Below are 57,671 nucleotides of genomic sequence, written 5' to 3'. Positions count from 1 at the left end.
AGTCGCCGACCTGCCGGAACTGCGCGCCGACGCGGGCCCAGCCACCGGGCACGGTGTGCAGCAGCGTCCGGCCGATGGCCCGCAGCAGCGCGTTCTGGTCGCCTTCGCCCGGCTGCGGGCGCGCCTCCGGCGTTTCCGTGAAGTCCTGCCGCGCCTGCCACAACGCCGTGACCTGGTTCGCCGGCACGGTGACCGAGAAGTCGGTCAGGCCCAGCTGCGCCGCGCGGGCGGCGTCGTCGTGGACCCAGCGCAGGGTCAGCTCGGGTCGCGTGCCCGGCGCGACCTCGAAGACCTCGTTGTCGTACTCGCCGAAGGTGCGCAGCGTGAACGTCGACGGCACCTCGGCCGCCGGCACCACGCGCGCCGGCCGGCCGTCGTGCTCCTTGTCGAAGCCCTCCGGCGCCTCTTCCTCCGGCAGCACGGACAGCAGCACGGTGCCGTCCGTGGTCGATCGCTGCGCGCGGAACGTCCCCTCGCCCCACGTCGCGTACAGGCCGTCCGGGCGTTCGGCCACCTCAACCCGGTAACGCACGTTTGTCCTCCCCGTCCCCAGTCACACCCGAAAACCTAGTCGACCGGGTACCGCGCGAACCACCGGTCGTCACCCGGCGCGTCCGGGCCGAACTCGGTGAGCGCGTCGTCCGCCAGGCCGACGATGACATCGTGGAGCTCCAGCTGCTCGAGCCAGCTCTTGCGCAGGGCTTCTTCGCCGTACATCGCCCCGACGAGGTTGCCGCAGACCGAGCCGGTCGAGTCGCTGTCCCCGCTGTGGTTGACCGCCGCGAGCAACGCCGAGTCGGCGTCGGTGGTGGTCAGCGCGACGTACACGGACATCGACAACGCCGTCTCACCGACGTTGCCCTGCCCGAGTGACTCCAGCTTCTCCGGCGTCGGCGGTCCTTGCTCCGCCAGCGCCAGAGCCGCGTCGAGTGCCGCGCTCTGCTCTTCGTGGTCCGGGTGCTGCACCAGCTCGGCGCAGGCGGTCGCGACCGCGTCGAGCAGGGACTTCCCGTGGAGCAGCTCGTGCACGACCACGGCGAAACAGCCCGACGACAAATACCCGCTCGGGTGACCGTGGGTCAGCGCGGCGCTCTCCGCGCCCAGCCGGAACACCTCGGCGAGGTCGTCGGACCAGACCGCGATCGGCGCCACGCGCATCACGCCGCCGCAGCCCTTCGAGTTGTTCACCGGGCGTTCGATGGTGCCCCGGACGCCCGAGCGGCCGTACGCCTCCAGCTCGCCGAAGCAGGTCAGGCCGGGTGCGCGGCGGCTGAACAGCTCCTGGTGCGTGACCAGCCAGCCGTCCGGCGCCTCGACCTCGGACTGCGGCCCGCGCGCCCGGTCCCAGGCGACACCCTGGGTGTGCAGCCAGCGCTGGTAGGCCAGCTGCAGCGAGTGCACGACGTCCGACGAGCCGGTCCGCCGCTGCTGCGCGTGCGCGCGGATCAGCGCTTCGAGCGTGAAGAGCGTCATCTGCGTGTCGTCGGTGATCCGGCCGATGCCGCCGTACGCGGGGATGAAGTCGGTGATGCCGGCCGGGCCGGCGATCTCGCGGATCCGGTCGATCGAGTCGAACTCGGTCTTCGCGCCCAGCGCGTCGCCGATCGCCCCGGCCAGCAGGCTGCCCCGCAGTCGTGAGCGCAAGTCCGGTCCCTTCGGTTTCGGGGTGAACCGGCCACTCGGGTACCGGCGCTCCCAGCGGGCGTGTTCGGCGGTCTCCGTCTGGAGGCCGTTGCGGTTGAAGTACCAGAAGACGTCGCTGGCGACGTCGTCGAGCAGGCCGAGGTCCGGCAGGCCGGCTACCCGAGGCAGACCGGGCACGCCGAGCCGGGCGCCGACCAGCGCCCCGGTGATGGCGCCGGCGACCGGGCCGGATCGCGCGGCGAGCGTGATCGCGGCCTCGGGGTCGTGGCCGCGCTTGGCCGCGGCGAACAGCGCGCGGCCGAGCACCGAGCGCACGTCCCGGCCGTCGCCGATGCTCTCCAGCTGCGTGACGTCGTCGGCGTCGCGGTCTTCGCGCAACGCCAGCACCTCCGTCGCGAGGTCGCCGCCGATCTCCCGCAGGCGGAGGTGGACCGGCAGCGCGAACGTGTCGCGCGTGAGGAGGGCCTGGAAGAGCGCGATCAGCAGCTCGACCCCGTCGGCCACCTCGGGCTCGCCGCCGGTCAGCGCGCGGGCGACGTCCTTCGCGTACTGCTCGCCGTCGACACCGTCGATGGCGACCGCGCTCGCCGGCGTCGCGGCCAGCGCCGTCGCGAGCAACGCCGAGACGCCGTCGGGCGCGGGACCCGCGCGCCGCGTCGCGACCGCCAGCCAGCCGAGGGGGTCCGGGTCGGGCAGCGCGCCCGGCACCTCGCCGGTCGGCACCGGCGGCAGGCCGCGCAGCACGATGTCGGTGTGGAACAGCAGGTGGCGCGTCAGCCCGCCCAGCGCGTCACCGCTGCCGAGCGAGTCACCGATCGCGAAGCCGACGTACGCGCCGACGATCCGGTGCCACGCGAAGCGCGCGGCCGGCGTGCCGAAGGCGGAGAACTTCCCGGACGTCCACGGCACCGGGCGCGGGCGCGCGGCTTCGTCGACGTGCGCGATCAGGCCGTTCGCGCCCAGGTCGGCGGGCCATTCCGGGTCCTGGCCGGCCCGCCGCCGGACGCCGTTGCGGTGCTGCCAGGCGAACCCGCGCAGGTACCGGACGCAGTCCTCGGGCGACAGCTCGAAGTGGTGGTCGCGGGCCTGGCTCACCGCGTAGCGCAGGTGCCGTTCCAGCAGGTCGGGTGGTTCGACGCCGAACTCCGCGACCAGCGCGGGCAGGGCCTCGGCGACCTCCGGCCCGGCTTCCGGCGCGGGCTCGGCCACCGCGGTCCGGCGCTCGCCGGGAGCGACGTCGCCCAGCTCGGCGGCGGTCAGGCTGCGGACGAGCCCGGTGCCGGGGTCGAGGGTCAGCCCGGTCGACGGCCGGCCGGCCAGCAGCTCGCGGACCGTCGTCCGCAGGCGGTGCGGGTAGCGCCCGGGCACCTTCGCCGACGAGCTGTAGGCGATGACCTCACGCCCGCCCGGCATCGAGCGCACGAGCGGTTCGCCCGCCGGCGTCGGCACCAGCACTTCGCAGTCCAGCAGCGCCTGGACGAACTCCGCACGGCTGATCCAGTTCGCGCCCAGGTAGCTCAGCAGCTTCTCGGCGTCGGTCGTGGGCACCGGGAAGCCACGCCAGACCGGGCCCGGCGTGTACTGCTCGTTCACGCGGCGCGGGCCGGTCGGCTCGCCGTAGGGCGTGTACTGCGCCCAGCCGCGGATGGCACGGACCGGGATGCCGAGGGCCGGGCACGCCTTCTCGTCGAACTCCGGGTCGACGTCGGGCCGCCACTCGAGGAAGCCGTCGTCGCTTTCTGTCATTCTCCCCATCCTCGGGCTAATGCCGCGGGTACCGCTCGATCCACACCTCACCCAGCGCGCTCAGCGCCGAGTGCCGGTCGAAGTGCCAGTACGCGTCCGAAGCGACGTTCTCGACCAGGTACCGCAGCTCCAGCTGGTCGACCCACTTCTGCGGCAGGCCCGGGATACCGGTGCGCGCGCCCAGCAGGGCGCCGGCCAGCGCGCCGGTGAGCGCGCTGCGGCCGGAGTGGTTGACGGCGCGAAGCAGCGCCTGCTCGGGGTAGTTCTCGAAGCCGGACAGCGCGGCGAACGCGCGGCCGAGCACCGAGAGCGTCGTCTTGCCGTCGCCGATCAGCTCGGGCATCCGCAGGTCGGGCAGCCCGTGCTCGCCGAAGAACGGCACCGACTCGGCGACCATGTCCTTGATCTCAGCCCACTCCGGACCCTGCTGGTGCCCGCTGTCCGGGTTGAGCACCTCGCGGCTGAGGTTCCAGATCGGGAAGCTGAACGCCTCCTTGGTCAGCGCGTGCTCGAACAGCCAGGTCAGGTAGGTCACCGCGGCCAGGTCGGGCTCGGTCGGGTGGGTGACGCCGGCCAGGTCGCGGGCGGCCTGGCGCGCGCCGCCGCTGAACCCGCTACCGGGCCCCGCCGTGGTCAGCGCCGCCGGCAGCGCCGCGATCAGCGCGGCCGGGCCGGTCATGGGCACCGCGTCCGCGGCTTCGGTCGCGAGCTGGTGGTACGCGTTCAGCTCGACGTCGTCGGCGTCGCGGCGGGCGTGCAGGTCGGGGACCTGGACGAGCCAGCCGTCGGCGTTCTCCATCGGCGCGCCCTGCGTGCGCAGCCAGCGCTGCAGCGCCCCGCGCACGACGGACGGGAAGAGCTGTTCGGCCTCCCGCGACTCCGGCTGCTCGCGGTGCGGGCTGCGGATCGCGGCCTCGGTGTAGAAGAGCAACCGCTGGGTCAGCGAGCCGATCCGGCCCGGCTGGTCGAACGCCGGCACCAGGTCGGCGACGCCTTCGATGCCGTACTTCGCGTGGATGTCGTGCAGCATCATCCGGTCGACGGCGGCGCCGAGGGCCTCCCCGAGCGCGAAGCCGACGTACGCGCCCGTGACGCGCTGCCAGCCGTAGCGGAAGCCGTCGAGGTCCCGCTCGAAGTACTTGCCGAAGGTGTCGAGCCGCGGCACCGCGCGCCCGGCGTTGTCGAAGGTCGGGGCCAGGCCGTTCGCCCGCAGGTCGTTCGGCTTGCTGCGCGGCGGCTCCGGCATCTGCATCCGCTTCAGCCACGACTCGCCGAGCACGGTCTTCGCGCACTCCTCGGCGGTCAGCTCGTAGCCGCGCCGCCGGGCCTTCTCGGCCGCGGTGAGCGGTGGCTTGACCGGTTCCGGCAGGCCCATCCGCGACGCCGTGTCGGCGGCGACGCGGATCAGGTCCTCCTCGGCCTCCGGGCAGCGGCCGTGCACGTCGATGCGCGGCTCGTGCCGCGGGAAGCGCTGGACGATCTCCGCGAGCTCGCCGCTGGAGACGTCTTCGATGGTCGTCGGGCCGCCGTTGAGCACCAGGTTCGGCGGGTGCTCGAACTCGGCGAGCGTCGCGACGTCGACCTTCCACCAGCCGTGCTCGCGCGAAGGCAGGTGCCGGGTCGAGCTGAACACCTTGAGCTCGTTGCGCTCTTCGGCGAAGTAGAACCGGTCGGTCTTGCCGGTCTCCAGGTCGAGCGGGATGAACACCTCGCACCGGATCAGGCCGATGAGCAGCAGCTCCCGCGTCAGCCAGCCGACGCTGGCGAACGACAGCAGCGTCTCGAGAGTGTTCTCCGGCTTCGGGTAGCCGCGGCGGATCGGGCCGGCCTTGTACTCGGGGTTTTCGCGCTCTTCGCCGGTCTGGTTGCCCTCGGCGTCGACCTTCACCCAGCCCGCGACGGCCTGCAGCGGGACGCCCAGCTCACCGAGCCCGGCCTTCACGTACTCGGGGTCGACGACCTCGCGCCAGTTCTCCTGACCGGGGAACGCCACCGGCACCGACAGCCCGCCGGGGTGCGGGTGCGCCTGCCGCAGCTCGCCGTCCGGCTCGCGGACGACGACCGACGGCGGCGGGAAGATCTCCTTCTCCGGCCGGCCCTCGTCGAGGAACGCGATGGTGTTGTAAGGCACCGACCAGCCCTCGGGGATGCGCAGCACCTTCTCGGTGTCCACCCGGAGCCCGGCGGGGCCGGAGACGTCCGGACCGTGCACCGCGCGCAGCCACTGGCCGACCTTGGCAATCGCTTCCGCCGCTTCCACCTACTCGATCCTCTCCAGGCTTCCGTCGGACTCGTGCTCGGCGATCGTCTTCGGCAGCACGAAGGCCACCGCGCCACCCGGCAGGTTCGCCCACGGAACCGTGATGCCGGTGATCACGTGCAGCGGACGTCTGAGCCGGTAGCTCCGCCGCTGCAGCTCCCGTTCGAGCGGCAGCGACGTCGTGGCGAACCGTACCTCCCCGTGGTGGACGAGGTTGCCGGGTTCCTCGCCGAAGCGCAGGACGACCGTACCCGCCACGAGCCGCGTGATGCGCTTGTTGCGGAGCAGGGTGAGGGGAGGCTCACCCGGAGCCGGGTGCACCGGCCAGTCGTCGAGCTCCTTCGCGGTTTCCAAGGGCGTTTCGTGCCCGGCCGTCATCCGGGCGGGGTGCAGCAGCAGCGCCCCGAGCAGCTGCTGGGCGGCGTCCTCGAGCCGGTCGAAGTACTTCGGCTCGCGAGGCTTCCCGCCGGCGTAGGCGGCGACCTCCCAGCCGTCGGTGGTGAAGTTGAGGCACCAGGTGCCGTCCGCCCGCTCCCCGACGCGGTAGGCCTCCGGCCACACGCCGTGCTCGCCGAGCCGCTGGACCAGCACGATCAGCAGCTCTTCGTCACCGAGCTTCGGGTCGGGCGTGGTCTCCAGCTCCGCGGCGACGTCACCGCTGGTCTTCTTGACGTCCGCGCGGCCCGGCTTCGGCCGCGGCTTGCCCAGCAGGTCCGCCTCGGCGGTCCGGCGGACCAGCGGCTCGACGTACGGCGGCTGGAAGCGGTGGCGGCGGATGTGCGCGACCAGGTCCGGCTCGGGCGGCACGCCGTACTCGGCCAGCAGCGCCGGCACCGCCTCCGGCCAGATCCAGGCGCCGTCGGTGAAGAAGCGCTCGTCGTCGGTTTCGTGGACGACGGCCTCGCGCGCGAGGTACTGCAGCACGAGCGGCACCTCGGTGTCGGTCAGCGGCGGCCGCTCGACGTCCGGGCCGCCGGCTTCGGCGTGCCGGAAGACCACGCCCAGTGGAAGCTGCGCGCGCAGCCGCCACCAGTCGGGGATGTGCTCGTCGGCGCGCGGGAACGCGGTGAGCTCGTCCGGGTAGGCCGTCGTCGCCGGCGGGTCCGTCCACACGGGATCGTCGTCGAACGCGAAGTCGAAGTCGAAGCCGCCGTCGGGGTCGAGCGTGAACCGCGCCTGCAGCCAGGTGCCGCGGCCTTCGCTGTACATCCCCTTGCGCAGTTCGGTGAACAGCTCGGCGATCGTGTCGGACGTCGTCGCGTTGTGGCCCTCGAGTTCGGTGTGCGTGCCGACCTGCCGGAAGTCGACCGCGGCGGGCCCGGCGGCGTCGACCCGGAGCTCGCGCACGAGCTTTCCCAGCTGCACCAGGACGGTGCGCTGCTCCTCGGGCGAAAGTCGTTGTTCCACGTGAATCATCGCGCCAGCACCGAGGTGAAGGTGAAGGTCGGAGCTTCGCCGGCGTCGCGGCGGGCGAACTCGTCCTCCCACATCTCGAAGGTGCGCCGGTACAGCGATTCGATCAAGGCGCGTTCCTCCTTGGTGATCTTGCGGCGCTCCTCTTCGGTCGCGGCCCAGATCGCGTCGATGGTCTGGTAGAGCGCGAAGATCGGCCCGTCGCCGCGGAGGTAGTTGTGCCGCTCCTCCTCGGTCCGGCGCACGAACCGCTCCCAGGTGAGCTTGACGATCTCGGCCTCGTGTCCGAGCAGCACGTCCGGGACGTGGTCCGGCTTCTCTTCGAACGCGCCGGTCTCCCAGTTCAGGATCCGGCCGGTCAACCCACCGTCGGGCGTGCTCTCGACGATGTAGGTGTGGTCGTAGTACTCGAAGTACGCCGGCGTGTGAACCATCTAGAGACTCCCCTGCAGCGCGTCCCGGAACAGCTCTCGTTCGCGCTTGATCAGCCCGTCGATCAGGGCCTGTTCCTCGGTCGTGAACTCCGCCCGGCCCTCGGCCTTCCGGAGTGCCTTCAGGTCGCGGCGGACTTCGTAGAGCGAGTGCTCGTACGCCGAAACGTCATCGAGTGCCTTGACGTGCAGCCGCAGCTCGGCGACGTGCCCATCGACGCGCACGCTCATCTGCAGATCGCGGTAACCCGCCTCGGCGGGGTTCGCGAACCGGTCCTCGAACTTCACGATGTCCAGCTCGGGGTGCGCGGCCACGCGTTCGAGGGCGGCGTACGCGTCCTGAACGCGCTCGAACTGGATCATCGCGCCGGCCAGGTCGATCAGCCTGGAGGCGTCGCCGCCGTAGTCGGCGATCTTGTCCATCGCCCGGCCGAGCGACTTGGGACCGGGCCGGAACCCCGGAGTCCCGTTGGTCTCCTCGGCCAGCGGCGGCAAGGTCCGCTCCAAGACCGCCTGGGCGCGCGCGGCCTCCTCGTAGCGGTGCCCGAGGTACTCCCGCGTGTAGGCCTCGTCGCCCCGCATCGCCGGGTCGAACGGGGCTTGCCGACGGTGCGCGGGAGGGTGTTCTCCGGCCTCGTCGGAGACCCGGTCGGCGACTTCGTGCTGCTCGTGCGTGAGGGGCGTCGGGTCCGCGTCCGGGCTCAGCGGGTCCGCGTCCGGGTCCGGGTGGTGCACCTCGTGCACGGCGTCGGCCAGGATCGGGATGGCCTCGTCGTGCACCAGCAGGCTCGCGATCGTCTCCGGCTTGCGCAGCAGCGAGCGCGTGAGGAACTCGTTGGCCGGGTCGTGCAGGAGGTCGACCAGCTCCGGGTGCTCGGCCAGCCGCGTCCGGACGAACTCGCCGATCGGCCCGAGGTTCTGCGGGTTGCCCTCGTGGTCCTTGACGACGAGGTCGGTGGTGGCGCCGTCGAGCGCCTCGGCGACCCGCGGCTGGGCGAGGAGGTCGTCGAGCCGGGACTGCGGGGCGTGGCCGTAGCCGCCGTGTTCCGCCGTGGTCTCGACCTGGACGTGCTCAGTGCCGGGCGTTCCGACGTGCAGCAGCTTGATGTCCTTCGGCGGCTGCGGCAGGTGCATCAGGTCGCCGGACTGCGGGTCGATGAACGCGACGCCGTCGCGGGTGTGCACGACCATCGCGACGTGGCCGTACTCGGCGCCGTTCGGGCCTTCGTACTTGACCGCGACCACCGCGTGGTGGTCGAGCGGCCTGTCCCGCATCTCGCGGATGACGTCGTCGTAGCTCGCGCGGCCGGAGAACGTCTCGCCGAAGCGGCCTTCGATGTGCTCGAGCGTGCCGCGCGTGCCCATCTCGTGGAAGCGGACCGGCTCGGCCGTCGCGGTGCCGCCGTGCAGCCGGTCCCAGTACGCCCCGGGCCCGCGCGTGCAGTTGGACAGGTACCCGTTCTCGAGGGCGCCCGGCTGGTGGAAGCCCGGGTTGACCTCGCGCAAGTGCGGGTGCCGGTCCTGGACGTAGGCCGCACGCTCGGCCGGCGTCGCGGCGTCGGCGTGGATGGCCGGCTCGGCCGGCGGGTTCGTCGCGCGCGCCAGGTGTCCGTAGTCCGGCTGGGGCTCCGGCGTCAGCGGCGGTTCGTGCGTGTCGAGGACGTCGCTGACCTGCCCGTGAGTCACGTGCGCGGGCTCGGCCTCGCCGAAGCCGCCGAGCCGTTCCATCAACGCCGCCTGCCGGCGCCGTTCGAACTCGGCCGCGTTGTGGTCGTTCTCGGCCCGGCGCTCGGCCATCTTCTGCTGCGCGGCCTCGGGATCGAGGTAACGCGGGTGGCCGGGGCCGATCTCCTCGGCCTCGATGATCCACTTGCGACGGCCCTCGGGCGTGAGCACGAGGCGCTTGTCGTGCACCAGCAGCTGCGTCCCGGGCGGCGACAGCGACTCGCGCTCGGACGGGTTCTCGGCGAGCTTCGAGATGTCGCGGAGGTTGTCCGAGCGGACGTGCAGCTCGACGTCGTCGCCGAACTTGCTGGTCGAGAACTCGCCGGTCTTGATGGACGCGCTGGAGAACGAAGGCTCGACGACCACTTCGCCGCGGGTGTACGGCCCGGCGACGAGCTCGGCCAGCCGCGGGTCACCCCCGACGTCGAAGGCGCGGATGGTCTCGCCGGACGTGCGCGGCACCTGGTTGAGGCCGTCGGTGATGGCGCGCGCGTTCGCCTGCGCGAGGTCGAAACCGGGGTGACCGGGGCCGCGGCGCAGCGCCTCGTTGACGTCGTAGGCGTACTCGCCGCGCGTGTAGCCGTGCACCGCGACGGCGCCGTCGTCGGTCATCGGCAGGCCGGCGGCGTCGCGGCGGGCGAGCGCACGGTCGTGGACCTGCTGGTAGATGCCCTCGTCGCCGACCGCGCGGCGGATGCTCTCGTGGTCGGCCGGCGTCCCGCGGTGGTCGTCGTCGAAGAGGTAGCCCTCGTCGTGCGGCCGCCGTTCGGGCACCGGGCCGAGGCGATCGGCGATGCTCTCGTGGTGGCCGCCCAGGGAAAGCTCACGGATCCCGGCGGCGTCGGGCGGCAACTCGGCGAGCCGCCCGCTGACGGGATCGGCGAAGAGCACCCCGTGCTCGGTGTGCACGGCGGCGACCAGGTGTTCGCCACCAGCGTGCTCGAAGGCGACGGCGGACCGCGCGCCGACGGGCCGGTCCCCGAGGTCACGCGCGACGTCGTCGAAGCCGTCCCGGCTGCTCCACTGCCCGCGGAGGTTCTCCCCCCGAGCGGGCCCGGCGACGACGTCCTCGCCGGTCATCCGCCGGTCGAAGGCGGTCATCGACTCGGCGGCGTTGGTCCGGTAGCCGTTCTCGAGGGCGCCGGGGCTGTAGTGGTTGCGGGTGTTGACGGCGCCGAGCTCGGGCACGGCGTCGCGGATGAGGCGAGCGTGCTGCTGCGGAGTCTCGACGGACCCGGCGTGCAGCACGGGTGTCCCACCGGGCGTCAGCGGCTCGGCAAGCCGTGACCAGCCACCCTCAGGTTGTTCGGTGGCCGGCTCACGCTTCACGGGTGGCGGCGGCGGTTCGTCGTCCCCGCCAAGCAGCTTGAACAGGTCTCCAGACGGCTTGAGGTGCGGGTGTTCGGCGTAGAACTGCGCGTCGCGTTCGGTTTCTTCCCGCTCGAAGCGCTCTTCGTCAGCACGTTCAGCAGCCCGGCGCTCGTCGATCGCCTGCCGCGCGTCGGCCTCCCCGAGGTATCGCGGATCGCCGGGAGCGATCTCCTCGGCATGCACGATCCACTGTGGCTTGTCGCGCGCGCCCGGGCCGGGCTTGAAGTCCGGGTGCTCGGGGTGCCCGGGCCCCTTTTCCACGTGGGTGACCTGGAACTGCGTCCCGGCCTTGAAGAGGACCTCACGTTCGCGCCCGATGCTGGCGAGGGCTTCGACGTCCCGCCCGGTCCTGGACTCGATCCGCATCTCGACCTCACCGGCAAAGGTGCTGCGCTGATGTTCCGCGTCGACCTTCGAGGAGCTGAGGAAGGAGGGTTCGGTGATGTGCGCGTCCTGGTGGAAGCGGCCGAGGAAGGCCTCCAGCCGCGAGGCATCCCCATGGAAGTCAACCCGCCGCGAGACGGTCCCGACGTGCGGCGGAAGCTCGTTCAGCCCGGAGACGAGCGCACCGGCCTGCGGAGCGAGGTGGGCAAGTTCCGGGGAGCCGAGCCGCAGGGCACGGTTGAGCGGGCCGACCATCTCGTGCCGCGTGTAGGCGTGGACGGCGAAGGCGCCATCGTCGGACATGCCGGGGTGGGAGCGGTCCCGCATGGCCAGCGCCTCGCGGCGCACCTGCTCCTGGCGCCACTCGCCGGACTCGGGACTTTGCCGCCCGGAGTCCATGAAGGTGTCCTCGATCCGCCTGACCCCGGCGGGGTCATCGGAGCGGAAGCGGTCGTCGGTGAGGTAGGGCTCGTCCGGCCGGCGCCGTTCGCCGTGCTGAACCGGCGACTCATCGGCGGGCGCGGGTTGTTCGGTCGGCTGTTCGCCGGTCGGCTCGTATTGCTCGGCGGGTTGCTCGTCCGCGGGGGCGCTCTGCTCGGCCGGCCGTTCGGCGGCGTTTTGCTCGGGCCGCCCATCGCCGACAGGCGCCTGCCGCTGGTGAGGCTGTTCGCCGGCGGGCGCGCTCTGCTCAGCGGGTCGCTGGTCGGCGCGCGCGCTCGGCTTGGCCGGCTGTTCGCTAACGGGCGGGTTTTGCTCAGCGGGTCGCTGACTTGTGGGTGCGCCTTGCTCTGCCGGCTGTTCGCCGGCGGGCACGCTTCGCTCGCGTGTGGGTGCGCTCGGCCGTTCTGCGGCGGGCGCGCTTTGCCCAGCGGTTCGCTCGCCGGCGGGCGCCTGCCGCTCGCTCGCCGGCGTCTGCTCCAGCGCGGTCGGCGGCTGGTCCGTCGCAGGCGTGCGCGACTCACCCGGCCGCGGCTGCGCGAAGGGCCGCTGCGGCCCCCGGGGAACCTGCTCCTGCGGAGGCCCCACCCGCGGCGGCGGCACCTGCGGTCCCCCAGGCCAAGCCGAACCAGCCCGCGGATCCTGCGGCGGCCGTCCCCCAGGCGGAGGCGGCATCGGCGGCCGCCCACCCGGGTGCGGCCCCCGAGGCTGATTCGGATACCCGGCCGGACGCTGCCCACCGGACAAAGGCGGCCAAGGACCCCCACCCACCGGCGGCCCAGCCGGCCGCTGCGGCGGCATCCGCCGAGGATCGTTGGGATGCAGCCCACCCTGCGGAGGCTGCCCATGAGATGGCCGCCCACCCTGCGACGGCGGCCCACTTTGCCCAGGCGGCCCACTCCGCGGCGGCTGCCCACCCTGCACCGGATGTCCACCCTGCGGCGACGGTCCTCCCGGCAAAGGCTGTCCGCTCTGCGCAGCCTGACCACCCTGGAAAGGATGACCACCCAGCGGCGGTTGCCCACCCTGCGGTGGGTGGCCGCCTTGAGGCAATCCACCCTGCGGTTGCCCACCTTGCGACGGCCCACCCGGCGCTGAGTAGCCGCCTTGCTGTTGCCCCGCCGGTGGCAGGGGCCCGCCGTGCTGCTGTCCGCCCTGCGGTGGCTGCCCGCCGTGCTGCTGGCCGCCTTGCGATGGCTGCCCGCTGTGCGGTTGACCTCCTTGCTGCTGGCCGCCCTGTGCCGGATGACCGCCCAGCGGTGGTCCGCCCTGCGACGAGTGGCCGTTTTGCGGCGGCAGACCCGCGCCGCGAGGTGGCTGGCCACCCTGCTGCCCCCGGCCCGCCGCCATCGGCTGCCCACCGGCGGGCGGCTGTCCTCCCGGCGGCATCCGGCGCGGATCCTGCGGTGGAACCCGTCGCGGCTGTTCAAGCGGTGGCTGGCCGCCGCCTGGTGGAGGTGCCGGGCGTGCCGATGGGCCACCGGTACCCCCCGGAACGCCGGCGTTCGGCACACCGCCCGGCGGCGGTGGCGTGAATCCACCCGCCGGCGGGGGTGCGGTCTGCGGCGACGGGCCGTTCTGGAACGGCGGCGCCCCACCCGCATCCGCCGCGAACGGCTGGCTTTGCCCACCCGTGAAACCCGCCGCGCCGACGTTGTCCTGCGGTCGCCCGCCGCTCTGGCGGCCCGGCTCCGGGGCCATGCCGTAGCCGCCGTGCGACTGCCCGCCCGGCGAACCGGACATCCCGCCACCAGCCGGCGCGGGACCACCGGCTGAACCGGGCACTCCGCCGCCACTTGGCGGCGGGCCGCCCGTTGAGCTGGACATCCCGCCGCCAGCGGACGAGGGGCCGCCCGCTGAGTCGGGCACTCCGCCGCCGGACGACGACGGGCCGCCGCTTGAGCTGGACAGCTCGCCAGCCGACGACGGACCGCCTGTTGAGCCGGGCGCTCCGCTGCCAGTCGGGGACGGACCGCCTGTTGAGCCGAGCGCTCCGCTGCCAGTCGGGGACGGACCGACTGTTGAGCCGGGCACTCCGCTGCCAGACGACACTCCGCCGCCCGATGGGCCCGACGCTCCGCCGCCCGCTGAGTTTGAAACCCCGCCGCTCGGCGGGGGCGCTCCGGCCGGTCCGCCGCCGGTCGCGGGCGGGCCTCCTGCCGGGCTTTGCGCTCCGCCGCTCGGCGGTGGAGTTGAGCCGGGCGTCCCGCCGCTGGACGGGGAAGGACCACCCATTCCAGCGCCGGCCGGCGAGCTGTGGCCCGTCGAGCCGGTCGGGGACGGGCCCCCGGAGCTTGTCGGAGACGGACCTCCTCCCGAGCCGGGCAAGCCGCCGCCCGTTGGCGAGGCGCCCGCCGAACTCGGCGCTCCGCCACTCGTCGACGAGGCGTCAGCCGCCGCCTGGGACTGCTGCTGGTGGGCCGCCGTCGCGGGTTGCGGTGCTGCCTGCGACGCGTGGTCTGCGCTCGGACGTGGGCCGTCCGCACCAGCAGGCTGCTGCGATTCATCCCCCGAACGCCGCGGCTCGACCGGCTCCGATCCCTGGCTGGACGCACCGGCCGATGCGGGTTCCCGCCGAGCCTCCGGCTCACCCCCCGAAGAACCAGGCTCAGCCGCCGGAATGTTCGCCTGGTGAACCGAGTGCAGCTGTTCCTTGGCGCCCCCAACAGCACCCCCGACGGCCCCACTGGACGCCCCGGTGAGCAACTGCTCCGGCGTCAAAGACCCCAGATCCCCGGTAACCGCAGCCTGCCCGACAGTCTGCGCAACCCCCTCGACCGCCCCCCGAGCCCCGGCCCGCATGGCCGCGTCGGCGACCTGACCACCAGCCGAATGCGAAAGCCCCTCGGTCGCCCCGCGCCCGATCGACCCGGAAGCCGCCCCGACGACCCCACCGACCGCACCCGAGACAGCCGCGTCCGATGTCTTCGACCAGTCCCAGCTCTGGCGGTCGCCCTTCGCCATCTGCAGGCCCTGGATTCCCGCGTCCATGCCGAGGTTGATGGCCTCGTTCTTGAGGACCTCCATGCCGATCTTCTTGAGGCCCTGCTTGAGCAGCTTCTCCAGCAGCTCCTTCGCGACCTGCTTGAACCCCTGCTGCGCCAGCTTCTCGAGCAGCTGCCGGAACAGCATCTGCACCGTCATGCGCGTGGCCATCTGGGCCGGCGCGATCCCGGCCGTCGAACCGCCGAACGTCACCGCGGCCGCCGCGATCATCGCCGCGATCTGGGCCGCCAGCACGATCAGCGAAATGATGATCATGTACTTCGTGTACTCGACGTCCAGCGCCGTCTGGTCGCACGAGTCCCCGAGTGCTTTTGCCGCGTCCGCCAGCTGCTTGAAGTACGCCTCGTCGCCCTCGACGAACTTCTTCCACTGCTCGGCGAACGCGTCCGCGCCGTCACCCGTCCAGTTGTCGCGGACTCCCGAAGCCGCCTGGTTGCCGGTCTCCGACACCGGGCCGATCGCCGCCGACGCCGTGTGCCACGCGTCCCGCAGCGCGCGCAGCTTGTCCTCGTCGCCCTCCGGCCAGCTTTCGCCGACCACGATCGGCAGCAGCCACTTGACCGCGTCGGGCATCTCCATACCCACGGGTCATTGCCCCTTGCCGAGCTGGGACGTCACATCTTCGTCGGCGCCCGTCAGGGCCTGCATCGACTTCGCGACGTTCTGCTGCAGGCCGCGCAACCCCTGCACGAGGTTGGTGAACCCCTCGACCGCGCCCTGCGAACCGGGCACGTAGTCCTTCGCGAACTCCTTGCCGGAGTCGTCGCCGCCCCAGCACTCCCCCTGTGCGTCGAGGGCGCCCTGCAACGTCTTGAGCGCGTTGTCCAGCCCGTCCGCCGCGCTCGTCAAGCCGTTCGAGGCACGCAGCACCGCGTCCGGTTCCGCAGTGAACCCGGAACCCCCGTCCGGCATCAGTCGCCCCTCGTCATCCAGGACGTCGGCGGCTCCTCGTCCTCGTCACGGGGCGGGCGGACGCGCTTCGGCGCCGGCTTGGGTGCGGGCATCGGCGGGGGCGTCGCCTGCTCGTTGCGCAGGATCGAGCCGCCCTCTTCGAACGACTCGGGCCGCGGCGCCGGGGCTTCTTCCTCGGTGAACTCCGGGATCGGCGGCACCAGCCCGGCCAGCGACGGCGCGCCCTCGACGAGCTCGGACAGATCGGGCAGGCCCTCGGTGATCGGCGCCATCAGGTCCGCGATCTTCTGCTTGACCTGCAGGGTTCCCTGCCGCACCAGCGTCTGGACGGTGTTCGCGAGCTGTGCGGGCGTCGTGCGCTCGAACGCGTTCGCCGCGAACTCGAGCTTGGTGAGGTTGGCGCCGGCGTCGATGCCGACGCGGACGAGCCCGTCGGACGACGTGAGCTCCGCGCTGGTTTCGGCGGCCGCGGCCTGGGCGTCGCGCAGCTGCTGGGTCTGCCGCTCGAAGTTCTCCAGGAGGGTGTCCATCTGGTCCTTCATCGCGGCATTGCGTGCTTCGAGCCGTGCACGGTCGTCGCCCGCGGTGGTCACAGGTGCCCCCGGTGTCCCTCGAACCTACTAATGCCTTGCCGTCACCCTAATGCCAATGGAGCAGTGGCCGTGACCGGTTCGTACGTTTGCCTCAGCGAACGACGCGCCGGCGCGCCACCAGGTACCCGGCGCCGCCGACGAGGTAGCAGACCGTCGCGGCGATGAGCAGGCCCGGCGCGCGCCCGTCGTCGGGCACCACGAGCGCGCCGAGCGAAACCGCAGCGACCTGCGTGATGTTGAAGAGCGTGTCGTAGAGCGCGAACACCCGCCCGCGGGCTTCGTCGGCGACGTCGAGCTGGATCGACGAATCGACGCTGAGCTTCAGCACCTGACCGGCCCCGGTGATCACGAACGACGCGAGCAGCGCCAGCGGCAGCACCATCGGCAGGCCGAGCGCGGACTGCGCGATCGCGGCCACCACCAGCGAACCGAGCACCGCGCGCACCCGGCCGAACTTCCGGATCAGCCGGGCGGTCAGCAGCCCGGCGAGCAGCAGGCCCGCGCCGGCGAGGGCCGCCATCTGCCCCAGCCCGGGCAGCCCGGCGCGGAGCAGGCCGTGGTCGGTGAAGTAGTTCCGCATCAGCAGCACGGTGACCAGCAGCGACACCCCGAACGACGCCCGGTGCGCGAACAGCGCGAGGAACCCGGCGGTGACGCTCGGCGCGCGCCAGGCGTGGCGCGCGCCGTCGGCCAGCCCGCGCGCGACGGCCAGCACGGGGTTCGGCGGCTCGTCGACCACGGTCGGCCCGAGCACGCCGCGGGCGAACCCGCGGGCGATGAACGCCGAGACCAGCGTGCCGAGCACCGCGAACGCCGTGGTCTCGGCCGAGCCGACGTCGTTGCTGCCGAAGAGCGCGCGAAGGCCGATCGCGCAGCCGCCACCGATGACGGCGATGACCGAGCCGAGCGTCGTCGCGAAGGCGTTGGCGGTCACGACGCTTTCCGCGCGCACGACGTGCGGCAGCGACGCCGAGAGACCGGAGCCGATGAAGCGGGAGATGCCCTCCGCGGCCAGGGCCAGCGAAAACAGGCCGAGCCCGCCGAACCCGAGGCCGACCGCGGCGGACGCCAGGACGATCGCCAAGCCGCGAAGGAGGTTCGCGAAGATCAGCACGCGACGGCGGTCCCAGCGGTCGAGCAACGCTCCCGCGAAGGGGCCGACGACGGAGTACGGGAGCAGCAACGCGGCGAACCCACCCGCGATGGCCAGCGGGTCGGCCGCGCGTTCGGGGTTGAAGAGCACGGCGCCGGCGAGACCCGCGCGGAACACGCCGTCGCCCCAGCTGGCGGCGAAGCGCGTGAAGAGCAGACGCCGAAAGTCCGGGTCCTTGAGCAGCTCCCGGGGACCCTGTCGTGCGGTCTCCGCACCGGTGCTGATCGTCACGGAGCCAGCGTAGTAGGTGGTCGACGCACTGAGGTCGCCTCTCGGCGGCTATGCGCAGTGTGGCTCCAGCCGGACGGTATTCCACAAAGGCGGTTCTTCAGTGAGCCCGGGGGACACGGAGTGCGCCGACCAGTGTTTCAAACGAGGCGGGTGGGGCGATTGTTCCCGAGCCGAAGTAATTCGCCGCGTCGGGAGTGGGATCATGGGTCGCGTGCCAGCGGACGCCGAGGTGGAACCGGGAACGCTCCTGGTCGCCGCACCCACGATGGTCGACCCCAACTTCAAGCGGACTGTCGTGTTCGTCATCGATCACCGCGACGAAGGCACGCTCGGCGTGGTCCTCAACCGGCCGAGTGACGTCGCCGTGCACGACGTCCTGCCCAACTGGGGCGGGCACGTCGCCGAGCCGCAGGCGGTGTTCGTCGGCGGGCCGGTCGAGAAGAAGACCGCGCTGTGCCTGGCCGCGCTGCGTACCGGCGAGACGGCGTCGAGCGTGCCGGGCGTGATCGCGGTCCGCGGGCCGGTCGCGCTGGTCGACCTGGACACCGATCCCGAGGTGCTGGTGCCGAAGGTCCGCGGCGTGCGTGTGTTCGCCGGGTACGCGGGCTGGGACTCGGGTCAGCTCGCGGGCGAGATCGAGCGCGAAGACTGGGTCATCGTGCCGGCGCTGCCGAGCGACATCCTGGCCTCGCCGAACGGCGATCTGTGGAGCCAGGTGCTGCGCCGCCAGGGCATCCCCTTGGCGCTACTGGCCACCCACCCGGGCGACCTGCAGCGGAATTAGGCTTCTTCCTTCTTGAAGACGCCGCAGCCACCGGCGCCACACGCGCAGCCGCTGCACCCGGCCGGCGCGGCCGGCGCCGGGGCGGGCACGGTCAGCGCGGCGCGGTTGCCGAGCACGCCACCGCCCATGACCAGCACCAGCATGGCGAGCACGCCCGCGAACGCGGCGGCGATCAGGCCGCCGGTCGTCGGCATGGCCAGCCCGGCCAGCCCGGTGAGCACGGAGATCGCGCCACCGGCCATGGTCGGCAAGCCCGCGACGCGGTTGGCCAGCTTGAACGCTTCTTCACTGCGCAACGCCGCCTGCGTGCGCACTCCGGTGCCGCCCTCGCGCGTCAAGCGCTCACGGAACCCGAGGAACCCACCAAAGCCGACGAGCAGACCCAGCACGACCGGAACCAGCGCGATTGCGAACACGGGTCAAGGATAAGCGTGACGTCCCGGCAACCTGCCGGATACCCTGATCGACTGTGCTACAGGCCATGTCACCGCGTGTACTGCCCACCGTCCTGACCGCTGCCCTGATCGGGGGAATCCTCGCCGCCGCGCCGGCGAGCGCCACCGAGAGTCACCAGCGCCCGATCCGGCTGCTCGGCGAGCAGATCGTCCCGAACTCCCTGCAGTTCCAGGGCACGACGGTCGGCGGCCTGTCCAGCATCGACTACGACCCGCGGACCGGCGGTTACGCGCTGATCTGCGACGACCGGTCCGCGATCAACCCCGCCCGCTTCTACACAGCGACCTTCCCGGTGTCGGCGAAGGGCGTCGGCCCGGTCACCTTCACCGGCACGAAGCCGCTGCTGCGCCCGGACGGCACGCCGTACCCGCCGCTCGCGCAGAACGACCCCTCGAAGCCGCAGAACGAGCAGACGATCGACCCCGAAGAGCTGCGCGTCGACCCGTGGAGCGGCGACTACTACTGGTCGCAGGAGGGCGAGCGCACGGCGACGACGTTGATCGACCCGTCGATCCGCGAGGCGCGCCGCGACGGAAAATACGTCCGCGACCTGCCGATCCCGGCGAACGAGAAGATGACCCCGACGGCCGGCCCGCGGCAGAACCTCGTGCTCGAGGGCATCACCTTCACCGGGTTCGGCTCGCTGCTGGCCAGCGAGGTCGAGGGCCCGTTGCTGCAGGACGGCCCGGAGCCGACGACGACCACCGGCGCCCTGTCGCGGATCACCCTCCAGTCGCGGTTCGGCCCGGTCCTGGCGCAGTACGCCTACCCGCAGGAGCCGATTTTCGCGTCACCGGTGCCCGCTGGCGCGTTCGCGACCACCGGCGTCTCCTCGATGCTGGCCGTCGACCAGGCCGACCCGACGAAGTTCCTGATGATGGAGCGCTCGTTCGTCACGGGCGTCGGCAACAAGGTGCGCGTCTACGAGATCGACACCACGGGCGCCACGAACGTGCTGAACGTCAAGTCCCTGGCCGACGCCAAGCACGTCAAGCCGGTCAAGAAGCGGCTCCTCTTCGACGCGGCCGACCTCGGTCTGTCCACTGTGGACAATATCGAGGGCATGACCTGGGGCCCGAAGCTGCCGAACGGCGAGCGCAGCTTGGTCATCGTCAGCGACAACAACTTCTCGGCGACCCAGGTCACCCAGTTCGTCGCACTGGCGGTCCCCTCCGAACGGCTTTGACCAGCAAGTTACGATGTGCACATGAACACGGCTCGGCTGCTCCTTAGCCTGCCGCGCTGACCGGGTCCGGCCCGGCCGGCGCGGCGACCCCTCATGCCCTGGTGGCTGAGGGGTCGAGTTGTTTCTGGAGTAGGTCGATACGCGAAGGAAGACGGCGATGACTGAGGCGACCGGGACCGACGTCCCCGCGCACCGCTACACGGCCGCGCTGGCGGGTCAGATCGAGCAGCGCTGGCAGGACCACTGGGCCGACCAGGGGACCTTCCACGCGCCGAACCCGGTCGGGCCGCTCGCCGTCGAGGGGCAGCCGGTGCCCAGCGACAAGCTGTTCGTCCAGGACATGTTCCCGTACCCGTCGGGCTCCGGCCTGCACGTCGGGCACCCGCTGGGCTTCATCAGCACCGACGTCTTCGCCCGGTACCACCGGATGATCGGGCGCAACGTGCTGCACACGATGGGCTTCGACGCGTTCGGCCTGCCGGCCGAGCAGTACGCGGTCCAGACCGGGCAGCACCCGCGCAAGACGACCGAGGAGAACATCCGGACCTACCTGCGCCAGATCCGGCGCCTGGGCCTGGGCCACGACGAACGCCGTCGCATCTCCACGATCGACCCCGAGTACTACCGCTGGACCCAGTGGATCTTCCTGCAGATCTTCAACTCCTGGTACGACACCGAGGCCGGCGGCGCCCGCCCGATCGCCGAGCTGGAAGCCGCCTTCGCCGACGGCTCGCGCCCGGTGCCCGGTGGCCAGGACTGGACGTCGCTGAGCGCGCTGGAGCGCAAGAAGATCATCGACGATCACCGGCTGGTGTACATCTCCGAGGCGCCGGTCAACTGGTGCCCGGGCCTGGGCACGGTGCTGTCGAACGAAGAGGTCACCTCCGAGGGGCGCAGCGAGCGCGGCAACTTCCCCGTCTTCCGCCGCAACCTGCGGCAGTGGATGATGCGGATCACCGCGTACGCCGACCGCCTGGTCGACGACCTGGACCTGCTGGACTGGCCGGAGAAGGTCAAGTCCATGCAGCGGAACTGGATCGGCCGCTCGCACGGCGCCCGCGTCACGTTCAAGACCGGCGAAGACGCGATCGAGGTCTTCACGACCCGCCCGGACACGCTGTTCGGCGCCACGTACATGGTGCTGGCGCCGGAGCACCCGCTGGTCGACAAGCTGACGTCGGCTTCGTGGCCCGCCGACGTCGACTCGCGGTGGACCGGTGGTGCCTCGACGCCTGCCGAGGCCATCAAGGAGTACCGCGTCGCCGCGTCGCGGAAGTCCGAGCTGGACCGGCAGGAGAACAAGGAGAAGACCGGCGTCTTCACCGGCGCGTACGCGACGAACCCGGTCAACGACAAGCAGATCCCGATCTTCGTCGCCGACTACGTCCTGATGGGCTACGGCACCGGCGCGATCATGGCCGTGCCCGGCCAGGACGTCCGCGACTGGGAGTTCGCCGAGAAGTTCGGGCTGGACATCGTCCGGACCGTGCAGCCGTCGGACGGCTTCGACGGCAAGGCCTTCACCGGCGACGGTCCCGCGATCAACTCCGGCTTCCTGGACGGCATGGACGTCGCCGAAGCCAAGAAGACGATCATCGACTGGCTGGCCGAAAAGGGTGCCGGCACCGGGACCGTGCAGTACAAGCTGCGCGACTGGCTGTTCTCGCGCCAGCGCTACTGGGGCGAGCCGTTCCCGGTGGTCTACGACTCCGATGGGGAAGTCCACGCCGTTCCCGAGTCGATGCTGCCGATCGAGCTGCCCGAGGTCGCCGACTACTCGCCGGTGACGTTCGACCCGGAGGACCGCGACTCGATGCCGTCGTCGCCGCTGGCGCGCGCGACGGACTGGGTCGAGGTCGAGCTGGACCTGGGCGACGGCGTCAAGAAGTACCGCCGCGACATCAACACGATGCCGAACTGGGCGGGTTCCTGCTGGTACCAGCTGCGCTACCTGGACCCGACGAACGCCGAGACGTTCTGCGCGCCGGAGAACGAGCAGTACTGGATGGGCCCGCGCCCGGGCGAGTACGGCGCGGACGACACCGGCGGCGTCGACCTGTACGTCGGCGGCGTCGAGCACGCGGTGCTGCACCTGCTGTACTCGCGGTTCTGGCACAAGGTGCTGTTCGACCTGGGGCACGTGACGTCCAAGGAGCCGTACCGGAAGCTGTTCAACCAGGGCTACATCGAGGCGTACGCGTACACCGACTCGCGCGGTGTCTACGTCCCGGCCGAGCAGGTCGAGGAGCGCGACGGGAAGTACTTCTTCGAAGGCGAAGAGGTCACCCAGGAGTACGGCAAGATGGGCAAGAGCCTGAAGAACGTCGTCACGCCGGACGAGATGGCCGAGAACTACGGCGCCGACACGTTCCGGTTCTACGAGATGGCGATGGGCCCGCTGGCCATGTCGCGCCCGTGGGCGACCAAGGACGTCGTGGGCGCGCACCGGTTCCTGCAGCGGCTGTGGCGCCTGGTCGTCGACGAGACGACCGGCGAGCTGCGAGTGTCCACTGAGGACGCTTCGGAGGCGGACCGCAAGGCACTGCACAAGACCGTCGCCGGCGTCCGCGAGGACTACGCGGAGATGCGGTTCAACACGGCCGGCGCGAAGCTGATCGAGCTGAACAACCACGTCACCAAGGTGTACGGCGCGGCCGCGTCGACGCCGCGTGAGCTGGCCGAGCCGCTGGTGCTGATGCTGGCGCCGCTGGCCCCGCACCTGGCGGAGGAGCTGTGGCACCGGCTGGGTCACGCGGATTCGCTGGTGCAGGGCCCGTTCCCGGTGGTGGACGAGAAGTACCTGGTCGAGGACTCGGTCGAGTACCCGATCCAGGTCAACGGCAAGGTCCGCTCCCGGGTGACGGTGCCGGCTTCGGCGTCGCAGGACGAGGTCCAGGCGGCGGCGCTGGCGGACGAGAAGGTCGCGGCGATGGTCGGCGAAGGCGGGCCGCGCAAGGTGATCGTGGTGCCGGGGCGGCTGGTCAACATCGTCCTGTAGCGCCCTGTCCGAAAGCCGCCGGTGCTTTCAACGCGTTCTCGATTTGATTGAACGGTCAAGGAAATCCGTTCGATCGAAGGAGAACCGGGGATGACCCTCGACGGCAAGGTGGCACTGGTGACGGGCGGCAGCCGCGGCATCGGCGCGGCCACGGCACTGCGGCTCGCCGAGGACGGCGCGGACGTCGCGCTGACGTACCAGCACAACGGCGAGCGGGCGGCCGAGGTGGTCGAGCAGATCAAGCACCTCGGCCGTCGCGCGCTGGCGATCCAGGCGGACTCGGCGGACGCCGCCGCGGTGTCGGCCGCCGTTTCGGCCACGGCGGCGGAGTTCGGCCGGCTGGACGTGCTGGTGAACAACGCGGGCGTCGGGTTCGTGGGCGCGTTCGATGAGACTTCGCTGGAAGACGTCGACCGCGTGCTGGCGGTGAACGTCCGCGGCGTGTTCGCGACGACCCAGGCCGCGGCCGGGGTGCTGAGCGACGGCGGCCGCGTGATCACGATCGGCAGCTGCGTGACCGACCGCGTGCCCGGCCCGGGCATGGCGCTGTACGCGACGAGCAAGGCGGCGATGGTCGGCCTGACCAAGGCGCTGGCCCGCGAGCTGGGCGGGCGCGGCATCACGGTCAACCTGGTCCACCCGGGCCCGACGGACACGGACATGAACCCGGCCGACGGCCCGTACGCGGCCGACCAGCGCGCGTCGACGGCGTTCGACCGCTACGGAAAGCCGTCGGAGGTGGCCGCGGCGGTCGCGTACCTGGCCTCACCGGGCGCCGAGTACGTGACGGCGGCGGTGCTGTCGGTGGACGGCGGCCACGCGGCCTAACCGGAGTAGAGCCCGATCTCCCGGGCGAGGTCGATGAGCATCGCCTCGAACAGGACGTCCGGCTTGGACATCGGGATCGGGTAGTTGCCGAAGACCTCGAGCGTGACGTGCCCGTAGAGCCGGGCCCAGAACTGGATCATCAGGTACGTCACGCCGAGGTCGAGCTTCTCCACCGGAACGTCGTGGTCGGCCTCGGAGAGCACGGCGCTCAGCGACTCCTGGAAGGTCGTGAAGTCGTCCCGCAGCTCATCGGGCACGTTGCCGGCGGACGGCAGCACGATGTCGGTCCGCGCGAGCACCCGCCCGGCGGCGGCGAGGAAGATCCGCCCGAAGGGCTCATCAACCCGGCTCAGCGCAGACCCGGCAGCGGACCCGACCCCACCGGTCGGCGACGCGAAGACGAGCGTGAATTCCTTCGTGTGGGTGAGCGCCCACCGCCGGAAGCCCTTGCAGATCGCGAACAGCTGCAGGATGCCGTCATCGGGCAGCTCGGCGATCTCTTCGGCGAGGTCGTCGGCCAGGTCGGCGCAGACGTCGAGCCGTAGGTTCTCGACGAGGTCATCGCGGGATTCGTAGTACCGGTAGAGCGCGGGCGCGGTGATCCCCAGCTCCCGCGCGATGGCACGCAGGGTGACCGCCTCGGGCCCCTGCTCGACGAGCAGCTTCCGGGCGGTCCGGCGGATGTCCTGTTCGGTAGCCGCTCGCGCGCGACCCCTCCGCGTGGGGTGGCTCATCCGAACAGTCTAGGCGCTTACTACGACAAATCTTGCATTAACGCGATCTCCGGCGTAACGAAAGGTGCAGCTCAGGCCCGCGCCTTGAGGTTGGTGAGCACGGTGTCGGCCACACCCCGCCCGAGCTGGCAGGTATCCTTGCCGGCTTGGACGGCTGAGTCACCGATGCTCAGTGAAACCGTGTACGCCAGCTCGTCGGAGATGCCGACGACGATCACGCAGGTCCGGTTGTCGGTCGTCCCGGTGTCGACGTAGCCGACCGCGGGATAACCCTGGATCGGTTCGAGGTCGTCGACCCAGCGCTTGGCCTTCGGCTTTTCGTTCTTGTAGGGAAGGCTGAGCCCCTCCCCGGTCTTGGTGTCGTAACCGACCAAGATGCCGGCCGAGCTGCCGGAGGAACTGTTCCAGTCGCACGTGCGACCCAGCACCGTGTCGTCCGGCTTGGGTGCCCTTGTTTCTCCGAGGTAGCCGGTGACCTGTTCGGCCGTCAGAGCCGAGTCGCACGGGCTGCCGTCCAACACGGTCGCCGGGAGCGGGTTGCCGACCTCCGGAGCACCGTCGTGCGGAAGAGCCGCCACACTCGACAGCGCTGGACTGGCCGACCCACGTTCGCCGCCACACCCAGCCACCAGCAGAAGCCCACCGACCGCGGCGACTCGCGACCAAGCAGCCAACCTAGACCCGCGCCTTGAGGTTGGTCATCACCATGTCCGCGACGGTGCGGCCGAGCTCGCAAGCGTCCTTCCCGTCCGCGGCGGCCTTGTCTCCCAGGGTCAGTGTCACGCCGTAGGTCAGCTCGTCGCTCACGCCGACGACCACGTTGCACAGCCGCTTGTCGGACTGATCTCCGTAGGCGATCGCCGGGTAGGTCTGGACCGGCTCGAGCTCCTTCCACAACGTGGACTTCGGCTTCGTGTTCTTGTAGGAAAGGCTGATTCCCTGGTCCGACTTCGTGTCGTAGCCGACCGTCAGCCCGGCCCCGCTCCCCGATGAGCTGTCCCACTGGCAGAGCGGCCCGAGTGCCTCGTCTTGGGACTTCCCTTGGCCGGTGTCACCCAGCACGTCGCTGACCTGCGTGGCGGTGAGAGCGGTGTCGCACGGGCTGCCGTCGAGCACCTTGGCCGGGAGCGGGTTCTCGACCTTGGGAGCCCCGCTGTTGGGCAACTCGGCCGCCGGGGACGTGGAGGCCGGTTGCGCTGTCCCGCGCTCGCCGGTGCATCCGGCCAGCAGCACCGCGCACGCGGTGACGACGGTGAGGGTGGTGCTTCGCCTGGTCATTCGGCCATCCCGCGTTTCTTGGTGGTCTCGGCTGCCTGCTCGTCGACTGCTTCGGTGATCCCCAGCGCTTTCCGGAGCCGGCTGATCAACTCGGTCAGGTACCCGTATTGGTAGCGGAGGTGACCTTCGTAGTAGCGGCCGGCCGCGTTGATGCCGTTCTCGCCGTTCACCGCGGCGTTGCTGGCCGGTTCGTCGGCCGGCGGGTCAGCACGGGAAAGGTACGACGCCGTGCGGTACTGCTCGTTGATCTCCTTGCGGAGGTTCTCCGCCTTCTTGAGCATCGACCGCATCTCCTCGGAGCTCATCGCGAACCCCTGCCCACCAGCCGGCGCCGAAGCCCCACCAACCAGATCAGTGGCCCAAAACCCGACCCCGCTGAAAAACCCGGTCATCGTCCCCCCATTCCGTTCAGCGTCGCGTACAGCACGTCGACCAGCGCACCCCGGGTCCCCGGCTGGAAACTGACCATTCGCTCGCGGCCCGGGTACACGTACGTCAGCACCCGCCCCTCCCCGGCGACGTCCACCGCCGTGATCGGCGCACTGCGAGAACCCCGGTTGACCGCGTAGCACTGATGCAGCCCCGTCCGCCGGGCCGCCATCAGCCGCCGCGCCCACGGCAGCGGGTCGCGGCCGCGATCGAGGGTCGGGTCCGCCAGGTCGTAAGACTGCTCCACCGCGCGGCCCGAGAACCGCCCCTCCGGGATCGACACCGGGGAAATCCGCGCCGGCGGCACCGGCGGCAGGACGTCCACCAGCGACTCGGCCAGCCTCGACGGCTCCACCCGGTCGATCCGGACCTGGTCGTTCTTGCGGACCAGCCGGACCACGTCCGGGCCGTCCGCCGACACCAGGACCGCGCCCGATTCGTCCGCCTCGATGTCGCCCAGCCACGCCGTGAACTGGTGGGCGCCCTTCGCCAGGACGCGCAGCACCTCACGGAACTCGCGCGTCAGCGTGCCGCCCGTCGCGAGGCGCAGGGAAGCCAGGACGTCGAGCACCTTCTCCTCGACGCGCTTGCGGGTCTCGTCGCCCAGCCAGAGGTTGTCGGCGCCGAGGACCGCCGGTGGTGGGCCGTGCCGCTCCCACTCCCACGCCGTCAGCAGCGCGGCCTTGGGCAGGAAAATCACAGCCCGATCACCGGCGGCACAGTCCGTTCGTCGGAGCCGCCGAAGACGCTCTCCGGGTCGGCTTCCACCAGGTACGACGCGCGCTGGTGCTCTTCGTCCTCGGACTTGCCGCCCTTGGCGCCGTGGCCCATGCCGCCCATTCCGGACGAACCCGGCTTGCCCGTCGCGCCGGGGCGCATTCCGCCGGCCGTGCCAGGACGTCCTTCGCCCAGCGCCCCGGCTCCCGTGGACGCACCCGGTCCGCGGGAGCCCGAGCTGGTGCCAGACGAGCCCGGACCGAAACCACCAGGGCCGGAGCCGCTGCCCGGCCCGAATCCGCCGCCCACACCGAAGCCGGGGCCGAAACCGCCGCCGGCTCCCGGGCCGGAGCCGGGACCGAAGCCCGGTCCCGTTCCCGGTGGCTGGTAGCCCGGCGGGAACTGCGTCGACGTCGGCGGCACGTAACCCTGCGCCCGGACGCTGTCGTCCACCCCCGGCGGCACCGAGCCCGGCGGCGGCGTCACCTGACCCGGCGGCTGGACCGGCTGAACCGGCGGGTGGACCGCCGGCGGCGGCTGCACCTGCGAGCCGATCGACCGGTCGTCACCGCCGCCGACGTCGGAACGCGCCCGCTTCTTCGGCGGCTCGACCGGGTCCTTCGGGTCCTCCACCGTGAAGTCGCCGCCGGTGTACTCGCGGAGCTGGCCGTAGTCGATCGTGCGGTTCGCGGTGTTCGAGCTCGACTGCTGCGAGTACGCGTTGTACCGCTCGACGTTCTCCGAGGCCTTCTGGTTGTACTGGTTGATCTTGTCTTCGGTGTCGGTGTCCCACGGCGTCGCGACGTCCCAGGCGCTGCGGGTCGGCGGCTGGTCGGTGACGTCCGGGTGCAGCGAGTTCTTCATCAGGTGGAACTGGTCGATCTGCGTCTGGGCCAGCGTCGAGTTGCGGTCCAGGGTCGTGGACGCCGATGTTGCAGACGCCGTCAGCGGCTGGAGCCGTTCGCGGGCCGCGTCCGAAGCGCCGCCGGTCCACGCGGATTCGAGGCCGCTGGTCAGCTCGCGCGTGCCCTGTTCGAGCCGGCGCTGGTACGTCGACTGGTCGACGCCCGCCTGGTGCACCGACTGCAGCGAGCCGGTGCCCGGCCCGCGCATGACGGCCTGGACCAGCTGCCCCGGTGACAACCCCGCGGCCTGCGGGTTCGCGGCCCCGGTACCTGTTTGCGACGCGACGTACGCACCCGCGACGGCGCCGATCGGCCCGCCCGCGAGCGCGCCGATCCCGGCGCCGGTCATGACCTTGCCGATCCCCTCGGCGCCGGACTCGACCGTGTGCGCTATTTCCGATCCGACGTGCTTCGCGGCATCGAGCATGTCGCCGAACAACCCCACCGAACAGCGCTCCCCTCGCGTTCGATCACCCCTCTTGCGTTACGCACAATAGCGCACCGGTTACGTCCGGTGGGTCGAATCGACCTGGTCAGGCACCCGCACCTGCCGCCGGGTCAGCGGCCGCAGCAGCCACATGCACACCACGGACATGCCGAGCGCGCAGAAGAAGTGCACGGCCCAGGCCCCGATCAGCGAGGGACCGCCCCACGACCCGGCCGCGCCGGCCTCGGTCCAGAAGAACCCGAAGGTCGCGATCCGGCCGACGAGGTACCAGACCAGCAACGCGACCGGGAACGCCGCGACACCGGCGAGGAAGCCATCGTGGCGCGGTTCGGCGTCCAGCCAGCGCTTCGCCAGGCGTCTCCGCGCCCTCGGCCCGGCCAGGTAAGCGGGGAGCGCGAGGACCGCGTAGATCGTTCGTTTCCAGTCGGCGATGTTCATGGCTCGCACGCTATGGGCCGCTGAGCTGCCGAAACACCCGGTTGGCCGCCCGCTCGGGTGGGGAAACCCGGGGATTCGCGGCGCCGGGGCAGGGCGCCGCCGACGCCGATCACTCGGGGGGCTACGTGATCGGCGCCGGCGACCCGATGCCCTGTCCGGCTCACGCCGGCTGGGGCAACGTCACCACGCTCGCGTGATGACGCGTCAGGAGAGCGGGACCGGTCCGCGAAGTGACGGCCGGGGGACGGACATCCCCCGATCGAGTGACGGGCATCCGCTGCTCGCATGATTGTCGCACTCAACGCCGGATAAGTTACAAAAACCTTCACTTTCCTCACCGGCGCCGTTCCGACCTGGTCGGACGGCTGTCGTGGCGGCTCTCATGGGACAGTGCGGAGATGAACTCCGACGTGCTCGTTGTGGGATCCGCCAACGCCGACCTGGTCGTCACGGTGGACCGGCGGCCGGCCGGCGGCGAGACGGTGCTGGGCGGCGACACCGTGCTTTCGCCGGGCGGCAAGGGGGCCAACACGGCGGTCGCGGCGGGGCGGCTCGGGGCGGACGTCGCGCTGCTCGGCGCGGTCGGCGACGACCCGTACGGCCGGCTGCTGCTCGACTCGCTGCGCGCGGCGGGCGTCGACACCGGACTGGTCCGGACCAGTGAGCGGCCGACCGGGATCGCCTACATCACCGTCACCCCCGACGGCGAGAACGCGATCCTCGTGTCCCCCGGCGCCAACTCGAGTCTCGAGCCCGCCGACGTCGACGCCGTGTTCGACGGCGTCGAGGTCATGGTCGCCTCGCTCGAAGTGCCGCTGCCGACGATCGAGCACGCCGTCGCGCGGGCCGCCGAGAAGGGCGTCAAGGTCCTGCTGAACCTGTCGCCCGCGGCGAAGCTCTCCCCGGAAACGCTCGGGAAGCTCGACGTCCTGCTCGTCAACGAGCACGAGGCCGCCTGGCTGACCGGGCCCGGCGCGGACTTCCGCACACTGCTCGACCTCGGGCCGCGTGCCGCCGTCGTCACGCTCGGCGCGGCGGGCGTGGTCGTCGTCGAAGCAGACGAGATGACCGAGGTGGCGTCGCCGAAGGTCGAGGCCGTCGACACCACCGGCGCCGGTGACGCCTTCGCGGGCGCGCTCGCGGCGTCGCTCGCCGACGGCGCCGACCTGGTGGCCGCGGCGGAGCGTGCGGTGCGCGTCGCGGCCTTCAGCGTGACGCGGCCCGGGGCCCAGCCGTCCTACCCGACCGCCGCCGACCTGGGGGAATGATCATCCGGACGGCTGTGTTGCACCGCACATGGGCGACTCGTTCGGCTCGGCCTGGTGGCGTGGCTATGCCGCTCAGCTGAGGGCGGTGGCGGAGGCGCGGCGGCCCGACCGGCTGGCGATCATGCCGCTCGAGGAGACGCTGAAGGCGCTCGGCAAGCAGTACGAGCTCGACGACGGCGTCTACGACGTGCCGCTGGAGGGCATCGTCGGGACGGTCGCCCGCGCCGGCGACTTCGACCGCGAGTTCCGGCCGCGCAACCGGGCGCTGCGCGAGCGCTGGGAGTACCTGACGCGCACGTCGGCCGACCTCCCGCCGGTGCGGCTCGTGCGGCTGGCCGACATGTTCTTCGTCGAGGACGGCCACCACCGCGTCGCCATCGCCCGGGCGCGCGAAGCTCGCGTCATCCGCGCGCGGGTCCGCCGGATCTGCACGATCGCCTCGGCGATGCGTTGCCTGACCCTCGCGGACCTGCCGTCGAAGACCGCCGAGCGGATGTTCCTCGAGCGCGTCCCGCTGCCCGACGACGTCCGGCTGGGGCTCTGGCTCGACGACCCGGCCGACTGGTTCCGGCTCGCCGACTCGGCCGAGGCCTGGGGTTTCCGCCGTATGCTGGCCGGGCGGCCGGTCCACAGCCGGGACGAACTGGCCGAAGCCTGGTGGCACGAGGAGGTCGGGCCGGTGCTCGAACAGGTACGTCGACGCGGCTTGTGCCCGCCACCACGAGATATCCAGGCCTATCTGAGCTATGGTCTAGACCATGTCTGAGTTGGATGCCGCCTCCGCTGAGCAGCGTACGTCGGCGGAGTTCTTGTCCGGGGTCGCCGTCAGCCCCGGCCGCGCGAGTGGTCCCGTCGTCCGCGTCGCGGAGCCGCTCGGTGAACCCGCCGCCACCCCCGCCCCGGCCGATCCCGCCGCCGAGGCCGCCCGGATCGCCCCGGCCGCCGAAGCCGTCGCCGCGCGGCTGGAGAAGCAGGCCGAGACCGCGACCGGCGAGGCGGCCACAATTCTCATCACGACGGCCGCGATGGCCGCCGACCCGGCGCTCGCCTCGCAGGCGCAGCAGCTGGTCCAGACACAGGGGCTGCCCGCCGCGCGTGCCGTCTACCAGTCGGCCGAGGGCTTCGCCGAGGCGCTGGCCGCCGCGGGCGGGTACATGGCGGAGCGCGTCCGCGACGTCCGCGACGTGCGGGACCGGCTGATCGCCGAGCTGCTCGGGATCGCGCCGCCGGGGGTGCCCGAGCTGGCGTCGCCGAGCGTCCTGGTCGCGCGCGACCTCGCGCCGGCCGACACCGCGGGCCTCGACCCGGCGAAGGTGCTCGCCCTGGTCACCGAAGAAGGCGGCCCGACCAGCCACACGGCGATCCTCGCGCGGGCGCTGGGCATCCCGGCCGTCGTCGCGGTGCGCGGGCTGCTCGCCCTGGACGCGGACGCGCTGGCCGTCGACGGCGACACCGGCGCGGTCGAGGTCGTGGACCCGTCGGCGCCGGTCGTCACGGCGACGGTCGCGCAGCTGGCGGAGTGGAACGGCACGGGCGCGACGGCCGACGGCCAGCGCGTGAAGGTCTACGGCAACGTCGGCTCCCCGGCCGACGCCCAGGCGGCGGCCGAAGCGGGCGCGGAAGGTGTCGGGCTGTTCCGCACCGAGTTCTGCTACCTGGACGCCTCGGACGAGCCGTCGGTCGCCGACCAGCGCGCGGCGTACACGGCGGTGCTCTCGCCGTTCCGCGGCAAGCCGGTGATCGTCCGGACCCTGGACGCGGGCGCCGACAAGCCGCTGGCGTTCCTGTCGCCGGAGGCCGAGCCGAACCCGGCGCTCGGCGTGCGCGGGCTGCGCGTGGCGTTCGACCGCCCGGAGGTGCTGGACCGTCAGCTCGAGGCGATCGCCGGCGCGGCCGCCGACTCGGGCGCCGAGGTTTCGGTGATGGCCCCGATGGTCGCGACGGTCGAGGAAGCGGCCTGGTTCGCCGAGCGCGTCCGGGCGGCGGGCATCGCCCGGGCGGGCGTGATGATCGAGATCCCGGCGGCGGCGCTGAGCGCCCGCGAGATCCTCGAGGCGGTCGACTTCGTCTCGGTCGGCACGAACGACCTGGCCCAGTACACGTTCGCGGCGGACCGCCAGCTGGGCGCGGTGGCGAAGCTCAACGACCCCTGGCAGCCGGGCCTGCTGCGCCTGCTGAAGCTGATCGGCGACGCGGCCAAGGCGACGGGCAAGCCGGCCGGCGTGTGCGGCGAGGCCGCGGCGGACCCGCGGCTGGCGCTCGTCCTGGCGGGCCTGGGCCTGACGAGCTTGTCGATGAACGCCCCGGCGGTCCGTTCGGTGGGCGCGAGCCTGGCTTCGACGACGCTCGCGGAGTGCGAGGCGCTGGCCGAGGCGGCGTTGGCGACGTCCGACCCGGCGGCGGCGCGCGCGGCCGCTCGTCCCTGAGCTACTCCGTTTTCTTGGGGGTGCCCCCCCACTTTCAGTCTATCGGCCATCACCGACAGTGCTGACCTGTGCGACGCTGGCCGGGCGCGGTTGTCCACATTAATCGAGGGGTGTGGACAACCCGTCCCAAACCGTGAAGGCCGCCTGCCAACCAAGGCGGCCTTCACGGCGAATTTCCGGCAGGCTGTCGATTCCGGCCCGGCCCGCTCGACGAGGGAGTGAGAGCACCCGAGCCGAGAGGACGCAGCCATGACCATCACCGCCGAAGCGACACAGCCGGTCGAGACGCCGGCCGGCGCAGGGAGGGCCGGGCGCCGGGAGTGGATCGGCCTCGCCGTGCTCGCGCTGCCCACCCTGCTCGTCTCGCTCGACGTCTTCGTCCTCGTCCTCGCGCTGCCGAAGCTCGCCGCCGGGCTGCACGCCGACGGCACCCAGCAGCTGTGGATCATGGACACCTACGGCTTCATGGTCGCCGGGTTCATGGTCACCATGGGGACCCTCGGGGACCGGATCGGGCGGCGGAAACTGCTGCTCATCGGGGCCGCGGCCTTCGGGCTCGCCTCCGTCGGCGCGGCCTTCGCCCCCAGTGCCGGCGTGCTCATCGCCGCGCGGGCCGTGCTCGGGATCGCCGGGGCCACGCTCGCGCCGTCGACGCTTTCGCTCATCGGGACCATGTTCAAGGACCCGCAGCAGCGCGCGCAGGCCATCGGCATCTGGGCCGGCTGCTTCACCGTCGGCGCGATCATCGGCCCGATGGTCGGCGGGGTCCTGCTCGAGCACTTCTGGTGGGGCTCGGTCTTCCTGCTCGGCGTGCCCGCCATGGTCCTGCTGCTCGTCATCGGCCCGAAGCTGCTGCCCGAGTACCGCGACGAGCACGCCGGCCGGCTCGACCTGCCCAGCGTGTTCCTCTCCCTCGCCGCCATCCTGCCCGCCGTCTACGGCGTCAAGGAGCTGGCTCGAGACGGCTTCCACCCGGTCCCGGCAACCGCGCTGATCATCGGCCTGGCCGTCGGGTACGTCTTCTACCAGCGGCAACGCGCGCTGAAGGATCCGCTCGTCGACTTCAGCCTCTTCACCGCGAAGGCCTTCCGCACCACGCTCGGCGGGATGCTCCTGTTCAGCATGCTCGGCGGGACGACGATGCTCTTCACCGCGCAGTTCCTGCAGGTCGCGCAGCACCTTTCGCCGGTCGGGGCGGCACTCGGGCTGCTGCCCGGGATGACCGCCTCCACCGTCAGCTTCCTCGCCGCGCCGCACCTCGCGCGCCGGGTCAAGACGAACGTCCTCATCGCCGGCGGGGTCGCCCTCGCCGCCGCCGGGATGGCGGTGCTCGCCCTCGCCGACCCCGCCGCCGGACCGGTGTGGCCCGCGATCGGGTTCGCCGTGACGTCGCTGGGCGTCGGGCCGATGGTCGCCCTCGGGACCGACCTCGTCGTCGGTTCGGTGCCGGTGCGCAAGGCCGGCGCCGCCGCCTCGCTCGCGCAGACCGTCAACGAGTTCGGCTACGCCATCGGGATCGCGACCGTCGGCACGCTGGGCAACGCCGTCGCCCGCGCGCACGGCTTCGCCGCCGGCCTCCACGTCGTCGCCGGGCTGGCCGCCGTCGCGTTCGCCGCGCTCGTCTTCTTCGTGGCGCGGAACCTCCGGGCCGCCTGAAACCGGCGAAGGCCTCCCCACCCGATGCCTGGGTGGGGAGGCCTTCTTGACGCCGGGGGCAGAGGGGCCCCGGCTAGCCGAACAACCCCCGCCGGGGGTGCCGGATGACCAGCGAACCGCCGTGGACGCGACCGCTCAGCACGAACCGCGGGTTCCCCATGTGCCCGTTGCTGTGCGTCTTGTCCTCCAGCGAGCCGAACTTGACGTCGGTGATCGAGTTGACGTCCACCGCCGCGTGCTCCGGGATGATCACCTCGACCGAACCCCACTTGGCGTCCAGTTCGATGTGCACCACCGGCGACTGCACCTGCGCCTCGGTGAAGTCGAGCTTCGTCGAGCCGTACTTGTTGCGCACCACCAGCTCGGGCGGCACGATCCACGGCCCGCTGCGGACCAGCGACGAGTACTTCGCGTTGAGCTCGAACCGGCGGCCGGGCGAGTAACCGCCGTAACCCACCGGCGGCGCGTACTGCGGGGCGGGCGCGACGGCGGCCGCGGGGTGGTAGAGCCCGGCGAGGTCGGCCAGCACGGCGTTCAGCTCACCGCGGGTCCGCGACGCGAGCGCGCGGTCGGTGCGCTCGGTGAACTCGTCCAGGTCGATCATCCCGCGGCCGATGGCCTTCTGCAGCACACCGACGACGTGCTCGCGCTCGTCGTCGGAGACCCGGAGATCCCGCTCGCTCAACGGCTTGGTCTCGGTCACCGGTTCCGCCGCCGTCGTCTCTTCCTCGCCCATGGTCACGATGGTAGAACCGGATCTCACCAGGGAGATCGGGGGAAAACCCTGAACGGACCCGTATTCCGCGCCGCCGCGGCCCTCGCGGCGCTCCTCGTGCTGTCCGGGTGCACGGCCGAAGCGCCACCGCCGAGCCCGAGCGCCACGAGCACGCCGCCGACCGCCCCGCCGACCCTGCCGGAAGGCCTCACCGGCGTGCCGGCGACCGGTGGCATCGGCATCACCGCCCTCATCCCCACCACCGGCCCGACCCTGTTCGACGCCGACGGCGGACCCGTCGCGACCCCGCCCGGCTACCCCGGCGGCGACCTGGGGATCAGCGTGGTCCGGGTCGGGACGCACGCCGTCCTGACGGCCTACCCGACGGGGGCCGGCAGCGACGACCCCTTCGAGGTCTTCGCCTACACCGGCCCCGCGAGCCCGCCGCGCTCTCTCGGCCGCGCCTGGTCGGTGGCCCCGGCGGTCGACGGCGAGAGTGTGTGGGTCATCCGGCAGGACGCGCCCGACACCTGCCGGCTGCAGCGCGTCTCCCTCGCCGGCGGCGAGCTCGGCCACGGCCAGTCCGCCAGCTGCCGCACGCAGGTGCGGGCCGGGACCCCGCACGGCCTGCTGATCACCATCAACTCCGGCGTCGCCGAGTCGACGGACGCGCTGATCGACCCGGAGACCGGCCGCACGGTGCAGCAGGCGCCGCGCATCCTCGGCGTCGCCGGCGACCGGATGCTCCTCGACGGCCTCACCGAGTTCACCCTCGTCGACCTGCGGAACAACAGCCGCCGGCAGCTCAGCCGGCCGGTGGTCGCGCGGACGCCCACCGTCGTGCCGTCCCGCGACGGCGGCATCTGGGCCGTCGACTTCGCCAACCCCGCCTACCGCGGCACCAGCACGCAGACCCGCGACCTCTGGCTGCTGCGCCTGGCCGGGCCGGACTGGGAGCACGTCGCCGCGATGCCGTTCGTCACCGAGCACCTCAAGCGCGGTGGCGGGTTCGACTGGTCCGAGGACGGCGACCTGGTGCTCGCCGACGGCGTCCTGGCCGCGTGGCACCCGGGCGAACCGGCCTGGCGGCTGGGCAAGGCGGCGCTGCCGAAGTCGAGCTGGTCGGGCTTCGCCGTGCTGCCGTAGCTACTCCGCGTCGAGGCCGTGTTCGATCGCGTACCGCGCCAGCTCGACACGGTTGTGCAGCTGCAGCTTCCGCAGCGTCGACTGCACGTGGTTCTCCACCGTGCGGTGCGACAACACCAGCCGCTCGGCGATCTGCCGCGCGGTCAGCCCCTTCGCGACCAGGCGCAGGACGTCGGTCTCGCGCTCGGTGAGGCGTGGCGGCTCGGCGTCGCCGGCCGGCGCGTCGGCCATCCGCCGGTACTCGCCGAGCACCAGCCCGGCCAGGCCCGCGGTGAACACCGGGTCGCCGGCCGCGGTCCGGTGCACCGCGTCCACCAGCTCGGCCGCGGACGCCGACTTGACCAGGTACCCGGACGCGCCGGCCTTCACCGCTTCCAGGACGTCCTTGTGCTCGCCGCTCGCGGACAGCACCAGCACCTTCGTCGACGGCAGCGCCGCGGTGATCTCGCGGGTGGCGTCCACCCCGGACGTGCTGCCCAGGTTCAGGTCCATCAGCACGACGTCGGGCTGGACGGTCCGCGCGATCCGCAGCGCGGCGTCGGCGTCCGGTGCGGTCGCCCGCACGTCGAAGCCGTGTTCGGTCAGGTCGCGGGCCACCCCGTCGCGCCACATCGGGTGGTCGTCGACGACCATCACCGAGATCCGCTCCTCGCTCACTTCGCACCCCTCGTGCTCGGCACCTTGACCTCCCACTCGGTGCCCCGGCCGGGCCCGGTGTCGAGGGCCGCGCTCCCGCCGAGGTCGCGCACCCTCCCCCGGATGGATTCCACCACACCGAGGTGGCCTTCCGCGGCCGCTCGCTCGAGAACTCCGTCCGGAATGCCCGGTCCGTCGTCGCGGATGCTCACCACCACCTCGGCGCCGAGGTCCTCCAGCAGCACCCACGCCTGCGCGCCGGGGCCCGCGTGCTTCTCGACGTTCGAGAGCGCTTCGCGGGTGACGGCGACGAGCTCGTCGGTGACGTGGGACGGCAGCTCGACGTCGTCGGCCGGGGTCGAGACCTGCACCGACGAGGTCGCCAGCAGCTGCAGCGCGGCACGCAAGCTCGTCGTGCCGCGGTCGTTCGGCGTCAGCGGCTCGGTCGTCACCAGCGACCGCAGCGCGATCTCCTGCTCGCCGGCCAGCCGGGCCAGCACGGCCGCCTCGCCGCCGACCTCGTTGCCGCGCTTGCGGACCCGGGCGAGCACCTGCAGCACGCTGTCGTGGATCGACCGGGCCAGCCGCTCCCGCTCGGCCGTCGCCGCTTCCTTCCGCAGCGCCTGCTCCAGCCGCGCCGCGGACCGGCGACCCATCGTCGCGGCCATCCCGACCAGCAGCCCGGCGGCCGCGAGCAGGACGCCGTCGCGGGCCACGTCGAGGTCGAACTTGTCCCGCGCCAGCCCGGTCGCCACGCCGACGACCAGCCCGGCCAGCACCCCGCCACCCGCGCCGAACCGCGCGCCCGCGGCGACCGGCGGCACGGCCGCCCACACCGTGGTGATCAGCGGGACGTTCAGCGCGAACTGCATGTCGCTCAGCACCCACGGCGAGCTCAGCAGCAGCGCGGTGGTGAACACGAGGTCGAAGACGACCAGCGCCGGCGGCCGCGTCCGCTCGCGCAGGTAGAGGAAGCTGCTGACGACCGACCACACGGCCATCACGCCGAGGATCGTCCAGGCCAGCCACTCACGCTGGTAGTACCGGCTCTGGACGACCACCGTCGCGCAGGCGAACCCCCAGGTGAGCACGCGGAACGCGAGCACGCCACGCCACATCGGCGTGATCGGGTCGGGTGTCCGCGCGGCGGTCACGACTTGCCGGAGCGCTTCGGCGGCTCGGCCGTCGACCCGTCGGCTTCTTCCTCGCCGACCGTGGCGATCTCGGCCTTCGGCCCGCCGGGCTCGGCGTCGTTGGGCTGCGCGGCCTGATCCTTCAGGACGTCCACCTGGGCCGGGTCCGGATTGGTCTCGTGCAGCAGCGACCGGACGCCGGCGTTCAGCACCGCGAGCAGCGGCACGGCCAGCAGCGCGCCGGCGATCCCGCCCGCGACCAGGCCGGCGGTGATGGCCAGGACCACGGCGAGCGGGTGCAGCTTGACCGCGCGGCCCAGCAGCAGCGGCTGCAGGATGTGGCTCTCCAGCTGCATCACGCCGATCACGATGGCCAGCACGATCACCGCGCCGATGAACCCGTTGGTCACCAGCGCGATCAGCACCGCGACGCCGCCGGTGATGACGGCGCCGATGATCGGGATGAACGCGCCGATGAACACCAGTGTCGCGAGCGGGATCACCAGCGGCACACCCATGATCCACAAGCCGACGCCGATGCCGACCGCGTCGACCACGGCCACCGCCGCCGTCGCGCGCACGTAGCTGACCAGCGACGCGAACCCGCGGCGCCCGGCGACGTCGACCCGGTTGCGGACCCGGCGGGGCACCGCGCGGACCAGGAACGTCCAGATGCCATCGCCGCCGCTGAGGAAGAAGATCGTGATGAACAGCGTCAGCAGGAAGCCGGTGAGGATCTCGCCGACGGTGCTCGCGGTGGTCAGCGCGGTCGTCGTGATCGAGGCCTGGTTGTTCTGGATGAACCCGATGGCCTGGTTGATGAAGTCCTGGATCTGTTCCTGGCGCAGGTGCGGCGGCCCGAAGAGGAGCCAGTTCTTGATCTGGTCGAGGCTCGCGTTCACCTGCTGCTGCAGCTGCGGCAGGCCGGAGGAGAACTGCGTGATGACGAACGTCAGCAGCCCGCCCAGCACGGCCAGCCCGGCGACCAGCACGATCGCCGTCGCCAGCCCGCGGGGGAACCGCACCGCCACCAGCTTCTGCACCGCCGGCGCGAGCAGCGCCGAGACGAGCAGCGCGATGGACAGCGGGATGACGACCACCGACAGGTACCCGATCACCCAGACCACGGCGTACAGCGCGGCGACCACCACGATGAACCGCCACGCCAGCGCCGCGCTGATGCGCAGGCCCCGGGGGATCAGCCCGGTGATGTCCTCGTGCTCCGGCAGGAACGGGTCTTCGCGTCGCGCGTGGCTCACGTCGCTCACCGTACTGGCAAGTCCGCCCGATTCGGCCGCTTTCCGAGAGCCGAGTCCGACACGCTGGGCGGCCAGCCGTGATCACCCAACGTGAAAGCCGATCGCACGCTGTGTTCTTCACACGATGGGGGCATCAAGTCGTGTCGAGGATGCGAGCCGTGTCGCGGATTTGGTTAGGTCGCTCTCGCAACGGCACATCGCCGGACTTCCACCGAGCACCAGGAGATGCACCAGTGGCCGACCACGCGACGAACGAGGGGCAGGGCGCCAAGCGCGCCGGCCGCTTCGTGTCGCGTGCGCTGCTGGTGCTGGGTGGCGCCGTCGCCGGCACCGCCGCCGCGTGGCTGGTCTCCGGCGCGACCGCGTCGGCCGACACCGTCGAGGTGGGCACCGCCCCGATCGCCGACGCCGCAAGCGGCAGCCTCGGCGACGTGAACACCGGCGCGACGGACGCGGCGAACGACGTCGCCACCTCGGACTGCGCGCAGGCCGCCACGTCCTGGAGCCAGCCGTGCGCCCGCGTCCTCGGGCACGAGGTCTCCGACCGCGTCAGCGACTCGGTCTCGGACCTCGCCGAAGACGCCGTCGTGAGCCCGGCGCACCGGACCCTCGGCGCGGTCGAGCACATCGTCCGCAAGCCGCAGGACACCCGCCAGGTCCTCGAGCAGACCTTCACCCCCGAGCCGGCCCACGACGTCCTGGGGCTGCTCGACCCGGCCGGCCACGGCGACCTGGTTTCGCTCCCGGGCGTCGCCCCGGTCGAGCCGGCACCGGTCACCACCGGCATCGGCCAGGCCACGGACTCGGTCGCCGTCTCGACCGTCCAGCTCCCCGCCGCGTTGCGAGCCGCGCTCGCGATGCCGACGGGTCTTCAGCACGACGAAGGCACCGGTGCCGCGGAAGACTCCCGCGACTCCCACCGTGACCTGCCGTCGCCGCTGACCCCGGTGCAGCTTCCGGTCGCACCGTCCGTCCCCACCGCCCCGGGTGGCAGCACTGCCCCCGGTGGTCACCTCGACGGCCTCAACTTCGGCGTCCCGTTCTGGACGACCGAAGCCGTCGACACCGCCGTCGCGGCCATGAGCCGCGCCGGCCTGCGCACCATCGTGCGCACCCCGGGCGAGCAGCCCGGCGTCACTCCTGACTGAACACCTCCCTTCACGGGTCGCTGACGCGCCCGAGCCCGTCTTCTTCTGACGGCTCCTGCGTCCGCGGATTTCCCGTGACACGGCGGTGCGCTTTTGTGCGCCCGCACGAAGTTCCTTCCCCTCGGTGCGGCTCGGACCCCGTTTCGAATTCGACGAGCGCACCCCCATAAGCCCGCAAGGGAACCCGAAATAAAGGAGAAAAACCCCATGCAGACGTGGGCAAAGCGCGGACTCCAGACCGCACTTGTCACGGGTGGGTTGCTGATGCTGGGCACCGGCATCGCCTCGGCTGACGAGAACGTCAACCCCGACACCCCGGCCTCGCCGCTCGACCTGAACGTCACGGTTCCGATCCAGGAAGCCAACAACGCGGTCGGCACCCCCTTCGGCCAGCTGGACCTGCCCGCCGGGCAGACGGAGCTGAGCGCGAAGCCGGTCACCCAGGCGGCGAACCAGGCTGCCCAGCAGCTCGACGAGGCCAGCCCGATCAGCCAGAGCACCCTCGGCGGTGTCACCAAGGCCGACGGCGCGGGCGCCTTCACCCCGAGCCACAACAACCTCAAGGGCAACAAGGTCACGGGCGACGTCGTCGTCCCGATCCAGATCGTGGACAACGCGGTCGGCGTGCTCGGCGACGCGACCGTCCAGGGTGGCGACCACACCCAGACCTGGGACCACAACCAGGACATCGCGACCACCGGTGAGGACTCGAGCCTCGCGGGCAACGCGGTCGCCCTCGACTGGGCGCTTCCCGTGCAGATCGCCGGCAACGGCGGCGGCGTGGCCGGCGGCACCGGCCGCGTGACCGGTGGCTCGGCCAGCCAGAGCGCCACCGAGACCGGGGACGTCGACACCAACGGCGACGGCTCGGCCCTCTCCGGCAACGTGGTGGCGGGCCAGTTCGCCACCCCGGTCCAGGTGACCGGCAACGCGGCGTCGTACCTGCTCGGCAACGGGCAGAGCCACGGCTACTCGGCCGACACCATCGCCACCTCCGGCGGCTCGCTGTTCAGCTCCGGCGACCAGGCGAGCGGCTCCGGCAACGTGGTCGGCGCGCCGATCGCCCTGCCGGTCAAGTTCAACTGCAACTCGGGCGCCGTGTGGGGCTCGCTGTCGAACTCCGACGGCTGCAACACCTCCGCCGACGCCACCGCCGGGGACACCCGCGAGGGCAGCCTCGGCATCCCGACCTACGTCGAGACCAGCGGCAACGACTCGTTCCTGTCGGGCAACGGCGGGGCCGCCTCGCTGTCCCCGATCGCGAACGTCGCGGGTGTCGCGGGCTCGTGGATCGGCAACGCCACGGCGGGCATCCCCGAGACCGGCAGCTCCTCCAGCACGGTCGACTCGGGTGGCTTCGTCAAGACCGCCGGTGACGACGCGAGCGGCTCGGGCAACGTCCTGAACCCGTCGGTCGCGCTGCCGGTCGAGGCCTTCGGCATCGGTGGCACCTACATCGGCCAGGCCAACGCCGCGCACGACAACACCACCGACGCGAACGCCGGCAACGGCAGCTACACCCGGGGCAACGGCTCCGTGCTCGGCGGCAACATCGTCAACACCCAGACCGCGGGCGCGCCCGAGGTCTTCGGCATCGGCGGCAGCCACATCGGCAACGCGTCCGGCACGGCGACCGAGGACAAGACGGTCACCGCCGGGGCGTACGACGGCACCCAGGGCGACAACTCGTCCGGCTCGGGCAACGTCGTGCAGGTGCCGGTCGGCCTGCCCGCCGAGGTCTTCGGCGTGGGCGGCTCGTTCATCGGCCAGGGCTCCGGCTCGGCCGACGAGACCAAGGTCGTCTCCGGCGGCGGCGGTGGCAGCACCCACGACGACAACGGCTTCCTGAGCTCGAACCTGGGCACCGTGCCGGCTTCGCTGCCGGTGCAGGTCGCCAACATCGGTGGCGCGTTCGTCGGCCAGGGCCACGGCAAGGGCTCGACCGACACGACGTCCAACGCGGGCGGCGACGTCACGGCGAACGGCCCCGCCGGCGCCGGCGCCGGCAACATCATCGAGGCCCCGGTCTCGCTCCCGGTGCTGGCCGCCGGCAGCGGTGCCGCCCTCGCGGGCATCGGCACCGGTGAGAACGACAACATCACCGACTCCTCGGCGGGCGGCGACGCCCTCACCGACGGCCAGGACGGTGCGCTGACCGGCAACATCGTGAAGGCCCCGGTCGCGGGTGCCGCGCAGCTGTTCAGCGACGGTGTCGCGGGCGCGGCCCTCGGCTCCGGCCAGGGCACGAGCGACACGGTTTCGCAGGCGGGCGGCGACGCCACCACCAACGGTGACCGCGGCTCGGTGGCCGGCAACATCATCGGCGCCGACGCGCTGCCGGTGGCGCAGATCTTCGGCGACGCTGTCAGCGCCGCGGGTGTCGCGCACGGCATGGGCATGAACACGACGTCCGTGGAGAACGCGGGCGACGACACCACCTCCGGTGTCGAGGGCGCCATCTCCGGCAATATCCTCGACATCCCGGCCACGGCGATCGCGCAGCTGTTCGGCGACGCGGTGACCGTGGGCGGCGTCGCGCACGCCGTCGGCGACAACTCGCTGACCACGGAGAACGGCGGCGAGCCGACCACCGAGGGTGACGGGTCCAGCCTGTCGGGGTACAACTTCTACCACGACGTCGTGGCCCCGGTGCAGATCTTCGGCGTGCCCCTCGAGGTGCTCGGGGTGGCCACCGCGGACGCGACCGACATGACGAGCATCAACGGGGAAGCCGCCGAGGCGGCCGACGCGATCGCGAACCCGGTCGAGGGTTCGGAGCTGGGCGCGGGCGAGCTGCCCTCGCTGACCGGGCTCGCCAGTGGCCTGCCGACGGCGGGGCTGCCCACCCAGGGCCTGCCCGCGCTGCCGACCGCCGCGCCGCTCGGTGCCGAGCGCGCCGACCTGCCGACCGGTGGCGGTAACCCGCTGGCCGGGCTGACCCAGCTGGCGCACCTGGGCGCCATCCCGGCGATGCCGAAGCCGGCCCTGCCCAACACCGCGGCGCTGCCCGCGGTGACCGGGCTGTCGGCGCTGGGTGGCCACACCCAGCGTGCGGACCTGCCGACCGCGGGTCTGCCGATCGCGGCCCCGGCGCTGCCGGCCGTCCCGGCCCTGGGCGCCCTGCCCGGCGCCGGCGCCGAGCGTGCGGACCTGCCGACCGCGGGCCTGCCCGTCGCGCTGCCGACGCTGCCCGCCCTCGGTGGCGTCCCGGCGCTGCCGGTCGCGCTCCCGGTGACCCCGGCCCTGCCGGCCACCCCGGCGCTGCCGGCCACCCCGGCCCTGCCGGTGAACGCCAAGCTGCCGGTGCTGGACAGCGCGGCCCCGGCCGCGCAGGTCCCGGCGATGTCGGGCCTGGACTCCACCGGCTTCCTCGCGAAGCTGCTGGGCCTGGTCAAGCGCAAGTAGTTCCCGACGCCGGGCGGGTCCAGCCAGGGCCCGCCCGGCCGCACTGCCCCGCCAGGCCTTCCACCGCGCCGCGAGGTTTCCTCGCACGGAAGGCCTGACGACCGAAGGAAGCTCTCCTTCCCTGGAGAGGACGAACCCCGAGCGCCGTACCCGGTGCTCGGGGTTCGTTCGTGTCCGGGGTCAGGAGAACTGCAGGGACCGCTTCGCCAGGCCGTGCCAGAAGCCGTCGATCACCGTGCGCCCGGACCCTTCGTCCGAGCTGGCGCCGAGGGAGACGAACAGCGGCGCGAAGTGCTCGATCCGCGGGTGCGCGAGTGCTGGGGCCGGCGCCTTGTGCTGGAAGTCGAGCAGCGCGTCGACGTCACCGGCACGCACGACCTCGTCGCCCCAGTGGTCGAACTCGGCCGACCACGCCGGCGGCGTCCCGTCGGTGGCGCGGGCCATGCCGCTGAGGTTGTGGGTGAAGAAGCCGCTGCCGATGATCAGCACGCCTTCGTAGCGCAGCGGCGCGAGCTTGCGGCCGAGGTCGAACAGCTCCCGCGGGTCGAGCGAGGGCATCGAGACCTGCAGCACCGGGATGTCGGCGTCGGGGTACATCTCGACGAGCGGCACGTAGGCGCCGTGGTCGAGGCCGCGCTCCGGCGCGTCGTGCACCGGGGTGTCTGTTGAGCGAAGCAGCTTCCGCACCTTCGCCGCCAGCTCCGGCGCGCCCGGTGCTTCGTACTTCACCTGGTAGTAGCGGTCGGGGAAGCCCCAGAAGTCGTAGACCAGCGGCACGGTCGTCGTGGCCGCGATGGTCAGCGGGGCCTCCTCCCAGTGCGCCGACACGACCAGGATCGCGCGGGGCTTCGGCAGGTCGGCGGACCAGCCGGCGAGCTGACGGGTCCAGGTGGCGTCGTCGGCGAGCGGCGGCGCTCCGTGGCTGAGGTAGAGGACCGGGGTGCGGGTCATCGACGGCTCCAGTTATTGAAAGTTCAACTACTAGAGTACCTGACGCCCGCGCGTCCCGGGATATTCCGTCAGCCGGCTTCGAGGTTGGCCGCGCAGCGCTCCAAGGTGCGGATCGTCGTGCGGTAGTCGTCGTCGCTGACGCCGTCGGTCACGGCGGTGCGGAAGGCCTGGACGCGCGCCTCGACCCGGGCATGCGCTTCGCGGCCGGCGTCGGTCAGCTCGCCGCTTTCGGAGACCCAGCCGCGGGCCCGGAGGTCAGCCAACTGGCCGGCGGTCGCGCCGAACGGGGCCAGGGCCGCGTCGACCTCCTCCGGTGTGCGGGCGCCATGGGCGATCGTGTTGAGTACCTGCCAATGCCGGCGGGTCAGCGACTCCGTGTCGAGGGCGCGCGTCATGGAGGATTCGAGAAGCTCGTGGACGTGGCGCAGCCACCAGCCGAGGGGTTTCATGAGAACTCCGATGTCTGTGAACAATTACATGTAAAAGTACATGCAGTTCTGAGGTGGAGCAACCATGACGGACGCGGTGGCCGACGTCGAGCGAGCGATGATCGCCATCCGCCGCAGCCAGCAGCGGCGGGCACTGAGCCGGATCGGCAAGGCCCGCGGCCAGGGCGCGCACGACCCGGTGCACGAGCTGCTCGACGTCGTCGAGGAGCTGACCGAACGCGGCGAGCCCAGCACGGTGACCGCGTTGAGCGCGGCGATGGGCGTGGACCAGCCACGCGCCAGCCGGCTGGTGGCCCGCGCGGTCGAGCAGGGGCTGCTGCGGCGCGAAGCGGACCAGCGCGACGGACGACGGGCCGTGCTCGTGCCGACCGAAGCCGGTCAGGCCCACCTCGACGAGCTGCACACGTTCCGCCGCTCGGTGTTCGCCGAGGTGATGGCGGACTGGCCGGCCGAAGACCGCGAGAACTTCGGCCGGCTCCTCACCGCGTTCGTCCGCGGCTACAGCTCGCTGGGCTGATCGGCCTTGGCCTTGGCGGGGATCAGCTTCGTGAGCGTGACGAACAGCAGGATCAGCCCTGCGGTCAGCAGGATGTGGCCGAGCCCGGCGATCCCGGCGATGGCGGCCCCGCTGTCCCGGCCGAGCACGGTCAACGTGCCGTGCAGGATCATCATGCCGACGGTCACGGCCAACCCGGCGTTGTAGATCCAGTAGAACCACCGGAAGAGCCGGTGGGTGGTCAGTGCGAACAGCTTTTCCAGCGCCAGCACGATGAGGAAGAACAACATCCCCAGCGCGAGCAGGTGGGTGTGGACGGTCGAAAGCTGCGTGTCGCCGGTGAAGTCGTTGGCCTTGGTCAGTTCGCGGTAGTACAGGCCGCTCACCACGCCGAGGATCATGTAGACGTGCGCGGTGTTGAGGATCATTCTCATGCCCGCGGACCATAACGGGCCGTGGGCCGGCCGGCCGGGGGTTTTCGGTCAGTCGTGTGAAAGGTCCACGAACCGGCTGTAGTGCAGCTGGTGGGCGACGGTGATCGTCGCCGTCGGGCCGGCTCGGTGCTTGGCGATGATCAGGTCCGCCTCGCCCGCGCGGGGGTCGTCGCGCTCCCAGGCGTCCGGGCGGTTGACCAGGATGACGAGGTCGGCGTCCTGCTCCAGCGAGCCGGACTCACGCAGGTCGGACAGCATCGGGCGCTTGTCCGTGCGCTGCTCGGGACCACGGTTCAGCTGGCTGATCGCGATCACCGGGACCTCGATCTCCTTGGCCAGCAGCTTCATCTGCCGGGAGAACTCCGAGACTTCCTGCTGCCGCGACTCGACGCGCTTGCCGGACGTCATCAGCTGGAGGTAGTCGAGGACGACGAGCTTGAGGTCGTTGCGCTGCTTCAGCCGCCGGGCCTTCGCGCGGATCTCCATCATCGTCATGTTCGGGGAGTCGTCGACGAACAGCGGCGCCTCGGAGACCTCGCTCATCCGGCGGGCCAGCCGCGTCCAGTCGTCGTCGGACATCTTGCCGCCGCGCATGTCGGCGAGGCGGATCTTCGCCTCGGCCGAGAGCATGCGCATGACGATCTCGGTCCGGCTCATTTCCAGCGAGAAGATGACGCTGGTCATGCCGTGCCGGATCGACGCCGACCGCGCGAAGTCCAGGCCGAGTGTCGACTTACCGACACCGGGCCGGGCCGCAACGATGATCATCTGCCCGGGGTGCAGGCCGTTGGTCAGCTCGTCGAAGTCGGTGAACCCGGTCGGGATGCCCTGGGACTGGCCGCCGCGCGAGGCGATGGCGTCGATCTCGTCCATCGTCGGCTGCAGCAGCTCTTCCAGCGCGACGTAGTCCTCGCTGGTCCGGCGCTCGGTGACGTCGTAGATCGCGGCCTGCGCGCGGTCGACGACCTCGTCGATGTTCGCGCCGTCGGCCGCGGCCGCGCCGTAGCCGTACTGCACGATCCGGGTGCCCGCCTCGACCAGCCGGCGCAGCACCGCCTTCTCCGCGACGATCTCGGCGTAGTAGCCCGCGTTCGCCGCGGTCGGCACCGTCGCGATCAGCGTGTGCAGGTACGGCGCGCCGCCGACGCGGCCCAGCTCCCCGCGACGCTCCAGCTCGGCCGAGATGGTGATCGGGTCCGCCGGCTCGCCGCGGCCGTAGAGGTCGAGGATGCAGTCGTAGATCGCCTGGTGCGCGGGCTTGTAGAAGTCGTCGGGGCCGAGGGCCTCGATGACGTCGGCGACCGCGTCCTTCGACAGCAGCATGCCGCCGAGCACGGACTGCTCGGCCGCGATGTCCTGCGGCGGCTGGCGGTCGAACCCGCCACCCCCCGGACCGGGGTCACTCGGACCCGGGTCGGACTCCGCGTACATCGGACTGCGGTCGTCGGTCAGCGCCACCGCCCCGGACACCTCCTTGTCATATCGAACACTGTCGTGTCGAACACTCGTTCGAGTATGCCGGATCTTCGCTCTCGAAGCACGCGGCTCGGTCCGCGTCACCCGGCTGCGGGCCCGCCTCCGATGATCGGCGACAACGTCCGTCAGCTGTCGTAGACACGCGGAGCGCCACCGTGAGTACAGGCCCGAGCGGGCACGCTAGATCCCCCGGAAGGCCGAAGGCAATTCAGCATGGGGACCCATCTGTGGACAACCTGGGGATGAATGGGGGTAACCAGTCACAGGTGCCGCCGCAGCTGTGGACAAGTTGGGGACAAGCGTGATCGGCTTCCAAGAACACGCAGGTCAGGGGCTGTGAACAAGGTGTGGAGAACTTGCCGAAAACTCGTGCGGCGTGTCGCGCGAAGTCCGTTGTTCGGCGTGTCGTGGACCAGCCGGAACCCATTGAACCGAGCGGCCTGTGGATGAATATCACGGAGGGTAGAGGCGTTACCCGGTGGGCTGAACGGCCGACACTTCAGGCGGCGGTGAGCCGGCCCTGTGCGCTGCGTAACCGATCGGCGAGAACGCGCTGGTCGGCCGGGGTGAAGGCGATCCGGCTCTCGCCACGTCCCGGTACCTCTTCGGTCAGCCATCGGCCTTCCGAGGTATCGATGTAGTTCACCGGACGTTCGATGCGCTGCCACCCGCCGGTCCGGCTGCGGGCCGCGACGTAGAGACTGCCGCTCCCCATTCGGCGCAACGCGAGGATCCGGCGGAGCTCTTCGACCTCCTGCGAGCCCTCGGCCGGCCGGTCGTTGCGGAGCACCGCGTACCCGCCGCCGTCTTCGCCACGAGCCGTGCCTTCGATCTGGCTCTTCGGCGCCGCGAGCGGCGTGCCGCGCCCGGGCGCCAGCTTCGGGATCTGGCCCAGGAAGTCGTCGAGCAGCTCACCGGGTCGCGAGGACTCCAGCACGACGACGTCCAGCTCCTCGTGCTTGGCCAGCACGAACGCCTCGCCACCGGCGCTGCCGGCGAGCAGCCGGTAGCTGACCGGCTTGCCCTGGAACCCGCCGTCGACCCAGCCGTAGTACTCCAGCTGCGGCCGGGCGACGGCTTCGATCGTCGCGACGAAGCCGGGGTGCATGCCGCGCGGGCCGAACAGGCCCGCCTTGGCGAGCTCGGCGTTGACCCGCTCGTCCTCGGCGCGCTGGGCTTCCTCGCTGTACCAGGTCGGCGTCTCGGCCAGCACGGTGTGCGGCTCGCCGCCCCGGCGCCGGATCAGGTTGATCAGGGTGCCGGTCGTGAGGGTGACCTGCCTGTCCAGCACCGCTCTTCCTCCTGGAAAAGATCAGCTCGATGAACCCGGGCGCGCTCATCTTGGCACGCGCCCGGCGGTGAAGACCGCGTTACTCGCCGATGACCGGCGGGGCGGTCAGCTCGTCGGTGCCGAAGATGTCGTTCGGGTCGTCGCCGAGCAGGTACTTCGACGTGCGTTCCTCGTCGCCGCCACCTTGGCCCTTCGCGCCGTGCCCCATGCCGCCCATGCCACCCATCCCGGTGGCGCCGCGGCCGGCCGCCGCGCCGCCCGCGCCCATCGCCCCGCCACCGGCGCCCATGCCGCCCCGGCCCGCGCCGGCCGAACCCGCGCCACCGGGCAGCGACGCGCCGGTCGAGCCGCCGGGCCCGAAGCCCGCGCCGCCACCCGGGCCGAAGCCCGCGGTCGGGTCGCCGATGCCGCCGGACCCGCCGGGCCCGAAGCCGCTGCCACCGCCGCCACCGGGGACGGAGAAGTTCGGCGTGCTGCCCGGGCCGAAGCCGGGCATCCCCGGCAGGTCCGAAGGCGACAAGCCCGAGGAATGGGTGCCGTCGTCGAAGTTCGGCGGCGTGTAGTTGCCGCCGCCCGGCAGCTTCGACGGGTCGTAGCTGCCGCTCGGGACCTTCGACGGGTCGAAGTTCGGCGGGGTGTAGTTGCCGCCGCCGGGCACCTTCGACGGGTCGAAGCTGCCGCCGGGGATGTTCGGCGGCTGGCCGTTGAACGACGGGACGCCGCCCGCGCCCGGCATGTTCACGCCGCCCGGCCCGGTGCCGGGCGCGCCACCGCGCTCGCCGCCGCCGTCGTCGGACCCGTTGCCGTTCTTGTCGCCCGGCTTCTTCTTGCCGTCCTTGCCGTTGTCGACGTTGACGTTCTCCTGCTGCCCCTTCAGCGCGGAGTACGTCGGCATGTTCTGGCCGTTGTCGTTGCTCGCCTTGTAGTAGGTGTTGAAGGCGTCGACGTTGGCCTGGCCCTTGGTGTTGTAGTCGCGGATCGCGCGGTCGGTGTCGGTCGTCCACGGCGTGATCGCGTTGAGCAGGTTGTTCTTCGGCGGGTCCTTCGGGACCTCCTGGACCTGCGCGTGCACCGTGGTGAACGCGTTGTTCTGTTCGCCGAGGTACTTGTCGGAGTCGGTCAGCTTGGTGCCCGAGTCCTCCATCCACACCCGCAGCGGGTGCGCGCCGGCGTTCTGCGCCGCGTCGGAGCCGCCGCCGGTCCAGGCCGCGTCCATGTCCTTGGCCAGGCCGTCGATGGTGGTGAGCCGGTCGGAGTAGGCGCCCTTCAGCCGGCTCGCCGCCGCCTGCCCGTTCTGGATCGAGCCGGTGCCGGGACCGGTGGTGATCTGGTGCCAGATGTCGTAGCAGTCGATCTTGCGGTCGCCCTGCTGCGAAGTGTGGTCGTCGGAGTGCGTGGTCGCCATGTTGTACGCGGCGAACCCGCCGAGCAGCACCAGCTCCAGCATCTCAGCCCTCCTTCAAGGTCGAGATCATCGCCTCGCCGAACTTCTGCGCCACCGAGCACGGGTCGGCCGCGCCGGCGCCGTGGTCGTACTGGACCAGGATGTTGACCGTCAGCTCGTCGGTCACCGCGACGAACAGGCCGCACTTGCCGTTCTTGCGGTCGTCCAGTGCCGCGGCGTAGACGACCGGGTACCCGCCGGCCTGGGTCTCTTCGAAGTAGGCGTCGTTCCCCTTGGTGTCGTAGACGTCCTGGAGCCCGTTCTTGTTCGCCGTCACCGTGGTCACGTCGATCTGGTTGCCCGGGTCGGCGGCTTCCTGGAACGTGCAGCTCGGGCCGTTCGACGTGCTGCGCGACGAGCCGTCGCCGAGACCCAGCGAAGAGCGGCCGTCCCCGTTGATGGTGTTGCAGGCGTCGGACGTGATGTTCGCGGTGTTCAGCGGCTCCGGCACGCGCGGCGCGGAGTCGGCCGCGGATCGCGACGTCTCGCTGCTGCCGGAGTCCGCGGTCGGCTCCGGGTTGGGGGTGCCCCGGGTCTTGCCGGCGCAGCCGGCGAGGGCGAGCACGGCGAAGGCCAGTGCCGGAACGGCGAGGAGTCGTCGGTTCACGTGGCCTGGTTCCCCGTCTTCGAAAGGTCGGCCCGGGTGTCCGACTCCTTGGTGGTGATCTTCTGCTTCGCGGCGGTCAGGGCGTCGATGTAGTTCTTGACGTACTCCTGCATCTTGGAGTTCTGCTCGAGGAACGCCTTGCCGGACGGGTTCGCGAGCTTCTCCCAGTCGCCGCTGGCGAACTCCTTGCCGGGCGCCTTGACGTTCGCCATCAGGTTGGCGTCGTCGTAGTCGCGCTTCAGGTCGGCCTGGAGGTCCTGCCACTTCTTGATGACGGCGTCGATCTTGTCGGCGTCGAACGTGAAGCCGCCACCGCCACCGGCCGGCGCGGACATGTTGACCTCGTTACCCATCCGGATCCATCCCCTTCGCGTCCCCGCCCATTCTCCTCCGACGGCGGCTTCGTGTCCGGGGTTCCCCCCGAAACGCGTGAAGGCGGGCCGCTCACCAGGAGCGACCCGCCTTCCACGAACTGCGTGTTACTGCGAGGCCTTGACCTCGAGCCGCACGTCGACCTTCACGTCCGGGTGCAGCCGGGCGCCGACCGAGTGCTTGCCGACCGTCTTGATGTGGTCGCGCAGCTCGATGACACGCTTGTCGAGCAGCGGGCCACCGGCCGCCTTGATCGCGTCGACGATCTCGCCGGCGGTGATCGAACCGAAGAGCTTCTTCGAGCCCTCGGCCGCCTTGCCGGTGAGCTGAATGGCGCCGAGGCCCTCCAGCGTCGCCTTGATCTCCTTGGCGTGGTCGAGGTCGCGGATGCGACGGCTCTCCTGCGCGCGCTGGATGGTGCGGACGTTCTTCTCCGCGCCCTTGGAGGCCACGATCGCGTAGCCCCGCGGGAGCAGGTAGTTGCGCGCGTAACCGTCCTTGACCTCGACGATGTCGCCAGGGCCGCCCAGGTTGGCCACGTCCGTGGTGAGGATGATCTTCGCCATGTCTGTGCCCTCCCTTAGCGCGCGGTCGAGGTGTAGGGCAGCAGCGCCATCTCACGGGAGTTCTTGACCGCGATGGCGATGTCACGCTGGTGCTGGCTGCAGTTGCCGGTGACGCGACGGGCACGGATCTTGCCGCGGTCGGAGATGTACTTCCGCAGCAGGTTGGTGTCCTTGTAGTCGATCAGCTCCGGGCGGCCCTTCTTCTCGGCCTTGCAGAACACGCAGACCTTCTTCTTGGGCTTGCGAATGGGTGGCTTGGCCACTGTCTACTCCTGGTAATTCAAATCTGTGTGGATGTGTACGAGATCAGAAGGGGGGCTCGTCCGAGAAGCCGCCGCCACCGCCGCTGCTCGCGGCCGGCGCGGAACCCCACGGGTCGTCGGCGGGAGCACCGCCGCCACCGCGGTTCCCACCGCCACCGCCGCCGCCGCCGAAGTCACCACCGCCGCCGCCACCGCGGCTGACCTTGTTGACCTTCGCCGTGGCGTAACGCAGCGAGGGGCCGATCTCGTCGACCTCGAGCTCGACGACGGTGCGCTTCTCGCCTTCCTTCGTCTCGAACGAACGCTGCTTCAAGCGGCCCTGCACGACGACGCGGGCGCCGCGGGTCAGGGACTCGGCGACGTTCTCCGCCGCCTGGCGCCAGATGTTGCAGCGCAGGAACAGCGCCTCGCCGTCCTTCCACTCGCCGGACTGCCGGTCGAGGGTGCGCGGGGTGGACGCGACCGTGAAGTTCGCGACCGCCGCACCGGACGGGGTGAAGCGCAGTTCCGGGTCGGACGTCAGGTTGCCGACCACCGTGATGACGGTGTCTCCAGCCATCGGGGTTCCCCTCGGGCTCAGGCCTTGGCGGCTGCGGGCTTGGCCGCGGCGCGCTTGACCTCGCGACGCATGACCTTGGTGCGGAGCACGGTCTCCTGCAGCGACAGCTGGCGGTCCAGCTCCTTCACCGCGTCCGAAGACGAGTTCAGGTCGAGCAGGGCGTAGATGCCCTCGGCGTGCTTCTTGATCTCGTACGAAAGGCGGCGGCGGCCCCAGACGTCGACCTTCTCCACGGAACCGCCCGAAGTGCGGATCACGTTGAGGAAGTTGTCCAGCGTGGGGGCGACCGTGCGCTCGTCGAGCGTGGGGTCCAGGATGACCATTACCTCGTAATGGCGTGACACAACCACTCACCTCCTATGGGCTCGCGGCCACGGACTGTCCGTGGCAGGAGGGTTTGTCCAGGTAAGGCTACCTGGGGGTGCTTCCGGGGCCGGACGGCGGGGTCAGCTCGCGCGGCGCAGGACCCAGGTGCGCACGAGTCCGGCGGTGACGCCGGCGAGGATGATCACGGCGAGCAGCATCGGCAGCTGGACGTCGCTGCCCGCGCTGTTCGAAGCGAGCGACTGCGCGTTGCCCGCGTCGCGGATGTCGACGCCCTGACCGCTCTGGTCGCCCTGGCCGGCCTGCGGCGCGGAGGCGTCGCCGGGGAGGGTGCCGTTGGCCGGATAGCGGGCACCGGGCGCGACGGCCGTGCCGGCGGTCGCGGTCGGGATGCCGCCGTAGTCGCGCATCGGCGCGCTGCCACCCGTGCCGCCGGTGGTGCCGGGGTTCAGGTTGGAGAGGTTGCCGGTGCTGCCGCCGGGGACGGTGCCGGTGCCGCCCGGCGTGGTGCCGGTGCCGCCGGTGCCCGGCTGCCCGGGCGCGACGTAGTTGGTGGCGATGGTGGTGAGGCCGCAGCCCTTGGCGACGTTGGCCGAGATCGCATTGAGCACCTCGGTCTTGGTGCCCTCGATCAGGCCGAGGTGATCGGCCCCCTTGAGGGCGGTCGCGACCGTGCTGCCGATCGCGGAGCCGGCGATCGTGCCACCGGCCGCGTTGGGCACCTGGCCGACGGTCAGCGCGCCCTTGCCCGCGATCGTGTCGGCGATGGAGTTCGGCCACACCGTCGCGAGAGTCCAGAGGTGGGTGTTCACGTAGTCCTGCGCGCCCTTGCGGACCAGTTCCTTCACCGAGGTGCCCTGGACCGCGACCGAGTCGCCCATGTTGCCGTTCACCGAGCCCGAGCAGGTGCCCGCGAGCGTCGTCGCGGCCGAGGCCGTGCCCGCGGAGAGGAACGCGCTACCGGTCACGAAGGCGGCAAGGGCGGTCACGGTCAAGAACTTCCGCACGAGCACTGTCCTCCAGAGACTTACGGGGGCGTCGTTCCCTGCAAGAGGGTCAACGAAGGCGATACGTGAAAGATACTCGGCAGTCGGGTCAATTCGCAGCGGCCATTCGGCGGAGCACCCAAGTGCGGACGAGGCCCGCACTGACTCCGGAGAGTGCCAGCACCGCGATCAGCAGCGGCAGGTTCGACCCGTTCGTGAAACCGCCCGATGCGGACGGTAGCGCCTCGGCCTGGCCGGCCGTCTGGATGCCCGCGTTGCCGGACGACGCTGTGCCGTCCGGGCCGTTGAGGCCGTACTGCGGCGCGTACCCCGGGATCTGGCTGCCGTACCGGATCGCCGGTGACGGCGTGAACAACCCGGCCGTCGCGAAGGGGATGCCGCTGTAGTCGCGCATCGGCGCGTAGCCCGTGCCGAGGGTGAACGGGAAGCCGCCGAACGCCGGGCTGCCCGAGAAGCCGGGGAGCAGCGGGCTGTTCGCTTCGGGGATGCCCGTGCCGCCCGCCGGGGTGCCGCCCTGCGGCGCGCCCCCGGTCCCGCCCTGGGCCGGTGGCTGCTGCTGGTTGCCACCGGTACCCGGCGACTGCTGCTTGCCGCCACCGGTCACCGCGCTCAGCCCCTGCTGTGCGCCGCTGGTCAGGCCTTCGACCCCCTGGTTGACCGCGCTGGCCGCCGGGGCGCCGATCACCGGGACCGGGGCGACGACCGCGTCCACCACGTGGACGGTGACGTTGCAGAGCGTGCCGAGGAGGGCGTTGATCGTTCCGGTCAGCACCTTGGTGCCTTCGGTGACCACGCCCAGGTTGAGCGGGATGCCGAGCAGCGGAGTGGTGCCCTTGACGGTGTCGCCGGGCTTGGCGTCCACGGTGCTGCCGCAGGGCACGGTCTTCGTCTCGGCCGCCGAGGCGTTTCCGGGCAGGCCGAGCACGGCCGAACCGGCCAGGACGAACGCCGTCGCTCCGACCGCCGTTGCCCTCCGTGTCCGTTCGCCCATGCTGGTTGCCCCTTGTCTGTCGGCCTCTCCCCAGGACAACGACGTTAAGGCACCCGAGTGACGCCCGCTCGCTCAGAAATGTCCGGCATTCGAGTGGAAGCGGGCGTGACCCTGGGTGAACCTCAGGCGGGCTTCCGGCGGATCCAGGCCCGGACGAGCGCCGCCGCGACGATCGCCAGCGCCAGCACGGCGAGCAGCATCGGCAGCTTCGCCGGCGGTGTGACGCCGGGCAGCGCCTCCGCGGTGCCGGACTTCTGCTCGTCGACCGTCGGGACTTCCTGGCCGGGGATGATCTGCGCGATCACCGGCGCCTGCACCAGGCTGCCGGGCAGCAGGGAGGCGTTGCTGAAGATGCCCGAAATGGCGTCGCCCGGCAGGCCGGCGCCACCGGGGCCGGTGGTGACCGGGCCGGTGCTGTCGCCGGGCGGGGTCTGGCCCGGGGGTGTCTGTCCCGGCGGGGTCGGCGGGGTCGGCGGCGCGGGCGGGGCCGGGTTCGGCGGGATCGGCAGCGGCGGCAGCTCCCCCGCCACACCCTGGGTCACGTCGCCGACGGTGTTCACCACGCCCTGCGCGACCGGGCAGACGCCCTTGGCCGCCGCGTCGCCGACCACCGGCACGTCGCCGACGCCGAGCGCCCGCACCGTGTCGCCGACCGGGAGGGTGAGCAGCGGCGCCGAGCCGTTGGTGTTCTTCGCGCTGGAGTCGAGGCCGACCGTGAGCCGGTTCGGGGCGTTCAGCGGGGCACCCGCGTCGAGCACCAGGCCCGTCTTCGCGTCGCGGGCCTGGCCGTTCTGCAGGGTGGCCGCGCAGTCACCGCCGAGGGTCGGGCTGGGGTCGGCGCTCGCCACGCCCGGCATCGCCAGCGCGGCCGACGCGGCGACGGTGAACCCCAGTGCGGTGATCCGGGCGACGTGCTTCCCCATCGATGCCCTCCGGCAGTCGGACCAATCTGGATCACGGAACGCGCTCACGGTACTCCACGAGCGTCACCAAGCGGTCCCGCAGGGGAAAAGAGAACCCGGAGTAGCGTGCTCGCCATGCTGATTGGCGCCCATGTCCGTGACGACGACCCGTTGACCGCGGTCGCCGAGCGCAAAGCCGACGTCGTCCAGTTCTTCCTCTCGGACCCGCAGGGCTGGAAGGCCCCGAAGCCACACCCCCACGGCGAGGCCATCGCGGCCGACCCCGTCGAGGTGTTCATCCACTCTCCCTACCTCATCAACGTGGCTTCGCTGAACAACCGGATCCGCATCCCATCCCGTAAGAACGTCACGCAGCACGCGGACGGCGCCGCGGCGATCGGCGCGAAGGGCCTGATCGTGCACGGCGGGCACATCGGGGAGAAGGACGACGTCGAGGCCGGCCTCGACAACTGGCGCAAGCTCTTCGAGCGCGAGCAGGAGAAGGGCGGCTTCAAGGTCCCGATCCTGATCGAGAACACCGCCGGCGGCGAGAACGCGATGACCCGCGACCTCGAGGTGATCGCGCGGCTGTGGGACAAGGTCGGCGAGTTCGGCGCCGGGTTCTGCCTGGACACCTGCCACGCGTTCGCCGCGGGCTGGGACCTCGCGACCGCCGTCGAGAAGGTCAAGGGCATCACCGGCCGGATCGACCTCGTGCACCTCAACAACTCCCGCGACGAGTTCGGCTCGACCCGGGACCGGCACGCCAACGTCGTCGAGGGCGAAGGCACCATCGACCCGGACGTGCTGGTCGAGGTCGCCCGCGCCGCGGGCGCGCCGGTCGTCGTCGAGACGCCGGCCGACGGCCAGGCCACCGACATCGCCTACCTGCGGGAAAAGCTGGGTTAAGCGGCCACGGCCTTCCGGCGGCGCCGGACGGCGTTCGGGACGATCACGTCCCGGGCGCCGTCGAGGAAGCCGCCGGCCGGGTCGTCGTCGCCGTCGGCGCGCACGAGGTCGGTCGCCGGCCGGTAGATCTCGCGGACCACCAGCACGCACAGCGCGGCGACGGCGAGGTCGCGGACCACGACGGTGCCGAGGAACCAGCCCTCGGGTAGGCCCTTGTGGTCGACGCCGAGGTAGTAGAACATCCGCGGCACCCAGACCAGCGCGTCGAGCAGCATCCAGCCGAGCAGCAGCCGCCAGCGCGGGATCGCCAGCACGGCCAGCGGCACCAGCCACAGCGAGTACTGCGGGCTCCACACCTTGTTCGTCAGCAGGAACGCGGCCACGACGAGGAACGCGAGCTGGCCGACGCGCGGCCTTCGCGGCGCCGCGAGCGCGAGGTACGCGATGCCCGCGCAGCAGGCCAGGAACAGCACGGCCACGGTGAGGTTCAGGTACGTCGGCGACTGGTTCTTCTGCAGGACGCCGTCGAAGCCGGCCCAGCCGGTGGTGTAGGAGATGACGTTGTAGAGCGAGTCCGGGTCCATCGGCCGCAGCGTGTTCATCCGGAAGAACTCCCACCACCCGCGGGTCGCGGTGAGGATGAACGGCGCGTTCACCGCCACCCACGTCACGACGGTGGCGGCCGCGGTCTTCCAGAACGGCGTCAGCTTCCCCGCGCGCAGGCACAGGAAGAACAGCACGCCGAGCAGGAACAGCGGGTAGAGCTTCGCCGTCGCGCCCAGGCCGAGCAGCAGCCCGGCGAGCAGGGGTTTCTTGCGTGCCCAGGCGAGCAGGCCGGTCGCGGTGAACGCGGTCGCGATCGCGTCGAAGTTCGTGAACGCGTGCACCAGCACCAGCGGCGAGATCGCCACCAGCACCATGTCCCACGGCCGGCGTTTCACCGTCCGCCCGGTCGCCCACACGGTGACCAGCCAGGCCATGGCCAGGAAGAGCGCGGTGATGTCGAAGTAGATGGCCACCGGCAGCCCGCCCGGCAGCCAGCCGGCTTCGGCGACTGCGTACCAGCCGGCCGCGAGCTTCGCGTTCGCCCACTGGAAGAGCCCGGTGAACACCGGGTACTCCATGTACCGGGTGTTGTTCTCCGCGGTCTGCGAGCTCTCCTTCCACGACGTGTAGTACGGGAAGGTGCCCGGCCGGTCGAGCCGCTCGGAGCTGTAGAGCGGCACGATGTCGGAGTAGCACATCGCGACGAACGGACGGCCCGCGCGCCAGTCGAGCTGGGTCGCGCCGCTGGAGTCCTGGTACTGCTGGATGCAGGAGCCCTTGCCGA

The 57,671-nt window shown here is 71.6% G+C and carries 50 protein-coding genes (2 of these 50 cut by a window edge); 13 read left to right on the top strand and 37 right to left on the bottom strand.

What is annotated here, in order from left to right:
* The 9 genes from M8542_RS42745 to M8542_RS42705 all read right to left on the bottom strand — a co-directional run.
* On the bottom strand, positions 1–532 hold the beginning of the coding sequence (locus M8542_RS42745) for a TNT domain-containing protein (RefSeq protein WP_257926109.1). Its footprint begins 1,376 nt before the window's first position; the window shows 532 of its 1,908 coding nt (coding positions 1–532); it begins with the start codon at positions 530–532; the stop codon falls past the left edge of the window.
* A 35-nt stretch (positions 533–567) separates the two neighbouring features.
* Positions 568–3,390, bottom strand: a complete 2,823-nt coding sequence (locus M8542_RS42740; protein WP_257926108.1) for an ADP-ribosylglycohydrolase family protein — start codon at positions 3,388–3,390, stop codon at positions 568–570.
* 16 nt (positions 3,391–3,406) lie between these two features.
* Positions 3,407–5,650 (bottom strand): YrhB family protein, encoded by a 2,244-nt coding sequence (locus M8542_RS50500; protein ID WP_257926107.1) that lies wholly within the window; start codon positions 5,648–5,650, stop codon positions 3,407–3,409.
* Positions 5,651–7,057, bottom strand: a complete 1,407-nt coding sequence (locus tag M8542_RS42730) for a TNT domain-containing protein (RefSeq protein WP_443643121.1) — start codon at positions 7,055–7,057, stop codon at positions 5,651–5,653. It lies immediately after the preceding gene.
* A 5-nt stretch (positions 7,058–7,062) separates the two neighbouring features.
* Positions 7,063–7,497 (bottom strand): hypothetical protein, encoded by a 435-nt coding sequence (locus M8542_RS42725; RefSeq protein ID WP_257926105.1) that lies wholly within the window; start codon positions 7,495–7,497, stop codon positions 7,063–7,065.
* Positions 7,498–14,991, bottom strand: coding sequence for a WXG100-like domain-containing protein (locus tag M8542_RS50815; RefSeq protein ID WP_504970537.1), 7,494 nt, complete (start codon positions 14,989–14,991; stop codon positions 7,498–7,500). It abuts the gene before it with no gap.
* A 15-nt stretch (positions 14,992–15,006) separates the two neighbouring features.
* Positions 15,007–15,330, bottom strand: coding sequence for a WXG100 family type VII secretion target (locus M8542_RS42715; RefSeq protein WP_257926103.1), 324 nt, complete (start codon positions 15,328–15,330; stop codon positions 15,007–15,009).
* Positions 15,330–15,872, bottom strand: coding sequence for a YbaB/EbfC family nucleoid-associated protein (locus M8542_RS42710; RefSeq protein ID WP_257926102.1), 543 nt, complete (start codon positions 15,870–15,872; stop codon positions 15,330–15,332). Before M8542_RS42710 ends, M8542_RS42715 begins: the two co-directional genes overlap by 1 nt.
* Positions 15,873–16,014: 142 nt before the next feature.
* Complete coding sequence (locus tag M8542_RS42705; protein ID WP_257926101.1) at positions 16,015–17,307, bottom strand: MFS transporter; 1,293 nt, start codon at positions 17,305–17,307, stop codon at positions 16,015–16,017.
* A 202-nt stretch (positions 17,308–17,509) separates the two neighbouring features.
* On the opposite strand from M8542_RS42705, the gene M8542_RS42700 reads away from it, so the two are divergent.
* The gene (locus M8542_RS42700) at positions 17,510–18,091 is read left to right on the top strand and encodes a YqgE/AlgH family protein (protein WP_257926100.1); all 582 of its coding nucleotides are present in this window, start codon (positions 17,510–17,512) and stop codon (positions 18,089–18,091) included.
* Here the strand turns inward: M8542_RS42700 and M8542_RS42695 are convergent.
* Positions 18,088–18,507 carry an SdpI family protein gene (locus tag M8542_RS42695; RefSeq protein WP_257926099.1) on the bottom strand — a complete coding sequence of 140 codons (420 nt, stop codon included), beginning with the start codon at positions 18,505–18,507 and terminating at the stop codon, positions 18,088–18,090. The two genes, M8542_RS42700 and M8542_RS42695, sit on opposite strands and share 4 nt — an antisense overlap.
* Before the next feature lie 65 nt (positions 18,508–18,572).
* Here M8542_RS42695 and M8542_RS42690 point away from each other — a divergent pair, with 65 nt between their 5' ends.
* From M8542_RS42690 to M8542_RS42680, 3 genes are all read left to right on the top strand, one after another.
* On the top strand, positions 18,573–19,733 hold the full coding sequence (locus M8542_RS42690; RefSeq protein WP_257926098.1) for an esterase-like activity of phytase family protein: 1,161 nt from the start codon (positions 18,573–18,575) through the stop codon (positions 19,731–19,733).
* Positions 19,734–19,890: 157 nt separating this feature from the next.
* Positions 19,891–22,731 carry a leucine--tRNA ligase gene (gene leuS, locus M8542_RS42685; RefSeq protein WP_257926097.1) on the top strand — a complete coding sequence of 947 codons (2,841 nt, stop codon included), beginning with the start codon at positions 19,891–19,893 and terminating at the stop codon, positions 22,729–22,731.
* A 90-nt stretch (positions 22,732–22,821) separates the two neighbouring features.
* Positions 22,822–23,559, top strand: coding sequence for an SDR family oxidoreductase (locus M8542_RS42680; protein WP_257926096.1), 738 nt, complete (start codon positions 22,822–22,824; stop codon positions 23,557–23,559).
* On the opposite strand, the gene M8542_RS42675 is transcribed toward M8542_RS42680, so the two are convergent.
* From M8542_RS42675 to M8542_RS42645, 7 genes are all read right to left on the bottom strand, one after another.
* On the bottom strand, positions 23,556–24,293 hold the full coding sequence (locus M8542_RS42675) for a TetR/AcrR family transcriptional regulator (RefSeq protein WP_257926095.1): 738 nt from the start codon (positions 24,291–24,293) through the stop codon (positions 23,556–23,558). The two genes, M8542_RS42680 and M8542_RS42675, sit on opposite strands and share 4 nt — an antisense overlap.
* Before the next feature lie 71 nt (positions 24,294–24,364).
* A complete protein-coding gene (locus M8542_RS42670; RefSeq protein WP_257926094.1) occupies positions 24,365–24,922 on the bottom strand; it encodes a DUF3558 domain-containing protein in 558 nt (185 codons plus the stop codon).
* Positions 24,923–24,968: 46 nt separating this feature from the next.
* On the bottom strand, positions 24,969–25,571 hold the full coding sequence (locus M8542_RS42665; RefSeq protein ID WP_257926093.1) for a DUF3558 domain-containing protein: 603 nt from the start codon (positions 25,569–25,571) through the stop codon (positions 24,969–24,971).
* Positions 25,568–25,876: a hypothetical protein gene (locus M8542_RS42660; RefSeq protein ID WP_257926092.1), complete on the bottom strand. Its 309-nt coding sequence runs from the start codon at positions 25,874–25,876 to the stop codon at positions 25,568–25,570. The genes M8542_RS42665 and M8542_RS42660 overlap by 4 nt, the downstream gene beginning before the upstream one ends.
* An 83-nt stretch (positions 25,877–25,959) precedes the next feature.
* On the bottom strand, positions 25,960–26,700 hold the full coding sequence (locus M8542_RS42655; RefSeq protein WP_257926091.1) for an ESX secretion-associated protein EspG: 741 nt from the start codon (positions 26,698–26,700) through the stop codon (positions 25,960–25,962).
* On the bottom strand, positions 26,697–28,067 hold the full coding sequence (locus M8542_RS42650) for a hypothetical protein (protein ID WP_257926090.1): 1,371 nt from the start codon (positions 28,065–28,067) through the stop codon (positions 26,697–26,699). The genes M8542_RS42655 and M8542_RS42650 overlap by 4 nt, the downstream gene beginning before the upstream one ends.
* Positions 28,068–28,127: 60 nt before the next feature.
* On the bottom strand, positions 28,128–28,508 hold the full coding sequence (locus M8542_RS42645; RefSeq protein WP_257926089.1) for a hypothetical protein: 381 nt from the start codon (positions 28,506–28,508) through the stop codon (positions 28,128–28,130).
* A 398-nt stretch (positions 28,509–28,906) separates the two neighbouring features.
* Between M8542_RS42645 and M8542_RS42640 the strand changes: the two genes are divergently transcribed.
* From M8542_RS42640 to M8542_RS42625, 4 genes are all read left to right on the top strand, one after another.
* Positions 28,907–29,776 carry a ribokinase gene (locus tag M8542_RS42640; RefSeq protein WP_257926088.1) on the top strand — a complete coding sequence of 290 codons (870 nt, stop codon included), beginning with the start codon at positions 28,907–28,909 and terminating at the stop codon, positions 29,774–29,776.
* A gap of 28 nt (positions 29,777–29,804) precedes the next feature.
* Complete coding sequence (locus tag M8542_RS42635; RefSeq protein ID WP_257926087.1) at positions 29,805–30,542, top strand: hypothetical protein; 738 nt, start codon at positions 29,805–29,807, stop codon at positions 30,540–30,542.
* Entirely contained in the window at positions 30,535–32,202 is a 1,668-nt protein-coding gene (gene ptsP, locus M8542_RS42630; protein WP_257926086.1) for a phosphoenolpyruvate--protein phosphotransferase, read from the top strand. The genes M8542_RS42635 and ptsP overlap by 8 nt, the downstream gene beginning before the upstream one ends.
* A 249-nt stretch (positions 32,203–32,451) precedes the next feature.
* Positions 32,452–33,858, top strand: a complete 1,407-nt coding sequence (locus M8542_RS42625) for an MFS transporter (RefSeq protein ID WP_257926085.1) — start codon at positions 32,452–32,454, stop codon at positions 33,856–33,858.
* Between the two features lie 73 nt (positions 33,859–33,931).
* Here the strand turns inward: M8542_RS42625 and M8542_RS42620 are convergent, their stop codons facing one another.
* Entirely contained in the window at positions 33,932–34,594 is a 663-nt protein-coding gene (locus tag M8542_RS42620; protein WP_257926084.1) for a DUF1707 SHOCT-like domain-containing protein, read from the bottom strand.
* A gap of 96 nt (positions 34,595–34,690) precedes the next feature.
* Here M8542_RS42620 and M8542_RS42615 point away from each other — a divergent pair, with 96 nt between their 5' ends.
* The gene (locus M8542_RS42615; protein WP_257926083.1) at positions 34,691–35,719 is read left to right on the top strand and encodes a hypothetical protein; all 1,029 of its coding nucleotides are present in this window, start codon (positions 34,691–34,693) and stop codon (positions 35,717–35,719) included.
* On the opposite strand, the gene M8542_RS42610 is transcribed toward M8542_RS42615, so the two are convergent.
* From M8542_RS42610 to M8542_RS42600, 3 genes are read right to left on the bottom strand one after another with little or no spacing between them, the layout of a single operon-like run.
* Positions 35,720–36,352 carry a response regulator gene (locus tag M8542_RS42610; protein ID WP_257926120.1) on the bottom strand — a complete coding sequence of 211 codons (633 nt, stop codon included), beginning with the start codon at positions 36,350–36,352 and terminating at the stop codon, positions 35,720–35,722.
* Between the two features lie 20 nt (positions 36,353–36,372).
* Positions 36,373–37,509, bottom strand: coding sequence for a MacS family sensor histidine kinase (gene macS, locus M8542_RS42605; RefSeq protein WP_257926082.1), 1,137 nt, complete (start codon positions 37,507–37,509; stop codon positions 36,373–36,375).
* The gene (locus tag M8542_RS42600) at positions 37,506–38,747 is read right to left on the bottom strand and encodes an AI-2E family transporter (RefSeq protein ID WP_257926081.1); all 1,242 of its coding nucleotides are present in this window, start codon (positions 38,745–38,747) and stop codon (positions 37,506–37,508) included. The genes macS and M8542_RS42600 overlap by 4 nt, the downstream gene beginning before the upstream one ends.
* Positions 38,748–38,980: 233 nt before the next feature.
* Between M8542_RS42600 and M8542_RS42595 the strand changes: the two genes are divergently transcribed.
* Entirely contained in the window at positions 38,981–39,895 is a 915-nt protein-coding gene (locus M8542_RS42595) for a hypothetical protein (RefSeq protein ID WP_257926080.1), read from the top strand.
* A 207-nt stretch (positions 39,896–40,102) separates the two neighbouring features.
* Positions 40,103–43,300 (top strand): beta strand repeat-containing protein, encoded by a 3,198-nt coding sequence (locus tag M8542_RS50180; protein WP_276587865.1) that lies wholly within the window; start codon positions 40,103–40,105, stop codon positions 43,298–43,300.
* Between the two features lie 180 nt (positions 43,301–43,480).
* Here M8542_RS50180 and M8542_RS42585 read toward each other — a convergent pair whose 3' ends face one another.
* Positions 43,481–44,251, bottom strand: a complete 771-nt coding sequence (locus tag M8542_RS42585) for a dioxygenase family protein (RefSeq protein ID WP_257926079.1) — start codon at positions 44,249–44,251, stop codon at positions 43,481–43,483.
* Between the two features lie 68 nt (positions 44,252–44,319).
* Entirely contained in the window at positions 44,320–44,700 is a 381-nt protein-coding gene (locus M8542_RS42580; RefSeq protein ID WP_257926078.1) for a MarR family winged helix-turn-helix transcriptional regulator, read from the bottom strand.
* A 64-nt stretch (positions 44,701–44,764) separates the two neighbouring features.
* Between M8542_RS42580 and M8542_RS42575 the strand changes: the two genes are divergently transcribed.
* Positions 44,765–45,217: a MarR family winged helix-turn-helix transcriptional regulator gene (locus M8542_RS42575; RefSeq protein WP_257926077.1), complete on the top strand. Its 453-nt coding sequence runs from the start codon at positions 44,765–44,767 to the stop codon at positions 45,215–45,217.
* On the opposite strand, the gene M8542_RS42570 is transcribed toward M8542_RS42575, so the two are convergent.
* The 13 genes from M8542_RS42570 to M8542_RS42510 form a co-directional block, all read right to left on the bottom strand.
* Positions 45,199–45,630, bottom strand: a complete 432-nt coding sequence (locus M8542_RS42570) for a DUF2871 domain-containing protein (protein ID WP_257926076.1) — start codon at positions 45,628–45,630, stop codon at positions 45,199–45,201. The two genes, M8542_RS42575 and M8542_RS42570, sit on opposite strands and share 19 nt — an antisense overlap.
* Positions 45,631–45,678: 48 nt before the next feature.
* Entirely contained in the window at positions 45,679–47,088 is a 1,410-nt protein-coding gene (gene dnaB, locus M8542_RS42565; RefSeq protein WP_257926119.1) for a replicative DNA helicase, read from the bottom strand.
* A 517-nt stretch (positions 47,089–47,605) separates the two neighbouring features.
* Positions 47,606–48,397: an ESX secretion-associated protein EspG gene (locus M8542_RS42560; RefSeq protein ID WP_257926075.1), complete on the bottom strand. Its 792-nt coding sequence runs from the start codon at positions 48,395–48,397 to the stop codon at positions 47,606–47,608.
* A gap of 79 nt (positions 48,398–48,476) precedes the next feature.
* The gene (locus M8542_RS42555) at positions 48,477–49,844 is read right to left on the bottom strand and encodes a hypothetical protein (RefSeq protein ID WP_257926074.1); all 1,368 of its coding nucleotides are present in this window, start codon (positions 49,842–49,844) and stop codon (positions 48,477–48,479) included.
* Between the two features lies 1 nt (position 49,845).
* Positions 49,846–50,448 (bottom strand): DUF3558 domain-containing protein, encoded by a 603-nt coding sequence (locus M8542_RS42550; RefSeq protein ID WP_257926073.1) that lies wholly within the window; start codon positions 50,446–50,448, stop codon positions 49,846–49,848.
* On the bottom strand, positions 50,445–50,801 hold the full coding sequence (locus M8542_RS42545) for a hypothetical protein (RefSeq protein ID WP_257926072.1): 357 nt from the start codon (positions 50,799–50,801) through the stop codon (positions 50,445–50,447). Before M8542_RS42545 ends, M8542_RS42550 begins: the two co-directional genes overlap by 4 nt.
* 126 nt (positions 50,802–50,927) lie before the next feature.
* Positions 50,928–51,386 carry a 50S ribosomal protein L9 gene (gene rplI / locus M8542_RS42540; protein ID WP_257926071.1) on the bottom strand — a complete coding sequence of 153 codons (459 nt, stop codon included), beginning with the start codon at positions 51,384–51,386 and terminating at the stop codon, positions 50,928–50,930.
* Between the two features lie 14 nt (positions 51,387–51,400).
* Positions 51,401–51,649, bottom strand: coding sequence for a 30S ribosomal protein S18 (gene rpsR / locus M8542_RS42535; protein ID WP_003098744.1), 249 nt, complete (start codon positions 51,647–51,649; stop codon positions 51,401–51,403).
* Positions 51,650–51,692: 43 nt separating this feature from the next.
* Positions 51,693–52,208: a single-stranded DNA-binding protein gene (locus M8542_RS42530; RefSeq protein WP_257926070.1), complete on the bottom strand. Its 516-nt coding sequence runs from the start codon at positions 52,206–52,208 to the stop codon at positions 51,693–51,695.
* Between the two features lie 17 nt (positions 52,209–52,225).
* On the bottom strand, positions 52,226–52,552 hold the full coding sequence (gene rpsF, locus M8542_RS42525; RefSeq protein ID WP_176173898.1) for a 30S ribosomal protein S6: 327 nt from the start codon (positions 52,550–52,552) through the stop codon (positions 52,226–52,228).
* A 102-nt stretch (positions 52,553–52,654) separates the two neighbouring features.
* Positions 52,655–53,545, bottom strand: a complete 891-nt coding sequence (locus M8542_RS42520; RefSeq protein WP_257926069.1) for a hypothetical protein — start codon at positions 53,543–53,545, stop codon at positions 52,655–52,657.
* 82 nt (positions 53,546–53,627) lie between these two features.
* Positions 53,628–54,530, bottom strand: coding sequence for a hypothetical protein (locus M8542_RS42515; RefSeq protein WP_257926068.1), 903 nt, complete (start codon positions 54,528–54,530; stop codon positions 53,628–53,630).
* A 122-nt stretch (positions 54,531–54,652) separates the two neighbouring features.
* Entirely contained in the window at positions 54,653–55,453 is an 801-nt protein-coding gene (locus M8542_RS42510; RefSeq protein WP_257926067.1) for a hypothetical protein, read from the bottom strand.
* Positions 55,454–55,567: 114 nt separating this feature from the next.
* On the opposite strand from M8542_RS42510, the gene M8542_RS42505 reads away from it, so the two are divergent.
* Positions 55,568–56,341, top strand: a complete 774-nt coding sequence (locus tag M8542_RS42505) for a deoxyribonuclease IV (protein WP_257926066.1) — start codon at positions 55,568–55,570, stop codon at positions 56,339–56,341.
* On the opposite strand, the gene M8542_RS42500 is transcribed toward M8542_RS42505, so the two are convergent.
* Positions 56,338–57,671: the 3' portion of a glycosyltransferase family 87 protein gene (locus M8542_RS42500; RefSeq protein ID WP_257926065.1), read on the bottom strand. Its footprint extends 217 nt past the window's final position; only the last 1,334 of its 1,551 coding nucleotides appear in the window; the start codon falls outside the window, past its right edge; it ends in the stop codon at positions 56,338–56,340. The two genes, M8542_RS42505 and M8542_RS42500, sit on opposite strands and share 4 nt — an antisense overlap.

This window comes from Amycolatopsis iheyensis (assembly GCF_024703995.1).
In the GTDB taxonomy this organism is placed as follows: Bacteria; Actinomycetota; Actinomycetes; order Mycobacteriales; family Pseudonocardiaceae; genus Amycolatopsis; species Amycolatopsis iheyensis.
The sequence above is the reverse complement of the archived record's forward strand: the minus strand, read 5'-3'. Positions and strand labels throughout refer to the sequence as shown.

Bases quoted from the DNA above. Each gene is read 5' to 3' on its own strand.
- M8542_RS42620 (WP_257926084.1), bottom strand. From the start codon at position 34,594: ATGGGCGAGGAAGAGACGACGGCGGCGGAACCGGTGACCGAGACCAAG.
- M8542_RS42725 (WP_257926105.1), bottom strand. From the start codon at position 7,497: ATGGTTCACACGCCGGCGTACTTCGAGTACTACGACCACACCTACATC.
- M8542_RS42505 (WP_257926066.1), top strand. From the start codon at position 55,568: ATGCTGATTGGCGCCCATGTCCGTGACGACGACCCGTTGACCGCGGTC.
- M8542_RS42515 (WP_257926068.1), bottom strand. From the start codon at position 54,530: ATGGGCGAACGGACACGGAGGGCAACGGCGGTCGGAGCGACGGCGTTC.
- M8542_RS50815 (WP_504970537.1), bottom strand. From the start codon at position 14,991: ATGCCCGACGCGGTCAAGTGGCTGCTGCCGATCGTGGTCGGCGAAAGC.
- M8542_RS42640 (WP_257926088.1), top strand. From the start codon at position 28,907: ATGAACTCCGACGTGCTCGTTGTGGGATCCGCCAACGCCGACCTGGTC.
- M8542_RS42635 (WP_257926087.1), top strand. From the start codon at position 29,805: ATGGGCGACTCGTTCGGCTCGGCCTGGTGGCGTGGCTATGCCGCTCAG.
- M8542_RS50180 (WP_276587865.1), top strand. From the start codon at position 40,103: ATGCAGACGTGGGCAAAGCGCGGACTCCAGACCGCACTTGTCACGGGT.
- M8542_RS42690 (WP_257926098.1), top strand. From the start codon at position 18,573: ATGTCACCGCGTGTACTGCCCACCGTCCTGACCGCTGCCCTGATCGGG.
- M8542_RS42530 (WP_257926070.1), bottom strand. From the start codon at position 52,208: ATGGCTGGAGACACCGTCATCACGGTGGTCGGCAACCTGACGTCCGAC.
- M8542_RS42675 (WP_257926095.1), bottom strand. From the start codon at position 24,293: ATGAGCCACCCCACGCGGAGGGGTCGCGCGCGAGCGGCTACCGAACAG.
- M8542_RS42645 (WP_257926089.1), bottom strand. From the start codon at position 28,508: ATGAACATCGCCGACTGGAAACGAACGATCTACGCGGTCCTCGCGCTC.
- M8542_RS42575 (WP_257926077.1), top strand. From the start codon at position 44,765: ATGACGGACGCGGTGGCCGACGTCGAGCGAGCGATGATCGCCATCCGC.
- M8542_RS42570 (WP_257926076.1), bottom strand. From the start codon at position 45,630: ATGAGAATGATCCTCAACACCGCGCACGTCTACATGATCCTCGGCGTG.
- M8542_RS42660 (WP_257926092.1), bottom strand. From the start codon at position 25,876: ATGAGCTCCGAGGAGATGCGGTCGATGCTCAAGAAGGCGGAGAACCTC.
- rplI (WP_257926071.1), bottom strand. From the start codon at position 51,386: ATGGCGAAGATCATCCTCACCACGGACGTGGCCAACCTGGGCGGCCCT.
- M8542_RS42555 (WP_257926074.1), bottom strand. From the start codon at position 49,844: ATGCTGGAGCTGGTGCTGCTCGGCGGGTTCGCCGCGTACAACATGGCG.
- M8542_RS42585 (WP_257926079.1), bottom strand. From the start codon at position 44,251: ATGACCCGCACCCCGGTCCTCTACCTCAGCCACGGAGCGCCGCCGCTC.
- M8542_RS42680 (WP_257926096.1), top strand. From the start codon at position 22,822: ATGACCCTCGACGGCAAGGTGGCACTGGTGACGGGCGGCAGCCGCGGC.
- M8542_RS42610 (WP_257926120.1), bottom strand. From the start codon at position 36,352: ATGGTCGTCGACGACCACCCGATGTGGCGCGACGGGGTGGCCCGCGAC.
- M8542_RS42665 (WP_257926093.1), bottom strand. From the start codon at position 25,571: ATGACCAGGCGAAGCACCACCCTCACCGTCGTCACCGCGTGCGCGGTG.
- M8542_RS42580 (WP_257926078.1), bottom strand. From the start codon at position 44,700: ATGAAACCCCTCGGCTGGTGGCTGCGCCACGTCCACGAGCTTCTCGAA.
- M8542_RS42510 (WP_257926067.1), bottom strand. From the start codon at position 55,453: ATGGGGAAGCACGTCGCCCGGATCACCGCACTGGGGTTCACCGTCGCC.
- M8542_RS42700 (WP_257926100.1), top strand. From the start codon at position 17,510: ATGGGTCGCGTGCCAGCGGACGCCGAGGTGGAACCGGGAACGCTCCTG.
- M8542_RS42625 (WP_257926085.1), top strand. From the start codon at position 32,452: ATGACCATCACCGCCGAAGCGACACAGCCGGTCGAGACGCCGGCCGGC.
- M8542_RS42740 (WP_257926108.1), bottom strand. From the start codon at position 3,390: ATGACAGAAAGCGACGACGGCTTCCTCGAGTGGCGGCCCGACGTCGAC.
- M8542_RS42545 (WP_257926072.1), bottom strand. From the start codon at position 50,801: ATGGGTAACGAGGTCAACATGTCCGCGCCGGCCGGTGGCGGTGGCGGC.
- ptsP (WP_257926086.1), top strand. From the start codon at position 30,535: ATGTCTGAGTTGGATGCCGCCTCCGCTGAGCAGCGTACGTCGGCGGAG.
- leuS (WP_257926097.1), top strand. From the start codon at position 19,891: ATGACTGAGGCGACCGGGACCGACGTCCCCGCGCACCGCTACACGGCC.
- M8542_RS42710 (WP_257926102.1), bottom strand. From the start codon at position 15,872: ATGAAGGACCAGATGGACACCCTCCTGGAGAACTTCGAGCGGCAGACC.
- M8542_RS42715 (WP_257926103.1), bottom strand. From the start codon at position 15,330: ATGCCGGACGGGGGTTCCGGGTTCACTGCGGAACCGGACGCGGTGCTG.